This window comes from Halonotius roseus (assembly GCF_006861655.1).
Classification (GTDB): Archaea; Halobacteriota; Halobacteria; order Halobacteriales; family Haloferacaceae; genus Halonotius; species Halonotius roseus.
Map to the genome: position 1 here is coordinate 53,889 of NZ_SESI01000004.1, position 54,920 is coordinate 108,808.

The window sequence follows — 54,920 nt, forward strand, 5'->3', positions numbered from 1 at the left end:
TCGCGGTAACGACACTCGGCAACCGAACGTGGGAGCGACGCGACGGCGAGCGGGAGCTACAGGCGTCGATCCGGGGAGCTATCGCCGACCGCCCGGTCGCGGCTGTCGTTGTTGTCGGTCACACCGACTGTGACGTGGTGGCCGACGCCTACGACCGCTACTGCGGCCCCGAGCGGTCGTCGCCGGCTGGCGTGCGCGCAAGCCTCGCGCCGCTGGAAGGCGTCGTCGCCGACGCTGTCGACGGCGACGGGATCGACACGACGGGCCCGCGACAACGAGTGCAGCATCGACTCGTCGAGTACAACGTCGTTCGCAACGTCGCCTTCCTCCGAGACCGGCTGCCGTCGACGACAGTTGCCGGCGTCGTCGTCGATCAGGCGGGCGTCTACGACTCCTTTCCGGGCAAAGAGTATCTCGTCGCCCTCGAAGACGCGACCGAGCCGGCAGCCCTCCGCGCCCGACTGCCCGAAGGGTGCCAGCTATCGGTCGGTCGGCTGCTGTCGACGGCGTCGATTCGGTAAAGCCCCGACAGATCGGAGGTGTCGGCGTCTGAGAACGATGATTAGTCGTCCTTGAAGACCATAATGTTCTATAATCTCCTTTGAGAGAACAATCTGGTCGAATAAATAGATTTATTGCACAGTTTGTTCTACAGGAGAGTGAATACGACCAGCACCCGACACTCGCGGGACGACCGCGGGCCACAGGTGGCTGGCTCGGACAAACACATGACAGATGGCACCCAGCGCAGATCGGTCGGATCGCTCCCAGCGATGGAGAACCATGCCGCGGGCGTCCCCGCCGCCCTCACCCGACTCGTGTGGGGGTTGTGGATCGGCACGCTCGTCGTCGCGGCCGTGTTCGTCCGAAACGACCCGGGGTGGGCGGTCGACGGCCTCGTCGCCATCGACGGACTGACGGTCGTCATGTGGACGGTCGTCACGTTCTTCAGCGGGATCGTCCACAGCTACGCGCGCCGGTATCTCGCCGGCAACCCCGACAAGACCCAGTTCTTTACGCGGGTCTTCGCGTTCACGCTGGCGGTGATGGTCGTCGTCGCCGCCGACCACGTCGCACTGTTCGCGGCGGCGTGGCTGGCGATGGGTCTGCTCATGGCCGAGTTGATCGGCCACGTCGACGGCTGGCCCCAAGCACAGGCGGCCGCCCGCACCTCGCGTCGCTACTTCGTCGGGAGTGCCGCGTTAATCGCCGTCAGCCTCACGCTACTGTGGTCGACGACGGGCGCAACCACTATTACCGGAATACTCGACGCCGTCGGCGGGCTGTCGACGACGACCGCCGTGCTCGCCGCGGGCGGCCTCGTCATCGCGGCGATGATCCAGTCGGCGTTGATCCCGTTCCACACCTGGATCCTCTCGTCGATGACCGCGCCGACGCCCGCCTCCGCGCTGATGCACGCCGGCTTCGTCAACGCCGGCGGCGTCCTGCTCGCGCGGTTCGCGCCGGTGGTCACGATCGAGCCGACGGTCATGCTCGCTATCGTCGCCGTCGGCGCGCTCAGCGCGCTCGGCGGAAAGCTCCTGAAATCCGTCCAGACGGATATCAAGGGTCAACTCGGCTGCTCGACGGTCGGCCAGATGGGCTTTATGATCATGCAGGCCGGCCTCGGCTTCTTCGGCGCGGCCATTGCTCACCTCATCCTCCACGGCTTCTACAAGGCCTACCAGTTCCTCTCCTCGGGCAGTGAGGTCACACACACCAGCCCGTCGGCGGTGAGCGATCACACGGTCGAGTACAACGGCGTCGTCGCCGGCGTCGTGACCGTCGTGACCGGGATTCTCGGTGGCGCGCTCTTTGCGATCCTGACCGGCAAGGGGACGATCATCAACGGCGGTCTGCTGTTAACCTTCTTCGTCACCTTTGCGACGCTGCATGCGGCCCGCAGTGCAGTTCAACACACCTCCCTGCCGGCGACGTTCCGCTACGGCGCGGTTCCGCTGGTCTTCTTCCCGGCGATCATCGTCTACGCCGCCGTCTACGAGGCGATCTCGTTCATGCTGGCTGATCTCCCGGTCGTGACGGCCTCGACGGAGTTGACCCTCCTACACGGTGTCATCGCCGTCGTCTTCGTCGGCGTCTACGTCGCCATCGAGACCGGGGTTCATGAGGGGAGCGGTCGCCTCTACGTTGCACTGCTGAATCTGAGCCAACCCGTCTCCGACACGCTGCTGACTTCCACGGAGGACTACAATGAGTACTGAACCCACACTCGACGACAGTATCGACAGCGCGGCAACCACGGTCGGCTCCGTCTGGCCGATCCACTCGTTTGTGACCGCCAACCCGCTTTCGGGGTTCGAAAACCAACCCTTCGAGCAGGCGGTCACACAGGCCGCCGACCTGCTCGGTGGCCGCGGCTACCCCAGCGCGGCGACGTTCCAGCAGGCACTTGAAAGCGGGCAGATCGACCCTGAAATCCTCGAATCGGAGCTCGCCGACCGCGGCTACGAGGCCGATCCCGAAACGCTCCTTGAGCGCATGGCCGACGCCGACGAGAGCACCGCCGCGGGCGACAGCGACACCGCAGCAGACAGCGACGCCGAGCGTGTCGATGCCATCCTGACGAAGTGGTTGCCGGCGTTCCTCGATGAGGGCCGTGCCCACTGGTCGATGCCCAACCGCGAAGCGGGGTTCTACAGCGCGTTCCGCGCGCTGGCCGATCACGACAGCGAGATTCCAGACGCGGGCGTCGTCGCCGACCTGCCGGAATCGCCGACCGCGGCCATCGAGGCCGCCGTCGAATCGTATCCCGAAAGCCAGTGGGAACCCCTCTTCGAGGAACAACTCGCCGCGCTGCCGGGCTGGACTGGCTTCATCAAGCAACGCGCCGACGACGAGGGTGACTGGCAAGCGGAATACCCGATCACGCTCGACGGCTATCTCGCCGTCAGGTTGTCGCTGTTGGACGGTTTCGGTGTCGATCTCGAACCCGAGTCAAGCTTCGAGAGCACGGCGCCCGACACGGCCGACGAACTCGCCGCGGCGTTCCTGAGCGCGTGGGAGGCGACCTACCGCGAGGAACTGGTCGACACCGTCGCCACCGAGAGCGAGCGCGTGGCAGCCGATGAGACGGCGACAGAGGGCGCGGCGGGTCGCCCGGACGCACAGTTGACCTTCTGTATCGACACGCGCTCGGAGGTCATCCGTCGCCACATCGAGGCGACCGGCGACTACGAAACCCACGGCTACGCGGGCTTTTTCGGCGTCCCAATCGAGTACAACGGCTACGAAACCGACGTGTCGGTCGACGCCTGCCCGCCGATTCTCGACCCCAAACACCGTATCACCGAACTCCCGACCGACGACGAGACACAGACGACCCACGACCGCTGGGCCGGCGTCCGCGAAGCCGCCGCCGAGGCCATCGAGACGCTGCAGGCCAACGCGGCGAGTGCCTACGGCTACGTCGAGAGTGCCGGCAGTGGCTACGGCCTCGCGCTGGCAGCGCGCACGCTCGTCCCCGGCCGCGTCCACGACCTCTTGGACGCTATCGACGACGCCGAACCCGACAGCCACGAGTTCTGTGAGCCAATGGTTCATCACCAACACACCTACGCCGACGACCTCCCGGTCGGGCTGACGACCGATGAAAAAGTCGAGTACGCTGCGACGGCCTTCGATCTGATGGGCTTCGAGTCGTTCGGCCGCGTGGTCGCCTTCGTCGGCCACGCCAGCGAGACCGCGAACAACCCCTACGATTCGAGTCTGGATTGTGGGGCCTGTGCCGGCAACCCCGGCGGGCCGAACGCCCGTGTCCTCGCGTCTATCTGCAACGACGAAACGGTACAGGAAAAACTCCGCGAGCAGGGCCACGAGATCCCAGCGGATACCGTCTTCATCGCCGGCGAACACAACACGACGACCGACGAGATCGAACTCTACGACGGTGATGTCCCCGCAAGCCACGACGACGACCTCGATCAGCTTCGCGTGGATCTCGCGACGGCCCGTGAAAACGCGGCCGCCGAACGCGCCGACGCGATGGGAGCCGACACCGCGGATAGCCGCAGTGAGACCGAACGCCGCGCGGCCGACTGGGCCGAGACCCGCCCCGAGTTGGGGTTGGCCGGCAACGCCTCGTTCGTCATCGGGCCACGCGAACTCACAGAAAATGTCAACCTCAACGGCCGTGCATTCCTCCACTCCTACGACCACGCGACCGATCCCGACGGCGACGCGCTGGAAGCGATCCTCGCCGGCCCGATGGTCGTCACCCAGTGGATCAACAACCAGTACTACTTCTCGACGGTCGATTCCGGCGTCTACGGCAGCGGCTCGAAGATCACTCACAACCCCGTCGGCAACGTCGGCGTCTATCAGGGCAACGGCGGCGACCTCCTTACTGGACTGCCGCTGCAGTCGGTGGCTGCCGGCCCCGACGATCCGTACCACCAGCCGCTTCGTCTCTCAACGGTCGTTCACGCGCCCGTTGACACCGTCGAGGAAATCCTCGCCGACCACGAGGAGCTGACGACGCTGCTCGACAACAGCTGGCTCTCGCTGACGGTCGTCGATCCGACCCGCGGGCACGACGCATTCCACTACGACGGCGAGCTGACGTGGACGGGCGAAGGCGACATCGAGCCCGAGCCCGCGGCCGCCGAACCGGCCACGATCCCCGCTGACGACTAGCTGCGGCGCCGGTGGTGGCGTCGCTGCCGACCATCGCACGACGGCCCTCCGCCCGTTCATTTGCCAAAACACCGTGGTTATACGGCTCGGACTGGAACAACACGGTAATGAGCCAAGACGCCAGCGACGAGGGGTATTCAGAGGGCGATCTCCGGAACACGGGGATGGATCTCCGCCACGACCGCGAGTGGGATTACGAACTCGAACGCATCGTCGACGAGATCGAGGAGCGCGACGCCGAGAAAGTCGGCCTCCAGTTCCCCGAAGGCCTCAAGCGTCGCGGCCCCGCGGTCGCCGACGACCTCCGGGAAGTCGTCGACGACGACGTGACGATCATGCTGTCGGGCCAACCATGTTACGGTGCCTGCGATCTCGATACCTATCTCATGCGCCGGACGGACGTGTTCGTCCACTTCGGCCACTCCCCGATGAAGGAGTCCGACCAGATCATCTACGTCCCGCTGTTCTCCAACGTCGATCCCTTCCCGATTCTCGAAGACTCGCTTGATGAGCTTCCTGATCCCGAGGAAGACCCTGCCGTCGGCCTCGTGACGACCGCCCAGCACATGAACCGCTTCGGCGAGATGGTTGAGTGGCTCGAAGAGCGCGGCTACGAGGTTCATACGCGCAAGGGCGACGACCGCCTGACCTACGAGGGCCAAGTGCTCGGCTGCAACTACGCCTCCGCCGATATCGACGCTGATCACGTCCTCTACGTCGGCGGCGGGAAGTTCCACCCGATGGGGCTGGCGATGGAACACCAGGAGAAACACGTCGTCATCGCCGACCCTGTCAACAACGTGGTGACGATCGCCGACCCCGAGCAGTTCCTCAAACAGCGGTACGCCACTGTCCACAAGGCGATGGACGCCGAGAAGTGGGGTGTCATCTTCTGTACCAAGATCGGCCAGGGTCGCTGGGAGGTCGCCGAGGAGATCCTTGAGAACAACGACAACGCCTACCTGATCACGATGGACGAGGTGACGCCGGATCGCCTCCTGAACTTCAACATGGACGCCTTCGTCAACACGGGCTGTCCGCGGATCACGACCGATGACGGCCCGCAGTTCCACAAGCCGATGGTCACGCCCGGCGAGTACGAGATCGCCATGGGCAACAAACCGCTGGACGAGCTCGAATTCGACACCTTCCACGGCACGTGGTAGGCTGTCGGCGGTCGGCGGTCGTGGGCAGTCGGCGGTCGGCGGTCGCATGCGACGACTCGGTTTCGCCGAGTTAGCGCGTCACGTCATGTTTCATCGTCAGCAACAGGGCGCACACCGGTGATTTCGAACCGGGCCCCGCCGTCGCTGCTGTCACAGACAGCGATCTCCCAGCCATGCGCCGTGACGATATCCTGCACGATCGCCAGCCCGAATCCGGTGCCACCGCTCGCCGCGGTGTAGCCGCTTTCGAACACCTCCTCGCGGTCGTCAGCAGCGATTCCTGTTCCGTCATCTGATACGTAAAACCCCGATCGCTGCCCATCATCGGTTGTCAGCCGTTCGTTGCCAAGCACGCCGACACGCACAGTCACCGGGGTCTCATTGTGCTCGGCGGCGTTTCCATAGAGGTTCTCAAAGACCTGTAGCAACCGATCACGATCAGCGTGAATCTTGATGCTCTCCGGAAATGATACCTGCAGTGTGCAGTCGTCAACATCGCTGTATGTCCACGCTGTTCTGGCAGCCGACGCAAGGCCGACCGGTTCAGTCTCGTCGATCGTTTGACTGGTGCGAGCCATCGTCAGCAGGTCATCGATCATCGATTCCATCCGTGTCAACGCCTTCTCGGCTTCCGTGATCTCCTCGCTGTCACACTCCCAGCCAGCGATCTTGAGTCGCCCCTGTGCGACGTTGAGTGGGCTCCGGAGATCGTGCGAAACGATGCTGGCGAACTCGTCGAGATGCTCGTTTTGTTCGCGGAGCTGTCGTTCGCGCGCCTTCTGCTCGGTGATCTCGTGGAGTCGGATCAGCTGTCCCGTCTGCGTGCTGGTTCGGTTTTCGATCGGAACACTATCGATGGTAAAGTTTCGTTCCGTGCCTGCTTCCGAGAGTGTTGTCTCGCCTGATCCGGCTGTGGTAAACCAGCCAACCGGGTCGGGAAACGGCGCGAAAAACGCTGTCGCAGCCATTCCACGCCAGTTCTCCGGGGCACCAACCAGCTCCCGCGCCGCGGGATTACAGTCGACGACGCGGTGGTGGTCGTCAAGCATTACGACCGGATCGGCCAGCTGTTCGACAAGCTGTTGCCGTCCCACAGGGGCGACTTCGAGGAGTCGATACCGAAAGATCGCAACCGCGAATGCGACGGCGGTGACGCCAAACGAGACGTGGGTGAGATTCCACTCCGGCGGCAGAATCCCCACAAACAACAGCGAATTAACGCCCGGAACCGCGCCGATACCGACCGCAAGCGCGACCGCCTGCCCCCGGTATATCTCACCGCGATTTTTCAGCAGGTAGCGGACGACGATCACACCGCTTCCCAGCATGACCAGATAGATGTACAGCTGGTAGAGCCGGAAGGCGGGTTGCAGCGTGAGATCAAGGGCGACCCACTCGGTGAAGGTGACCCCAGCGATCGTCACCGGCCCTTGGGTGGTCAGCCCGTTGGAGACGAGCATGAGAGAGGGGTTGAGCACGACCGCGACCGCAACCCCACCGATCGTCGCCAGCGCGACCCCAGCCGTCCAGCGGTTCACCCACGCTGTGTGTCCCGAATACGTCAGCGAAAACCACGCCAGCGAGTAGGCCAATCCGGGTACGAGGAGGACGTTGCCGATGTTGTTGCCGACGAAGATCAGCTCCGGAACGGTGATGACACTGATGAAGATAGCGGTGAGTTGCCAGACACAGATCACAAACAGCAGGACGATGAATGCCTGCAGTTCGGGTGTCTGGCCGCGTCGGTGGTACCCCCGGAGCGCGTAGAGCAGCAGCGACGCCGTGACCAGCAGGATAGCCACGAACACGGGCACCTCCGGTTGGAGTTGAAACGTCATCGCTGATCAGGTGTTACCACATGCGTTCGACCGAACGGAAAAAATAGTAGTGTGTGACTGGCTGCGTCTCGGTTGACGGTGCGGCCAGCAACCCCACGCAGTGAGAACCGAGGTGGTTGTTCATATGCCTACAGGCAAAACGATCGAGTATGCCACCCGTCGTTGTCAACGACGATCCGATGATCCGTGCTGAGACGCTCGAAACTGTGCTTGGTGAGGCTGTTACTGTCGTGACGGCCGACCTCCAGACCACCGACGACATCATCGAGGCGGCTGCCGACGCCGCGGGGCTCGTTGTCGACGTTCAGACAGACGTGCCGGCGGCGGTCTTCGAGGCCTGTGAAAACCTCCAGATCGTCGCCCGCGCGGGCGTCGGCGTCGACGGCGTCGATATCCCCGCCGCCGCCGACCACGGCGTCACCGTCGTCAACGTCCCTGACTACTGTCGTGAGGAGGTCTCGACGCACGCCGTCTCGTTGCTGTTGGCGTCGATCCGTCGGCTGAATGTCTACGATCGATCGGTGAAGCGTGGCCGATGGGACTGGGAGGATGGCGCGCCGATCCACCGGCTGACCGGCGAGACGGTCGGCTTCCTCTCGTTTGGTCAGTTGGCGAAGGCGACCGCCGAGAAGCTGTCGGGATTCAACTGTGAGGTCGTTGCCGCTGACCCCTACGTTGACAGCGAGGAGATGGCCGACCACGGTGTCGAGAAAGTCCCGCTTGACGAACTGCTCGAAACGGCGGATCACGTCTCGATTCACGCGCCGCTGACCGATGATACCCGCCATCTCTTCGACCGCGATGCGTTCCGCAAGATGAGCGACACCGCCGTCCTGGTCAACGTTGGTCGCGGTCCGATCGTCAAGGAGGAGGCGTTGGTCTGGGCACTTGAGCACGACGAGATCGCTGCCGCCGGTCTTGACGTGCTCGAAGACGAGCCGCTGACGGACTCGCCGCTGGCCAACCGCGACGATGTGATCCTCACGCCGCATGCCGCCTTCTACTCGGAGGAGTCGCTGACGGATCTCAACGAACACATCGGCAACGATATCCTGTCGGTCTTCGACGGCGAAACACCCGCCGGCTACATTGATCCTGAGGCCGACTGGCTGTAGGTCGACGCCGGGGATTCGGCAGCGGCGACCGCGACGGCAACGTTTAGAACGGCTCAGCCCAGATAGCCGACCATGACAGTTAGCGACTGGGGCGACTGGCTCCCGAAGGCCGTCGCCGACGCCGACCCCGAGACCGTCGCCGTCTGGTATCTCGGCTGCAACGGGTTCGTGATCAAGGGTAGTGAGGGGACGACGATCTGGATCGATCCCTACGTCGGCTTGGGCGACCCGCCGCGAACGATCCGGATGATCCCGGTGCCGTTCGATCCCGAGGATGTGCCGGAATCGGGAGCCGACGCCGTGTTGGCGACCCACGAACACACCGACCACACTCACGGCCCGAGTCAGGGGCCGATTCTTGAGCGAACCGGTGCCGACTTCTACGCACCTGACGACAGCCTCAGCGTCGCCTTCGACGACGAGGAGTGGCTCGACAGCTACGATATCTCGGACTCGCAGTTCACCGAGGTCACAGAGGGCGACAGCATCGAGATCGGGGAGTTCACGATCGACGTGGTCGAAACCCATGACCCGGATTCGACCCATCCGGTCGGCTACGTGATCCAACACGCCTCGGGGACGATCTTCCACGCCGGCGACAGCAAGCCAGCCGACAGCTTTGCCGAGTTGGGCGACCAGTACGATATCGATCTCGGAATTCTCGCCTTCGGGGCCATCGGCAACATCCCCGACAAGGAAACCCGCGAGCCGGTGCGGACGAAGTGGTATGCGACCGAAAACGAGACGGTGAAATCCGCCTCGGATCTCCAACTCGATCGCCTGTTGCCGACCCACTGGGATATGTGGAAAGGGATGACCGCCGATCCGACTGTGCTCCACCACCACGCCGCTTCCTACGAGTATCCGCAGGAACTGGAGATCGTTGAGATCGGCGACCGGGTCGAGCTCTGATCGGATGAGTGAGGGCTAGCCATCACACTCGGCTGTTGCCCGGAATACAACTATCTTGTTCAATTCTGGTGTTTTTGTCCATATTTAATGACGAGCAAAGCTTGTATATACACATATAAACGTATCCATACGTACACACCAACAGTTAAGTCGGTTGCCAACATCGGGATGTATGAAGTCAAAACGAGAAACACACAACAGGCGTTGTGTGATTACAGGGAGAACAACACAATGATGACTGACTACGACTTCCCAGTGTGGTTCTGGGATCCGGAGACGACCGACGAAGACCGCAGCAACTGGATGACCCAAGAGCGGTGTCGCCGCCAGGCGATGCGCCAGCAGACCGCCTACCGCCGCCGCATGGAACGATCCGCCGAGCGACGGGCACGACGCGAGGCGGCCAGCCCGGCGACAGTCGCCGTTGAGAACTACCGCTGAGGTCGGCTGTGGTCGCCCGGTCGATCTGACCGGGTGGCGTTGGTGGGGCTGTCACAGACCACACCGGTGTGTGACCGGCCACCAGCCCGCATATTTTAAGTCATTGGTTGAGTAGAAGGTTCCATGAGCCAGGGGCCAGAGACGGATGACCTCGTGACGGTGTCCAACGACGGTGTTGTCGTCGAGAAGACCGTCACAGCCGAGGAGTTCCCCGTCCCAGCGGTCGCGTTTACACTGACGTCGAACACCGATGTGCCGGTACATGTTCGGCTGACAGACCAGATCCCGAGTTCCTTTCCGATGGAGCGGATCGGGTTCCATCCGGACTACCACAGCGACGCGTGGACGGCCTACAAGAACCACCGCGTCGAGTTCGAGTACACCCTCGATCCAACCGAAACGGTCGAAACCGTCTACGGCATCCGGACTGATGACCCCGACGAGCTCCAGCAGTTCCTGACCGAACCCGAGATCAAGGAGATCGCCACCTCCGAGGATGACCCGACCGACATCGAGGGTGTTCTCGGCTCCGACAACAGCCAGCTCATCCGTGAGGTGTTGGCCGGCGAACGCTCCTCGCTGCCCGGCGCGGACGCGGGCGAGACACCGCTTGATGGCCCTGTCAACCCCAGCGATTCGGATGTCGATCCCGAAACACCGCCCGAGGAGGCCGGCGATGGGACACCACCGGCCGACGAGGCCCCGGCGGCCCCCACGGCCGCTTCCGACGCTGACGCCGCTGCCGACGCTATTGACGACACACCCCCGTCGGAACCCGCCGACGCGGAGCCCTCGATCGACGACGACGCCGACGATGACGGTGAGGACATCGACCCGCTCGATGCTGTCGATGTCGACGGTGATCCGACCGATGATGAGGAGTGGGGGCCGGAAACCGGCACAGACGCAGCAGACGAGCCGACCGATGATGAGGAATGGGGGCCGGAAACCGGAGTCGACGACGAGCCTGAGACGGAGCGAACCGATGATGAAGCGATTGCGGTCGACGACGATGCGGCTGCGACCGCCGACGATGACGACGCCATTGAGGACGATTCCCTTGACGCGGCAACTGAGGCCGGTGAAGAACCCGATCTTGATACCAACACCGAATCTGCTGTCGACGCCGAATCCGATGTGGATGACGACTCCGACGTAGACGCCGAGCCCGATATCGACGATGAAAGCGAGTCTGATGAGATCGACACCGACTTCGAGAGCGATCCAGCCGGCGAACCCGAAACCGACGAGGAGTCCGCTATCGACGATGAACTCGATGTCAACGACGAACTCGATGTCGACGATGAACCCGGTGTCGACGATGAGCTCGATCTTGACGACGAACCCGATCTTGACATCGAACCAGAACCCGAGGCCGGTGCTGACGACGCCGACACCGAGCTGATCGATGAGAGCGAGGAGGACGACGAGGACGCCCCCGACGATGACGCCAGCGACGCGGTCGACGAAGCTGATGAGGACACCATGACCCAGTCACCCGACGACGACGATGCCACAGCATCGACGGCCGACGAGTCGGATACCGCCGCGGCCACACCCGATGCCGCTGAGGGGATCGCGGCCGCCCTCGCCGAGGAGCTGCGCGAAGGGACGATCTCCGAGGAGGATCGTTCGGTGATCAAATCCGAGCTCGGGTTGGGGCTTCCCCGAAGTGCGGAGGTGCGGATCGAACGGCTCCAATCGCAGGTCGATGAGCTGTCCACCTACACGGACGCCCTCGAAGCGTTTATCGACGACCACGGGACGAGCGAGGACATCTTCGATAGCTTCCAAGCTGATATCGACGAGCTGTCGGCGACCGTCGAGGAGCTGGAGGCCGAAATCGAAGCCGACACGGCCGACAACGAGGCCGAGATCGACGCGCTGGAATCCGAGGTCGAAACGGCCACCGAGGAACTGTCAACCCTCTCAGAGACGGTCGACAGCCACGAACAGACGCTCGATGCCCTCGAATCGGATGTGACCGAACTCGACGACCGGCTGGACGAGACGGACACAACCGCAACAGAGGCCGCCGAAACAGCCGAATCGGCCAGCGACACCGCCGACGATGCCGCCGCCGCCGTCGAGGAACTCGAAGCCGATCTTGCTGACGCCACCGACGAGATCGAAAGCGTCATCGACGAGATCGACTCGGTTGCCGAGGAGGTCGACAGTGTCGATGCCACCGTCGACGATCTTGATGCGGTGGTTAACGACATTGAGGCGACAGTTGACGACGTCGAGGCAACAGTTGACGACATCGAAGGAACCGTTGACAATCTTGATGAGACGGTTATCGACACCCAGGATGATGTTGCGGACATCCGCGCGGAGCTTGATACGGTCGAGGGCGATCTGGGTGACAACATCGAATCCCTGTGGGATACGCTGCAGGAGATCGAAGAGCAGGCCGAGGCGGCCGCCGATGCGGACGATCTCGCCGAGATCGAAGCCCGGCTCGACGATGCCGAGGATGGTATCGAAGCCCTCGAACAGTTCCGTGAGGGGCTGAGCTCCGCCTTTGGCGTCGGCAACGACGACTCCTAATCGCTCTGGTGTCGGCTGTTTTCTGTCTGCATCGAAAACGGAATCCGTTTAGTCGGGGGCCACGAGAGTCCGTTTAATGACCGCGACGATCCCGGTCGCCGTTCCCAGAAAGGGGCGGCCGCTGGAAGCGGTGCTCGAACGGGTGGCTACCGTGGCCGATATCGACGCGCGTGCCGACAGCATCATCTCCACGCTGCGCTACGAGAAGGCACTCACGAAAGGCACCAAATCGGCCGACGAGAGCCCCTATGAACGGCTGGCCGACTACAGCGAGACAGGCGATCCCTCCGCCCCGGAGTACACGCTCCTGCGGGACGACCGCGAGGGGTTTCCACGCCGTGTCGTCTTCGACAGCCTCTCGGTGTCGGTCGACGACATCACCCTCCGGCTGATCGGCCGCGAGGAGCCGTTTCGCGCGCTGCGAACCCACGAGTTCGCCCTCGGCTTCGACAGCGCGGATCTCGTCTTGGAGGAGGTCGTCGAGCTCCGCCCGGAGGGGATCGGCTCGCTGGCGGAGATCAACGCCCGCATCAACCCCCAGGACACCGATGTCGCTGTCGTGACCGGCCTCGGCGATACGGTGTACCACACGCTGTTGGCGACGCCGGAGGCCGTCGGCGAGACGGCGACGCTTGACCGTGAGTTCGTCGCCGACTACCGCGGCCCGCTGTGTATCTCACCGCGATACGAACGGCTTGTTGAGGCCGTCCTTGGCACAGCGGCGACCGACGGCGTCGAGTTCGCCTATCCGACCGAGACGGCCGAGGAAGAGGCCGCGATCGCCGACACCGGGGTCGGCGTCTATCTGACCGTTACCGGCTCGACCGCCCGGGAACACGGGCTCGTGCTTGGCGAGCAGCTGTTCCCGAGTGAGACCGTGCTCATGGAAAACACCGCTGAGGCCGACGCGGCCGTCGAGGCAGCCACACAGCTGCTCACCGATCCGGCGACCGAGACCGCCCTCCAGGTTGAGTAACGCTATCTCTCCGCACCCTTGGCGTGCGTGCTCGCCTGTTGTCGCCGAATGATCCCGACGTTGTTGGCGACACGCTCGGTCATCGTTTTGAACGCGGTCGCCGTTTCGCCATCCGATCGGACGATCGGCTCGCCGCCGTCGCCGCCGGCCCGGATCGCCGGATCCAGCGGGATCGCCCCGAGGAACGGGAGGTTCTCCTCGTCGGCGAAGTCCTCACCGCCGCCGGCACCGAAGATATCGTGGCGGCCGCCGCAGTCGGGACAGCGGAACGACGACATGTTTTCGACGATCCCCAAGACGGGTGTTTCGTGTTCGCCGAACATGCGCAACCCCTTGACCGCGTCGTCGATGGCGACCTGCTGGGGTGTCGTGACGATCACCGCCCCTGTTAGCGGCAGCGTCTGGAGCACCGTCAGCTGGGTATCGCCCGTCCCCGGCGGGAGGTCGACGACGAGGTAATCCAGCTGTCCCCACTCGACATCCTCGACCAGTTGGGTCAGCATCTTGTGTACCATCGGGCCACGCCAGATCACCGGATCGTCGGGGCCGACGAGGAAATCCATGCTCATCAGTTTCAGCCCGTACTGCTCCGGTGGGATCAGCGTCTTCTCCTCGGTAGCGTCCGGGGCCTCGTCGCTGTCGACCATGCGGGGGACGTTCGGCCCGTAGATGTCGGTATCGAACAGCCCGACCCGCGCGCCGCGCTCGGCCAACCCCGCCGCGAGATTCACCGACACCGTCGATTTGCCGACGCCGCCTTTCCCGGAGGCGACGGCGATGATGTTTTGGATGTTGGGCAACACCTCCTCGTCGGTGTGCAGCCCTGACGGCAATGCCGCCGTCAGCTCGATCTCACGGCCGGTGTCGGACAGAGCCGCCCGTATATCGTCGGCGATCTGTGACTCGTGGGGGGCGTACGGCGCGCCGAGAGCCAGCGAGAGCCGAATCGTCTCGTCGTCGACATCGACCGCGTTGACGAGCCCGAGAGAGACGATATCGTCGTCGAGATCGGGATCCTCGACAGTCGACAACAGCGATCGCACGTCGTCGTCGTTCATGCGTGGAGGTCGGCGAGTCCGCCGAATAAGGGTTTGGTACCTGCCTGTTGACCTGCCGTGGCTGTCTCACGCGCCGTCGATCAGCGTCCCGACATCGTCGTCAGCGAGAAAGCCGGCGATGGCGTCAGGCCCGAAGATGTGGGCCGGCGCGCCGAGGGCAAGCAGCTCTCGCACCTTGGCGGCCATCCCGCCGCTCACGTCGGTCGACTCGCTGTCGCCCAGGGCGGCCGCAACCGACCCAAAATCGGTGATCGACTCGATCACGTCGCCGTCGGTGTTGAGGACGCCTGGAACCGTCGAACAGAGACCGACACGCGACGCACCGAGTCGCTCGGCCAGTCCCGTCACGATCTCGTCGCCACTCAGGACGGTCACGCCCTTCCCGGCGTGGGCGACGACATCGCCGTGTAACACAGGAATAAATCCTTCGGCGCGCAGCCCTGCGACCGCGGCCGTCGGCAGCGACAGCCCGGCGTCGGCGTCGCGGGCGGCAGCCGACAGCGGATGGACGGGAACCGCAGGGACGCCCGCGGCTTGCAGCCGGTCGACGACGACGCTGTTCAGTCGTTTCATCGCGCCGTGGATCGCCGTCACCGCCGCCGGATCGTGGGTGCCCTCGGTCGTCGAGACGCCGTGGTCGGCAGCGTGAACATGGCCGAAGCTGCCGCCGCCGTGGACGACGATCAACTCGGCGGGGCCAGCGGAGGCGTCGCCGTCCGCAACCCCAGCAGCAGCGATCGCCGAGACAACGCTGTCGAGTGCATCGTCGTCGACGGTTTCCGGGCTGTCCTTGTCGGTGATGACGCTGCCGCCGAGTTTGAGAACCGTCAGGTCGACGCCGGCGGTCGCGTCGCCGGCCATTATGGCTCCTCCAGGCGAACGCCCTCGGTGGCGAGTTCGGCGCGAAACGCCTGCTCACAGTCCGTCGTGTACTGGAGACTCGTCTCGGTTTCGTCGGTCGCGTCGAGGGCGACGATACAGCCCCCGCCGCCCGCGCCGGTGAGCTTCGCGCCATCCGCGCCAGCCTCACGGGCCGCCCAGACCATCGTATCCAGCGACCGCGAGGAGACGCCGAGCGCGGAGAGGAGGCCGTGGTTGATATCCATGAGTTCGCCTAGTTCACCGATCAGTTCCGCGCTCGGATCGCTGTCGGGATCGGCGTCGGCCAGCAGCGACTCGCCTTCCCGGACGATGTCGCCGATGGCTTCGACCGTGTCGGCGGCGAACTCGTAGCGATCCCGCAGCGAGCGTACGCCGGCGACCAGCTGGCCGGTGTCGCCCGCGCCGCCGTCGAAGCCGACGACGAAGGGAAGTTCCGGCGTGTCGAGGCGGGTGCAGTCGTCGCCCTCGACGCGAACCGCACCCCCCATCGTCGAGCAGAAGGTGTCCGCGCGGGAGGCTTGGCCGTCCTGCACATCGTACTCGGCCCGATAGGCACGATCGGCGAGTTCGCGGCGGTCGAGCGGCTCGCCGAGTGCGCGCGTCGCGGCGTCGATGCCGGCGACGACGACCGCCGCCGAGGAGCCCAGCCCCGCGCCAAGCGGGATCTCGCTGTCGACGGAGATATCGAAGCCGGCGTCGGGCGCGTCGGCCGCCTCGCGGGCCTGTTCGACCGCGGCGTCAACGTAGCCTGTGGCCGCATCGAGCAGCGGTTTCGGCACGTCGACATCCGGCCGGTCGTCGGGGCTGTCGGCGTACTCGACGGCGAACCCGTCGAGGGTGAGATCCTGGGCTTCGACGCGAACGTGGCTGTCATCGCGGGGTTCGACGGTGACCGTCGCCCGGCGTTCGATCGCGCACGGAACCGCCGGCTCGCCGTAGACGACGGCGTGCTCGCCGAAGAGGTACACCTTCCCCGGCGCGCTGACGACCGTCATCGCTCGCCTCCGGGTGTAGTCGGATCGGGGGTTGCCGTCGCGTATCTCATCTGTATGTGCCGCACTGTAGCGTAGGTTTTTATATGGTTGCATGAGAACCAGAGAGTGTGAACGCCAACCACACCGGTTGGCACTCACGTGTTTGGGGTGCGGCCCTCGCCCTCCTCAAACGGGAACAGGGAATGCGCGCTGCGTCCGCATGGTGATGCGGACACATTGTTTTCGAACTAGTGAGCAATTAGTGACGGGTGCTACCTGTAACTCAAAATCCGCTCTTTCTCACACGACGTGCATGAAGCCGGTGTGGGTGTCTGCGGCACTGTCTCTCGGACTGGTGATTTACAACTACTCCCAAATCGGTAGCTAATTCGAGCTAAAGGATGCTCAAGCGACGAGACAGATAGGTATGACACGCTTCAGCGAATCTCACATCAAAAGGCTACAGCCCTCACCTACTGAGTTCAGCGTTCGAAATGACGAACTTCGCACCGCCAGCCTCACTTTCAGTGATATGAATATTCCACTGATGGGCATCAACGATCCGCTCAACGATTGCTAATCCCAGTCCGGTTCCAGTGGCGGCTGTCGTCTCTCCGATGTCGAATAGCCGCTCGCGGTCGTCGGACGGGATGCCAACACCGTCATCCGTGACGTAGAATGCAGTGGCCGTATTCTCCCGGGTTGATGTCCCCATTGTGTTGTGGATGCCCACGCGGATGGTTACCGACTCATCGTTGTGTTCAATCGCGTTCCGGAACAGATTCTCGAACAGACGTGAAACCCGAGTGCGATCACACGTGAGTGTGAACTGATCGACTACCTCCAAATCAGCCTCTTTGGTTTCAACCACATCCCACGCTCCGTTGACGATCGTCTCGATCGGCACCGAAGCGGTATCGGTTATCGCATCACTCTCACGCGTGAGCACGAGCGTATCGTCAACGAGGGTCTTTATCCGATCATGAGCGTTTTCGATACGCGAGACCCGATCTTCGTTTTCTGGTGTCTTGATCTGTTCGAGGGTTCCCTCGGCGATATTGATCGGATTTCGGATGTCATGGGTGAGTACCGAAGCGAACTCCTCAAACTGCTGGATTTTTTGTTCGAGCTCGGCCTCCCGTCGTTTGAGGCTAGTAACATCGCTATAGATGGCAAAGGCGTACTGTTTACTTACTCTTTCAGCCGGGACAGCACGCAATAAAAATTGGCGCGTGCCGTTTGCTGTCTGGCGGCTCACGACCGCATCAATGTAGTCCCCGGTTGCGATCTCTTCGTGTAACTCGGTGGCCTGTGTTTCAGCCTCCTCAGGGACAAGTGCCCCGGTAAGTGATTGGCCGATAATGTCGCTGGCGTCGTAGCCGAAGACATCCTCGAATGCGGGGTTGACACCGCAGATGATCGGCTCGTCTGCGATACACTCGACTTCAACGACGGCATCCTGGATCGTTCGAAACAGGTGTTTGAATCGGCGGAGTGGCTGCGAATGGGCGGTAATCGGGTGCGTGGTCTCTGCGGACTGTTTTGGAGTTGGCTCACTATCCGTTCCTGCCTGTTCTTCGGTTTCTGAGGGAACTGAATCGTAATCGCTCCACGGCACAGGTTCGGAGGTTGCTGACTCATCGAAGTAGGTCTCCCGTACCTGTCGAACAAGAGACGGATGCACTCCAACCGAGTCAGCGATAGCTGCATCACTCAACTGCGGGTTTTCGACCGCGAGGTCAACGATCTCCTGTTTCGTCTCGCTGAACGAAACGGTATTGGAGGGATTCATTGCCACTCACCACGGAAGACGGTACGATCAGCCGAGGCTGTTCGCCGTTCGGGACGGCTCCACCTTGCACTCGCCTCCGTTTGAGTTCTGTTCACATTTGTATCTGTAGTATCTCTATACGTTTCAATCTAGTTTTATTCTCGTTGAGTCACATATAAGACTCGTAATTGTGAAAATAAGCATATTTCGGTCATAAAAGCTAGCTTGCATGGATTAGTGGAACTTATACTGACCATCTGATTCATTCAAATCGGTGAAAACCAACTACTGAATGCACGCTCTACTTTCTGATTGGTAGACAGAAACTACTGTTTCACAGTGTTCGGTAGGAGCCCTCACCGATTAGATCGCTTATCCAGCGGATCTTCGAGGTCGCCCATCACGGCTTCGAGCGCGTCGGTCGCCGTCACCAACCCGACGACCGCGCCGTCCTGCAACACGAGCGCAAGCTCCTGTTCCTCGGCTTGGAACTGATCGAAAGCGTCGCTGACGCTTGTCTCGGCGGCAACCGTCATCGTCGGCGCGGCGATCCCCTCGAAGGTCTCCTCGCCGGCCTGTAGTGCGTCGTAGTGGTCGATGATCGACGGCGAGTAGACGATGCCCCGGAAATCCGTTAGCTCGTCGCCGACGAGCGGGAACCGGGTATGTGGCGTGTTCCGAATCCGGTCGAGGTTTTCCGACACTGACCGCTCGGTCGACAACGCGACGATGTCGTCGGCCGCCACCATGATCTCGCTGATCGGGAGCTCGCCGACGTCGAGGGCGTTGAGCACCTCTTCGCGTCGTTCCTCGGGGATCTCGCCCTCGTCGAGCAGCGAGCCCAGCTCGTTTCGCAGGTCGGCGCGCGATTCCAGCACATCCTCCTCGGTTTCGAGCCACGCGCCGGTCATCTCGATGCCGAACAGGCCAAGGGTGCCTTTGGCGACCCAGTCGCCAAGCGTGATCAGCGGCGAGATGAGCCAGTTGAACCAGTAGAGTGGGGTCGCGCCGTACCGACAAACGAACCGCGAGCGCTCAACCCCGAGGTAGGTCGGCGTCTGCTCGCCGTGGGTGAGATGGACGAGGTTGATGATCCCGAAGGCGATGATCGCGCCCGCGCCGACAGAGGCCAGCGGGCCGCCGACGAACAGCGGCTCGAAGATGGCCGCGAGGGCGGGTTCGGCGATGATCCCGACAGCGATGGAGGAGGCGGTAATCCCGACCTGGCAGGTCGTCAGATAGATTTCGAGGTTCTGGGTCATCTCCCAGGCGCGTTCGAGCGCGGGGCGGTCGCCGATGAACTCGCTTTTCTCGAACTGGCGGGCCCGGGTCAGCGCGAACTCGATGGCGACGAAGAAGCCGTTGGTGAGGATCAACGCGACCCCGGCAAGGAGGCGGAGGGACAACTCAAGCGGTGTCATCGCCCGCGGCTAGCTCGTTGCTCGCCAAAGAAGGCCATGGAATCGAGCGTCCGGCGACGACGAGGTCAGTCCGGGTGGTCGATGTAGAGCCCATAGCGGTACAGCTGGTCGGCGTACCACAGCAGCCTGCCGTTCAGGCTGTCGTCGGCATCAGCAACGCCGAGTGCCGCAAGCACCGCCTCGTACTCCGTCGACAGCGGCGTCGACTCCGTGTGCTCGCCGCCGAGCGCGCGATCCAGCAGGTCACGGGCCGCCGTCGACAATGATTCATCGTCGAGTTCGGCATCGATCTCGGTCGCAAAAACGATCTCGCGGAAGCCGGCCTCGCTGTCGGCAACGGGGATCGCCCGTGTCGTGTACCCCGTCTCGCGGATCGACTCGGTGGTAACCGAGACTCGGTATGGGAAGCCGCCGTCCTCAGTCATCGTGATGACTCGCCCGTCGAGGTCGCCACTCGCCAGCCGGCTGTCACGCTCGGCCGGTCGCCGGAGAACGTAGGCGTCATCACGGAGTAGGTCGGCCGTACTCCCCGCGCCGCGGGTCGCGCTGTTGGAGTGGAGGATCTTGATCACCCGTGCGCTCGGTCGGTCGAGGCTGTCGACGTGGATAGCGTCGCTGTCGACAGCGTCGTCGTCGATCGACTCCACATGAACCAGCGTTCGATCCATCTCCTGGCGGCCGGTGACCGCGCTATCGATCTGGAAATATCGCCCCTCGCCGGCGACGTAGCTGTCTTCTGGTAGCGGCGTGAAACCGTACGTCCTGTGTGTGCCATCGGGGATAATAGCGGCCAGCGCGGTGCGGGCGGGATCGCCGAACAGCGGGTCGTCGCTCGGCTTGTACAGCGCGTGCTCGGTCGGGCTGGCGTCGATCGTGTCGATGCTGAGTGTGTATTCGGTCGGCTGGTCGCTGTTGCTGAAACCACTGCTCGTGCAGCCGGCAAGCCCGGCCAGTACTGCCGGGGTGGTCACTTGGAGAAGTCGGCGTCGACTTGGGGACATACCCGGAGCTTTGTCCGAACACACTTGCGAGTATCGAAGCCGAAACAACGCAAAATCGAACGGTAAAACCAGCTTACAGCGCGTCTTCGAAGTCTTCGAGCTCGTAGAGCGTGCCGGCGTTGCGTCGGTCGAGCGTCTCGTTGGCAAGCAGCCAGTAGACGACACTCAGCGCGCGGCGACCCTTGTTGTTAGTCGGCACAACGAGGTCGACGTTGCTGACCTGGTTGTTGGAGTCACACATCGCAATGACCGGGATGCCGACGGTGATCGCCTCCTTGACCGCCTGGGCGTCGCCGATCGGGTCGGTGACGACCAACACGTCGGGCTCGATGTAGCCCGCGTAGTCGGGGTTGGTCAGCGTCCCTGGGATGAAGCGGCCCGTTCGGGCTCGCGCGCCGATGGCCTCGGCGAACTTCTCGGCCGGGAAGCGACCGTACTGCCGCGAGGAGGTCACGAGGATCTGCTCGGGATCGTAGTTTTCTAGGAAGTCCGCGGCGGTGCGGATACGCTGGTCGGTCTGGCTCACATCGAGCACGTAGAGCCCATCGTCACGGACGCGGTGGATGAACCGCTCCATGTCGTGGGTCTTCTGTTGGGTACCAATGTGGACACCCGCGCCGAGGTAGTCCTCGACAGGAATGAGAAGGTCGGCCTCATCGTCCGGCATCACGTCGTCATCGAACGGCGTGGCTTCCTCCTCCTCATCTTCGGCGTCCGCTGCGGTTTCGTCCGCGGCATCGCCATCGGCTTCGGCGTCGGCGTCGTCAGCGTCGGCGTCGGCGTCAGCAGCCTCGTCGGCTGCCTCAGCGTCGACCTCGGCCGCGTCGTCAGCGTCAGCGTCGCCGTCTGCCTCGGTTGCTTCGGCCTCCTCGGCGGCCTCGCTGGCGGCGTCGGTGGCGTCCGGTTCGTCATCGACAGGCTCCTCGGCGTCGGCGTCGGCCGCCTCGGCGTCGTCCTGTTCTTCGAGTTCTGTGTTGTTGTCGCTCATACTGCGTCGTCCGCGATTCGGATCAGTTCGTTTAGCTTGGCGGTGCGTTCGCCGGCAACGGTGCCGGTCTTGATGTAGTCGGCGTCGGTGGCGACCGCCAGATGGGCGATCGTCGTATCTTCGGTCTCTCCCGAGCGGTGGGAGATGATCGTCTTGTAGCCGTGTTTGACGGCCAGCTCGATCGCATCGAAGGTGTCCGACAGCGAGCCGATCTGGTTGGGCTTGATCAGGATGCTGTTGGCCGCGCCGGCGTCGATGCCGTCCTGGAGCCGCGAGACGTTGGTCACGAAGAGGTCGTCGCCACAGATCAGCGTCTGGTCGCCGACCTGGTCGGTTAGCTCGGCGAAGGCCTCGTAGTCGTTTTCGTCGAGTGGATCCTCGACGTATGCGAGGTCGTACTCCTCGACGAGGTCGGCGACGTACTCGATCTGTTCGTCGGTCGACTTCTCGCCGTCGCTGTACTGGTAGGCACCGCCTTCGTACATCTCCGCGGCGGCCATATCGAGACCGAACTTGATCTCGAAGCCAACCTCGTCGGCGACCTCCGAGACCGCCTCGTCGACGATCTCGAAGGCTTCCTCGTCGCTGATCGGCGGGGCCCACGCGCCCTCGTCGCCTTTGCCCGCGCCGATACCGCGCTCATCGAAGATGTCGCCGATCCTCGCGTGGACAGCGGCGTTGGCGAAGACGGCCTCCTCGACGCTCGGCGCGCCGACCGGAGCCGAGAGGAACTCCTGGATGTCGGTGGCGTCTTTGGCGTGTTCGCCGCCGCCGACAACGTTGCCAAGCGGGATCGGGAAGTTGTCGCCGCGGAACGCGCCGCCGAGATGCTGGTAGAGCGGCGCGCCCAGCGTATCGGCACCGGCCTTGGCGGCAGCCATCGAGATGGCGACCGCGCTGTTGGCACCGATCTCCGAGAAGTTGTCGGTGCCGTCAGCCGCTCGTAGCGTGTTGTCGACTGCGCGTTGATCGCCTGCGTAGACGCTGTCGACCAGCCGTGGCACCGCGTGTTCGCGGGCGTTGGCGATGGCTTCCTTGGCCGGCAGTTCGATCGCTTCGTACTCGCCGGTCGAGGCACCCGAAGGTGCTGCGGCGCGGCCGAAGCCGCCGGAGTCGGTCAGGACATCTGCTTCGACCGTGGCGTTCCCACGGGAGTCGAGCACGCGTCGGAGTGAAATCGAGCTGATTCGTGTCATTGGTCTCGGTTGATTGTAAACGGCAGGACGCCCGCGTCGTACTCCTCGGCGGCGATGAGGATCGGCTCGCTTTGGTCGGTCTCGACGAGCACCGGGGCCCCATACGAGATCTGCAGCGACCGCGCGCCGAGAATGCGGGCCTTCTCGTAACGGTTGTAGTGCATACTCATTGGTATGGGGCAACTACGTCGACGAGATCGGTGTGCGATACCATCATGCGCCGACAACAGTGGCGGGTGATCCCCAGGTCGTCGAGTACCTCCGCGGGGTCTTCGTCGCCGTCGCTGGCGCGTTCCTCGAATGCCTCGTAGTGTTCACCGATGACCGTGCCACAGGTGAAACACCGGACTGGGATCATCATGCGTAGGTCACCTCAGCGGTAGGACTTCTGGTAGCGCGCCCGTGCACCCGGGCCGCCCCACTTCTTCTTCTCGGATTGCCGAACATCGTTGACCAGCAGCGAGCGATCGAACTCGCGGTAGGCCTCGCGCAGTTCGGCATCGTTGTGATGCTGGACGAGCCCGCGGGCGAGGGCGGTGCGGACGGCGTCGGCCTGGCCGCTGAAGCCGCCGCCCTCGACGGTCACGTCGATGTCGACGCTGTCTCGCAGATCGTCGTCGGCGATGCGGAACGGTTCCAGCATCTTGAGCTGTGCCATCTCCGGTTCAACCAGCTCGACTGGCTGGGAGTTGATCCGGACACGACCCTCACCCTCACGCACGGTTGCGCGGGCGATGGCCGTCTTCTTTTTACCTGATGTGTTGGTTACCATGTAACGTTTGCCCCCAGTTTCTCGGAGATCTCGCCAAGCGAGATGAACTTGATATTCGAGAGTCGATCCAGTGAGGTGCCCTCAAGCACCTCGCCATCCTCGTCGTATGGGTTGCCGAGGTAGACGCGGACGTTCTCGAAGGCCTCACGGCCGTGATCCTGCTTGTACGGCAACATTCCGCGGATCGCCCGCTTGAAGATGCGATCCGGCCGTTTCGGGTAGTACGGCCCGCTGTCGGAGCCGACATCGGCGCGTTTCCGGTAGGTCTCCATCGTCGACTCCGGATTGCCGGTGATGACGGCGTGTTCGGCGTTGACGACGGCGACGCGATCGCCGTCGAGGACTTTCTGGGCGACCTCGCTGGCGACGCGACCAAGGATGCAGTCTCTGGCGTCGATGACGACATCGACATCAAACTTGGCCGCGCTCATCGAATCACCCGGACGTTACTACCCTCGGGATTGCTGTCGAGGGCCTCTTCGAGTGTCACCGCGTCGCCGACCTGCCCGATCTTACGGCGGGCGGTCGAGGAGAAGTCGACGGCGGCGATCGTGACATCTGTTTCAAGCACACCACTGCCCAGCACCTTGCCGGGGACAACGACGGTCTCGTCTTCCCGGGCGTATCGCTCGATACGACCGAGGTTGACTTCCGCGTGGGTGCGCCGTGGCTTTGCGAGACGGTCGGCGATATCGCGCCAGACACCGGCGTCTGACTCGCCTGCAACCGTCCGTAGCTCGGCGATGAGACTCTGTAGTCTCGGATTCGTTTTGCTGCTCATGAATACTGCTCCTGAGAGAAATCGGAGTGCAGGGAGCAGGATTTGAACCTGCGGACCCCTATGGGACAGCGCCCTGAACGCTGCGCCGTTGGCCTGACTTGGCTATCCCTGCACGCACTCCGAGGTACCGCACACCACGGCTTACCTGTTTCGATCCCACGCCGGTCTGTCATCGACCGACGGCCACGGCTCGACGGCCACACGGCTACAGGGCCGGGGCGGCGAGCGCGTGAGTGGATCGAGTCTGTCATGGTGGTGTCCGGTGGGTGCAGTCAGCTAAACGGTGACTGCGTCGTGTAGTTCGTCCGCGCGGTCGCCGAGCGATTCGGCGGCGCGGAGCACCAGTTCCTCGACATCGAAGGAGCCGTCCGTCTCGACGTGGAACACGTAGGCTCCAGGCACGTCTTCGACGGTCAGCTCTGTGCCGGGGTATCGGTTGGTGAGATCGTGATCGAACTCCTTGGTGAGGATAACCTCGCCCTCGTCGGTTTCGATCGCCCCACGCAGGATCTCCGGCTCCTGTTCGTCGAACTCGCCGATGTCGTCGCCGACGGTGACTGACTGGAGATGGCGGAAGCCGACAGCCACGCCGCCCTGCTGTTTGGCGTGATCCTTGCCGGTATCCAACACCGCATCGGCCTCAAATTTGAGGCTGTGACCTTCTTTGAGCTCGACGATCGGGATGTTGTCGTCTGCCGGCTGCACCAGCTCGTCGCTGGATTCGATATCGCCGGAGTAGGCCGTCGCCGGCCCCTCAACATCGAGAGCGACGGTGACGGTGTCACCGATCTCAAAGTCGTTCAGCGGCGTTGTCAACGGGACGAGACCCAATCGGAGGCCGATCATCTCGTCGAACATGACCGAGGAGTTCTCGGTGAACCGAACGCTGTCGATGGCGAACGTCGGCACATCGGCGACCATCGCCCGGCGGAAGCCGTTGGCTAACGCCGGCGTCAGCCCGCGAACAACGAAGCGGGCTTGCCGATCGTCGCGTTCGATGATCTGAACGTCGAATTGGCCTGACATACTAGAGTCGCTTGTTTTTCGGCGCGCGTGTCCCGTCGTGTGGGATCGGGGTTACGTCCTCGATGCGGCCGATCTCGATGCCGGCCCGGGCCAGCGCGCGGATCGTCGCCTGCGCGCCGGGGCCGGGGGATTTGTTGCCGTTGCCGCCGGGGCCGCGCACGCGAACGTGAACGCCCTCGATGCCCGCAGCCTTCGCCTTCTCGGCGACGACCTCGGCCATCTGCATGGCGGCGTACGGCGACGCTTCGTCGCGGTTCTGCTTGACCACGGTACCACCGGACGATTTGGCGAGGGTTTCCGCGCCGGTCTGGTCGGTGATCGTGATCAGCGTGTTGTTAAACGAGGAGAACACGTGGGCGATGCCCCACTTGTCGTCTTGTGATTCGCTCATTGGTTACTCCTGGGCCTCCGCCCGTGCTGGATGTAGGTCGTCTGCGAGTGGGCTGGTCTCATCGTAGCTGATCGCCGACTCCTCGGCGACCTCGATGGTGCGGGAGGGCGTCGTCGCCCGGGCACCGTTGACGGTGATGTGGCCGTGAGAGATGAACTGCCGGGCCTGCTGTGGGGTGCTGGCCAGGCCATCCCGGTAGACGACCGTCTGGAGTCGTCGTTCGAGGATGTCGGTGACCTCAAGCGACAGAATGTCCGTAATGGTGTCGTTGTCGCCGAGGATCCCGTAGCGGCGGAGCTTGGCGAGGAACTCGCTGCCGGCTTCGGCAGCGGCCTCGGTGTCGCCCTGTGCCTCGCCGATGAGACGGCGGGCCTCCCGTCGGATCGAACGGAGTTCCGACTGGGCACGCCAGAGCTCTTCTTTGTTTTTCAGGCCGTAGCGACCGATGAGGCCACTTTCTTCGGCGATCCGTTCACCCTGGTAGGGGTGGTTTGGCGTCTCGTAGCCGACGGTGTTTTGGCCGGTTGTCATTCGTCGTCATCCCCTGCGGCCGCCTCTTCTTCGGCTGCCGCCTCTTCTGCTTGCTCCTCTTTGATCCGCTCGACGTTGACACCGATCGTCCCTTCGGTACGACCGGTGGATTTGGTGCGCTGGCCGCGAACCTTCTGGCCGCGCTTGTGGCGAATCCCTTTGTAGGAGTCGATCATCTGCATGCGGTTGATATCCTGTCGACGCTGCTCTTCGACCTCACTGCCCACGATGTGGCTGGATTCACCGGTAAAGAAGTCATCCTGCCGGTTAACCATCCACTCTGGGAGGTGTGACTCAAGGTTTTCGACGACCTCGACAATGCTGTCGATCTCGTCGTCCTCAAGCAGGCCAAAGGTGGCTGTACGGTCGATATCGGCAGCCTCGGTCACGATGCGTGCCGTGCGCTGGCCGATACCTTTCATGTCTGTGAGACTGCGTTCGACGCTCTTCGTGCCGTCGAGATCGGTCTGCCCGATCCGGACGAAGTACCGGAGGTCTTCGTCGTCCTCCGCCGTCGAACCGTCCTCGGTGTCTTCTGCACTCATAGCTAGTTCAGTTGTGCGAGCGTTGCGGCGGGGATTCGAACCCCGGAGGCAGTGACGCCACAGAGTTAGCAACCCTGCGCCTTGGGCCATGCTTGGCTACCGCAACCCGCGGTTGTCGGTTATATCAGCGCCCATCACGGACTCGGGGCCGGTCGCCCCTGCAGTACTACGAGTAGTCGAAGCCTTGTCGGTTACTTAAGGGTCACGAATAGTCGGAGGCATGGTGTAGTGTCGCACATGGTCAGTGGCATGGTGTAGTGTCGCACATAGTCGGTGGCAGGTGTCGCACAGCAGCCATCGATGAAACCGGATTCATTTTACTCACCGACGGAAACACTGAGATATGACCGACCAAAGTGACGACCCCGAGGTGCCGATCATCTGTGAGGAATGCGGCACCGAAACGACGGTGGCACTGTCGGAGCTTGAAACGCAACTCGAACGACACAACGACAACCGCCACGATGGCGAGAAACACGCGACCGTCGATCCGACGCTCAAATCACAGCTCCAGGATCTCGTTGCCGAAGATCTCGGGCTGTTTGAGTAGCTCGACCGCGTTCAGAGCACCTGTTTTGTTGCGTCTTCGGAATCGAAGGTGCGGTTGTGGACGGCCACACCGGTATCGGTATCGAAGAGGTGGATCGAATCCGGCGGGAACGTGGCGATGACCTCGTCGCCGGCCGACACATCTCTGAGCCCGCTGACGGTCGCGGTGAACGTCACCGGGTCGTCGACGCTGCGATCGAAGGTGAGGTGGATCGTGTTTTCGTCACCCCGCGGCTCGACGACATCGACGGTTACCTCGAACTGGTAGTTGTCACTGAGCCCGCCGGGATCCTTGATCCGGATATCCTCCGGGCGAATCCCGAAGTCAACATGTGATCTGCCGGCGACAGCCTCCTGTTGGGCCGGCTTGAGCGGGTACTCGAAGCGGTCGATAACGAGGGTGTCGTCGTCGACAGCCATCTCGAAGAAGTTCATCGAGGGATCGCCGATAAAGCCCGCCACGAACCGGTTATTTGGGGTGTGGTAACACTCCAGCGGCGTGCCGACCTGCTGGAGAATACCGTCGTCGAGGATGGCGATCCGGTCGCCCATCGTCATCGCCTCCGTCTGGTCGTGGGTGACGTAGACGGTCGTCACGTCGAGGTCGTTTTGGATTCGCTGGAGCTCCGTCCGCATCGTCGCCCGCAGCTTCGCGTCGAGGTTGCTCAGCGGCTCGTCCATGAGGAATGCTTCGGGCGCACGCACGATTGCGCGGCCGAGAGCGACGCGTTGCTGCTGGCCGCCGGAAAGCTCCGACGGCTTGCGGTCGAGCAGCTCCTCGATCTCCATGAGTTCGGCGGTGTCTTCGACCGTTTCGTCGATCTCCGCCTCGGCCATGTCGGTCGACTCCTCCAACCCGAAGCTCATGTTCTCCCGGACGGTCATATGCGGGTACAGCGCGTAGGACTGAAACACCATGGCGATGTCCCGCTCGGCCGGTGGCTTCTCGTTGATGCGCTGGCCGGCCAGCCGGATCTCGCCGCTGGTGATCGTCTCTAATCCCGCGATCATCCGCAGCGTTGTCGACTTCCCGCAGCCGGAGGGGCCGACCAACACGAGGAACTCGCCGTCCTCGATGTCGACCGACACCTCGTCGACCGCGGTGATCTCGTTGCCGTCGTCTTCGGTGAATACCTTCGTTACGCCGTCGAGTGTGAGTTCTGCCATCAGTGTGAACCTCCGCTATGATCGATTATCATGCTATGCAGCGACCCCCTTGGCGAACTTGTCGCCGAAGAAGACGTACACCAACAGCGTCGGCAACGCCGCCAGCAGCGCGGCGGCCATCCGCAGCGGGAAGTTCGTCCCCGACTGGGAGACGCCGATGCCGACGAGATCCTGGGTGACGACCGCCGCGTCGCCGAACTGGATGATCGTCAGCGCGAACAGCAGGTCGTTCCAGATCTGGGTGAACTGGTAGATGAACACCACTGCGAACATCGGGATCGACAGCGGCAGGATGATCCGCCGGTAGATCGTCGCCACCGACGCGCCATCAAGCTGGGCGGCCTCGACCATCTCGTCGGAGAGCTTCTTGTAATGGGCGCGGAAGAGTAGCGTACAGATCGGCAGCCCGTAGGCCGTATGGGTGACGATCAGCGCGACCAGTTTCCAGTGGTAGCTTTCGACGAACGGCAACGCTGCCAGCGGTTGGAAGGCCGCTTGCAGCGGGACGACGTTGTACCAAAACTGCGTCAGCGGAACGAGCACAGCCTGGTAGGGGATGAAGATCCCGGCGACAAAGAGGATGTAGATCCCGATCTGGCCGCGCCAGTCGATCGTCGTCAGCCCGAAGGCGGCCATGCTGCCGAGCAGCCCCGAGAGGATCGTCGCCGGGACGACGAGGATGACGCTGTTGACGAGTCCCTGGCCGAGCCCGTCGATGGCGCCCTGCCACGGCTCCAGCGAGAACTCGCCGGTGTTCGGCACCAGCGGCTCCAACGGCGGGAGGTACGGAAAGCTCCCGGTGTAGCTTGCGGGGTTAATGATCGAGGTCATGATCCCCGTCTCGATCGGGATGAGGTAGAACGCGCCCATCCCGACGAGGACGGCGTAGAGGATGATCCGCCGCAAGGAGTGGCCGAACAGCGACCGCTCGCCGACCCATCCCGTTTCGGTGCTCATAGCTCACCCCGCTTGTACTGTGAGTAAATGTACGGCGTCACGATTGCCAGTGCCATGAGGAACAGGATCACCGCAATCGCCGAACCGTAGGCCCAGTTGCCGTTGGCGTAGGCCTCACGAACCATCCGAGTGGCGAGAATGTCGGCCGACGGCCCCGGTTGGTAGCCCCCGTACATCGAAAACAGGAAGTCGAAGGCCTTCAGCGAAAAGACAGTGAGCACGACGAGCGCGCTCACTGTGGCCGTCCTGAGCTGCGGGATGATCACGCGCCAGTACATCCGGAGTGTGCTCGCGCCGTCAACGCGGGCGGCCTCGAAATGGCTGGTCGGGATCGCCCGCAACCCCGCCAGGTAGACGATCATCGCATAGCCGCTGAACTGCCAGATCAACGCGAAGGCGACAGCGGCCAGCTTCAGATCGGGGTTCTGGACGATCTCGACAGGACCGACGCCGACGCTTCCAAGCAGGAGGTTGACCAGCCCGGTTTCGACGTTGTACATGTAGAGCCAGAACTTCGCCGTGACGACGAACGACAGGCTCATCGGCAGCAGGTAGATCGTCCGGAACGTGTTCTCAAAGCGGATCTCCTGGTCAACAAGGATCGCCAACACGAGTCCAAGGGCGAGACAGACCACCGAGAACGAGACCATCAGGACGACCGTGTTCCACGCCGAGTTCCAGATGGGTGAGACGGTGAGTTCTGACCACGAGGGCGTCCCGCCGAAGAAGGCGATCACGTAGTTCTCGAAGTCGAGCGCGGTGTAATCGGGCGATCCAAGCCCCTGGAAGTTCGTCAGCGAGAGGACGATGTTCCAGATGATCGCCCCATAGATGAACAGCCCGACGAGCAGGAACGGCGGGAGCCAAAACGGGGCTGATCGCACCGAATCGCGGTCGAGGATCGAGCCAGCCTGTGAGGCGGTACCGCCGTCTGCGCGAAGCTCACGATGCTTCGAGAGGCGTCGTCTGAGGACAGTAAGTGGGTTGCGCATAATGCGGGAGTGGGGAGATCCCGATCAGTTGAACGCGCCGATCAGGGCCTCGGCCGTCGCGGCGGCGTCGTAGTCTTCGAGGAAGCCACTGAACGCGTTGAGGATGTTGGTTCTGATCCCGGGGGCGACAGCCAACCCGTGTTGGATCGACGGCGGCTGATTGTCAGCCGCGTTGAAGTCGTCGTACTGATCCTGCTGGAAGGTGTTGAGTGCGGACACGTCGGCGTCGCTCCGCGGCGGGATCGACCCTTTCTCGGCGTTGAACAGCACTTGGCCCTCCGCGCTGCCACAGTAGCTGAGGAACTGCCGGGTCGCCTCCGGCGAGGGGTTGTTCGCCATGTAGGGGAACGAGTCCATGTTGAGCAGGTAGTTCCCGCTCGTGCCGGGGTAGGTCACCTGGTTCCAATCCTCGCCGTAGTTGAAGTCGTCGGCACCGCTGTAGGCACCCGCGGCCCAGTCACCCTGATGGATAAAGGCGGCATCGCCATCCATGACCATCGTGTTGGCCTCGGTGAAGCTGATCGACGAGGAGTCACCCGGGTAGTAGTCGCTGAGGTCGATCACCGCTTCGAGCGCGCTCTCGACGGCCGCGCTGTCGCCGTTGCCGTTGATGAACGCCTCGTAGCCGTCGATGCCGGCCTGTCCGAGGAGGATCGTCTCCCAGAGTTGAACCGTCGACCACGCGCCGGATGTCTGCTGTGCGAACGGGACAGCGTCGGTCTCCGAAGCGATTGTCTCGCAGGCGGCGGCGACATCAGCCGCGGTTTCGAAGCTCTCGGGGTCGACACCGGCTTCCTCGACGACCGCCGTGTTGTAGAAGAGATTGTTGATCCGGTGGATGTTCAGCGGGACGGTGACGTAGGTACCGTCGTACTGGGCCTGTTCCTGTGGGCCAGCCAGATAGTTCTCCTTGAGGTCGTCGTTCCACACGTCGCCCTCGATGTCCTCGTAGGCACCGTCGTAGTTCTCCAGGTTCTTGCCCGGCCACAGCTGGAACGTACTCGGTGGGTCGTTGGCCTGCAGTTTGTTGAGGACGACCTGATCCAGATTACTGCGGGCCGCGCCGTCAACCGGCTCCTCGGCGAACTCGACATCGGGGTGTTCCTCCTGGAAGCCCTCGATGAGGGCCTCAATCGCCGCGTTACCGTCGCCGGACGACCACGCGTGAAGCAGTTCAAGTTCGTTACCGCCGCTCCCGCCGTCGCCGCCGCCATTACCGCCACCGCTGCTACAGCCCGCCAATCCGGCGATGGCTGCGGCACTGGTAGTCGTCAATACAGTACGACGTGAGAGAGTGGATTCGTGTTCTGACATTTGTGTACAACCTCGGGGGGACCGTGTGCCGGTAGACTGCCCGGAATCTACCCGCAACCGCGATGCACGGATCCGCTGGTCGTGGAAAAACACTAAGCTGCATTAACAATTATGTAGAATATAATTTATATAGCATTTCGAAACCGGATACTATACGTGGTTTGTAAACTATATCCGGTTTCAGATTTCGAAATAATTGCCAGCGACTACGGGTGGTACAACAGTTTCATACAAACGACCGTCGATGAACCGGCGACACAGCCGTCTCTTTTTTAGATTTACTGGCCGCTGCGGATCGTATGGTAAACGACAACACATCCACGCGAATCGTTACCGACGAACAGCCACGAGCAGCCACACCACGTAGCCGAAGGCGACCAGTACGGCCACGATCGACCCCCAGACGAGGCCGCCGAACAGCAGGCCACCGGCCATCAGTCCGACACCTCCGAGGTCGTCGTTGGCGACTCATCGGCCGGCGGCTCGGCCGGCTCCTCGAAGGAGCGGATCTCCGTCGCCAGCGAGCCGAAGGAAAACGCCGCGTCGCCGGCGGCGGTCGCCGCGGCCGTCACCGCCGCCGAGACGAGCGTCGCGCCGAGAAATGCCGGCAGGAACGCCGGCTCCGGGAGGAGTCCACCCACGCCGGGGAGGGTCGCCACGAGCCCGCGGAGCGTCGGCATGTAGGCCACCCCGACGGCCAGTCCGGCGAGACTCGCCGCGAGCGCGCCGCCCTCGGTGAGGCTCCGGGCGTACAACCCCCAGATCAGCGGGACGAAGACGGCGGCCGCAAAGAGATCGGCGGTCAGAAACAGCGCGAGCACGCTGTACTGCTGGGCACCGATGACGACCGCGCCGACGGCGACCAGCACGGTGACCGCCCGGCCGGTGAGCCGCAGCGAGCGGTCGTCGTCGATATCGACGATCCGGGCGAGGTCGACGGTGACGAGACTCGAGATCGCGTTGAACATCGTATCGGCAGAGCTCATCACCAACAGGACGACTAGCATGACGACGACGAAGGCGATCACATCAGGCAGGGCCTCGGTGACGACGAGGAAGAACGCGACGCTGTTGGTCTCCGGTGTCGTCAGCCCGAGGCCGGCGGCGGCGACGCCGAACAGCCCCGACAGCAACACCATCGGGATCACGGTGAGCGCGGCGATCCCGAAGGCGCGACCCAGCGTCGCCGCGCCGTCGGCGGCGTGGACGCGCTGCCAGATCCCCTGATTCAGCATGTTGGCTCCGAGAATGGCGAAGACAACGTAGAGACCAAACTCAAGGCCGGGGCGAAAGCCCGGATCGAGCAGGGTTGGATCGGTCGCCATCGCCGTCCGGTAGAGCTCGCCCGTCCCACCCAGCGAGACGACGGCCGCCGCAAAGCCGACCGCCAACAGCGGGAGGATCACGAGTGTCTGGACAGTATCAGTGAAGATGCTGGCGACGAGGCCGCCGTAGGCCGTATAGAGCAGGACGAACCCGCCGACGACGGTGGCGGTCTGCCACGGCGGGACGCCGGCGATCAGTTCGAGCGCGCCTGCGATCCCGGTCATCTCCGCGGCGAGGAAGACGAACATGTAGAACACCGAAACGATGAGGACGAAGCCGTACATCGCCGGGCCGAAGCGGACGAGCACGAACTCAGTCAGTGAGTGGCCGCTCGGCATGAGTTCTCGAATCCGCTTGCCGACCGGGATGAACAGCAACAGCGGGATCGCGCTGCCGACGGCGTAGCCGAAAACGGCCGTGATCCCGCCGAAGGCCGCGCCCGCCTCCGCGGGACTGAACAGGATCCACGCGCCCATCGTCGAGGCGATCAGCGTCGCGGTCGTCATCCCCGTGCCCGTGGAGTTGCGTGCGGTCAACAGATCCTCCACGCTGCCGACGCGCCCGCGGGAGTACAGCAGCCCTGCGACGGTGAACACCGCCAGCGTGGCGATTGTCAGGCCGAGGCCCAGTGTTGTCGAAACCATGCTATACTCCCTCCGAAAGCCGGATTCGAGGCTTGTGTCGTCGAGACATTCGGTTCAGTAGTGCGGTACCGACCGCGACGTATATAATTAGCGAATACAACTGTCGAATAACTCAATCTACAGCGCGTACGCTGGCACTGAGATGACAGCCATCCCGTTCACAAAACTGACACCCGGAGTCCGTCGCGGGCAACGTGAACCTCGCCAGCGAACCCGTCAGCGATGGTCGCACACATCTCCTCGTGGTTGCCCTCGGTGTGCGGGTAGAGATGGGTCAGATACAGATGGTCGACGCCGCTGTCGGCGAAGGCCGCACCGAGTTCGCTCGGCGTCGGATGGCCGTCGACATCGACCGAGTCGGGAAACGAACAGTCGTGGGCGACGACATGACAGCCCTCGACGAAGTTCGTCAGCCCCGCAAAGGCCTCCGAGTCGCCCGAAAAGCCGAAGACTGCGTCGCTGTCGGCATCGGGCGCGAAGCGGTAGGCCAGACAGTCCATCGAGTGTCGCGTTTCGTGGCTCTCGACATCGAAGCCCGCGACGGTGACGCTCTCGCCGGCGACGATCTCTCGAACCTGGAGGTCGACACGGCCGTCGAGATAGTCATGGACGGAGAGCAGCCCATCGAGCAGTTCCTTCGTGCCGACGGGGCCAACGACCTCCAAATGCTCCTCGCCGGCAAGCCAGCGCGCTTTGAGCAGCGGCAGCAGGTCGGCGACGTGATCGAGATGGAGATGGGTCAGCAGGACGGTGCTTACGCCCTCGTAGCCAACGTCGGTCGACGCGAGGCGGTGGAGGACGCCGCTGCCGCAGTCGACCAGGAGTGTGCGGTCGTCGTGCGTCAACAGGAGTCCGGTTTGCATGCGGTCGCCGGTTGGCATCGCGCTGCCCGTTCCGAGGAACGTGACCTCCATACTCGGCGTGTACGCGTCGGCGTGGAAAGCGGTTGCGACACCGCCACCGACCGACAGCGGTGTTCGAATACAACTGGGCAGCCGGTGGGGCGACTGGCCGACCAACCGCTATCCTGGCGGACTGAAAGGGCGAGACGCGCTGGGCGAACCCGGACGAAGCAAGCACCGCAGTGAGCGAAGCGAACGAGGAGCGCAGCGAGTCCCGGGAGTCCAGCGCGTCGAGGGCTTTCTACACTCACGTCACTCACTCAATCTCGTAGCTGAACGCACCACTGATAGCCCACAACCGACTTACGCCAGCGCGACCAACCCAACCCAATGGCGGATACCGGTCGGGATCGACTCATCGACAGCGACGCCGACTACGAGTTCGATCCCCAGACCGTCGACATCGCCGACGAGGACGTGCTCTCCTTATTGGAACCCACCGTCGCCGACTGGTGGGTCAACCAATTCGGCGAGTACGTCGCCGGCAACGGCGGCTTCTTCACGCCACCACAACGCGGCGCGATCCCCCACATCCACGACGAACAAAACGCCCTCATCTGCGCGCCGACCGGCTCGGGCAAGACGCTCGCCTCGTTTGCGGCGATCATCAACGAACTCTTCGCGCGCGAGCAGGCCAGCGCGGACGGCCTTGAGAACTCGGTGTACTGTCTCTACATCTCGCCGCTGAAATCGCTCGCCAACGACATCCACCGGAACCTCACCGTCCCGCTGGAGGGCATCGCCGACCGGCTGGCCGACGACGGCATCGACACCGACATCCGGCATGCGATCCGCCACGGCGATACCAGCAGCAGCGACCGCCAAGCCATGCTGGAGACGACGCCGCACATCCTCAACACGACGCCAGAGACCCTGGCGATCCTGCTCAACAGCCCCAAATTCAAACAGAAACTCGAAACCGTCGAGTACGTCATCGTCGACGAGATCCACAGCCTCGCGGAGAACAAACGCGGTACACACCTGTCGGTCTCACTGGAACGGCTGGAAGCGATGGCCGAGACCTCGCCGACCCGCATCGGCTGCTCCGCGACGGTCGAACCGCTGTCGACGGTCGGCGAGTTCCTCGGCGGCCGCGAGGAGCCTGGTGGCGAACCACGCGACTACGAGTTGGTCGACAGCAGGTTCGTCCGCGAGTTCGACATCCAACTGGAGTGTCCGACCGACGATCTGATCAACACGCCGCGAGAAATTGTACAGGGTCGATTTTACGACCGCTTGCACGAACTCATCGACGACAACCACCAGACGCTCGTGTTCACCAATACCCGGTCGGGAGCCGAGCGCGTCCTCCAGACCTTACGCGAGCGGTTTCCCGCAGAGTACGACGACACGAATTCGGGCTGTCACCACGGCAGTCTCTCGAAGGATCGGCGCAAGGAGATTGAAACTGGCCTGAAGGACGGCGATCTCGACGTCGTGACGACCTCGACGAGTCTCGAACTCGGGATCGACATGCCGCATCTCGATATGGTCGTCCAGGTCGGCTCGCCGAAATCCGTCGCCGCCCTCCTCCAGCGGATCGGCCGCGCCGGCCACCAGCTCGGCGAGACCGTCGCCGGCCGGGTGATCGCACTCGACCGCGACGAACTCGTCGAGTGTGCGGTAATGCTGCGGAAAGCCGAGGAAGGCTTCGTCGACCGCGTCTTTATTCCCGATAACGCTGCCGACGTGGCGTCCCAGCACGTCTACGGCATGGCGATCAATTCGGTGCGACCGGAGGCAGAAATCAAATCGATCCTGCGGCGCGCGTACCCCTATCGCAATTTCGACGACACCGAGTGGGAGCGACTGATGCGGTATCTCACCGCCGACTACGCCGGCCTCGAATCGAAGGACGTGTACGCCAAAATCTGGCGCGACACCAACGACCCGCCGGACGGCGAGTATCACTACGAGGAGTTCCCGGTCGGCGAGCCGCTGATCGGCAAGCGCGGTCGGCTCGCGCGGGTGATCTACATGACCAACATCGGGACGATTCCCGACTCCTTTAGCTGCGACGTACTCACCCGACAGGGCGACGAGTGGGTCGGCAGCCTCGACGAGAACTACCTCGACACCCTTGAGCCGGGCGACGTGTTCGTCCTCGGCGGCTCGAACTACGAGTACAGCTACCGGCGAGGCTCGAAAGTCTACGTCGAGCCCACCAGCGCGCGGCCGACCGTCCCCTCGTGGTTCTCCGAGCGGCTGCCGCTCTCGTACGATCTCGGCCGCGAAATCGTGGCGTTTCAGGGGCAACTCTGCGAGCGATTCGAAGCAGGGGGCCGCGCCGGCTGTCGAACGTGGCTGCGGGAGTTCCCGATTGACGAAAACGCCGTCCGGGCGATCAGCCGGCTGTTCGCCGAACAGATCCAGTATCTCGGGCGCGACGCCGTCAGCACGCCCGAGCGGATCGTGATCGAGGAGGAGTTGGATCGCGCTGAGTACCAGCGGCGGTTCTACATTCACTCGAACTACGGCCGACAGTTCAACGACGGCCTCTCGCGGCTGGTCGCCTACCACTGCGCCCAGCAGGCGACCGCGAACGTCCAGGTCGCCGTCGCCGACAATGGGTTCTCGGTGCAGATGCCGCTCAACCGCAAGGTCGATATCGCGGGGATCGTCCGCGACCTCGACCCTGGCGACGTGACCACGGACCTCCGGGCCGCCCTTGACGGCACCGACCTGTTGCAGCGGTATTTCCGCATCAACGCCACGCGGTCGCTGATGATCCTCAAGCGCTACAAGGGCCACGAGAAATCGGCGGCCCAACAGCAGGTCTCCAGCGAGATGTTGCTCTCCTTTGCGCAGGATCTCGACTCCTTCGCCGTCATCGAGGAGACCTACCGCGAGATTATGGAAGACAAACTCAACGTGAGCGGGATTCGTGAGGTGTTGGAGCGCATCAACCGCGACGAGATCGAGGTCGTCGCCCACGAGGTCGACTCGCCGAGCCCGCGTGCGTTCGGGCTGGCGACGCTGATGGCCAGCGACGTGGTGCTCGCCGAGGACGAAAGCGCGGTGCTGCAGGAGTTCCACGAGCGCGTACTGGAATCGATTGGCGAGGAATCGGCGGCGGTTGGCTCGGAAGCCGTCGGCACCGACTGAGCCGCCTCAGAGCACCTTCGTCAGGTCGTGGATTCGCTCCGCGACAGTCCGCATTATTTCGGAGTCGAGCTGGGCAACGCGTTTCTGGATTTCTTGGGCCGGAAACACGTGCAGCGACCACGGACTCACGTAGCTCGGATACGATTTGAGTTCACCCTCCATCAGCGACGGTTCGGTCAACTCGATAGCCTGGTCTCGCTCGGTGGATGTGACGACCGCGACCGTGTATCGCTCGCCGTAGAACGGTCGGTTCCGGTTGGAGACGATGAGATACGGCCGGACGCCGCGCTTGAACGTCGCCGGTGCGAGCACGATACTCCCTTGTGCGTAGGCCATTTGTCACGCGTTTTCGCCCAGATCCGGCACGGTCTCGGCCCACTCGTCGTCGGTGCCGTAGGCATCGTCGCCGTACTCAGCCTCGATTGTCTGGAGGCTGACCACGCTGGCGAGCCGCGAGGCCGCAACATCGTCGGCGACGGCCCAGTAGGAATCGACCTGCCGAACCAGGCCCTTCTCGCGGAGGCGAGCGAGCGTCTTGTGGACACTCGAATGAGGAACCTCGGTCATCTCGGCCAGCTCCTTCGGTGTGAACCCCATCTCCGGGTGATCTGCGAGCACCGCGAGGAGTTCGTGGGTGTTCGTTCCGGGCGTTACCGGTGGCACCTCCTCGTCCGAATCTAATCTGATGGGCATCGTGTCTGTCTATGTCAGTGTTCGTCAGCGTCGAATATAAATATCCCTCCCGAACCAATCGAGTCTGTGCGATTCGAGCGTGGCTCGACTCGCTTGAAACTGAATAAAACCGCACCAGCGACTTGGTAACAGCCGATGTCGCCGGAATACCTATCGGGTAGACAGCACACCATAGCGTATGGATCGTCGAAGAGTCCTCTATGTCGCCGGCTTCGTCGCCGCGTCGATCTCGTACATCTTCAACGTCCTCGCCTTTACCGGACAGTTCGATCTCTGGAGATGGATCGTCTTCGTGGTCATCTTCGGCCTCGTCTTCGTTGCCTTCGAACGATTCATCCTGTGGTCGGAAACGCTTGACTCGTGAGCAATGCGATTTGAGCACGTCTCGATTCCGGCCGTTGATCCCGAAGGGCTGAGCGACTGGTACGCGCGCACGCTCGGCGTCGAAACCACCAGCAACGGCGACAGCGACGGTGTCGATATCGACGCCGCCAGCGTCGAATGCGGCGCGACGACACTCGAATTCCAGCCGGCCGCCGAACCGGCACCCCAGCATCTCGCGCTGCGAACGCCCGCCGATATCGACGCCCTGGCCGCCTGGCTCGCCGAGCGGGCGACGATCCACCCCGTCGAGGGCGCACAGTCCAGACGCTTCGAGTTTCTCGACGCCGACGCCGTCTACGTCGCCGACGGCGCGGGCAACGTCCTCGAATGCCTCTGCTACGACGGCGACGCGGCCGAGGGGCTCGCGGGCGGGGTGCCGATAGCCGGCGTGACCGAGGTCGGGCTGCCGGCTCCCGACGTGCTGGCGCTCGTCGAGTGGCTCGAATCGGCCGTCGGGCTGTCGGCGTGGGGCTCGCCGAGCGAGTCGTTCGCCTGGGTCGGCGACCGCCAGGCGCGGTTCGTCGTGCTGCCCGCCGGCAGCGAGTGGTATCCGACCGAGCAGGCCGCCGAAAGCGAGCCGATGGGCGCGACCGTCGTCGATAGCGACGCGACTCCGGGGACGCACGTGCATCCGGAGTTGCCATATGAAATTACAGTCAAAATTCAATAAAACAACGACATCAATCAATAATTTGCTGGCACAGGTTATTATCAATACAGCAGTATAACGAGATTGTATGGAGCCAGACGTTGACGAACTGTTCACCAAGGGCGGAGTGTTTGTAGTCCTGCTATTCGCTGGTCTTTGGTGGCTACCAGCGATTCTTGAGAATGCAGGAGATCCTGCTGCGAGTGTAGATGTGATTGGTGATGGAATTGTAATACTGATCTACAGCGTGTTGCCAGCGAACGAACTTGCAATATTCGTGGATGTTACAGTAGCGTTTATTGCAGCAATAGTATCCGTGGACAAATTGAATGCTCGGGCTAAAGGTATTATAGTTGCTGCCGGTGCAGGATGGGTCGGTTCAAATATGATAATGACTGCTATCTTTCCACCAATATAGTTTGGTAACAACCTCTTGATTTCTCACAGATAGGCGAATACTTTCCGAATCGCTCACCGATCCGCCCACTCTAGCATCCGCTCGTAGAACGGCTCACTCGACAGCGCGGCCCGATCACCGACCAAGACGAGCCCCTTTTTCGCCCGCGTCAGCGCGACGTTGATCCGGCGATGATCCTCGAACAGCGGCCCCTCCAGCTCGCCGGTCGCCACGAACGAGAGGACGATGATCTCCTTGCTCGACCCCTGGAACCGGTCGACGGTATCGACAGTCACGTCGACCCGGCGGCTGATCTCGGCGACCTGCGCGCGGAACGGCGCGATCACGCCGATGTCCTCGGGGTCGACGCCCGCCGCGATGTAGCTGTCGACGATTTCGGCGACGCGGTCGGCCTCGACGGGGTTGGTGTTGCCGACGCGCTCGCCGTCGGGGTCGACGAAGGCGACGCCGTCCCGTAGCTCCGCTGGCAGCGCCGCCGGGTCGACGAGGTCGCCGACCGACTGGCCCGCCACGTCGCCGCTGGCCGGCCGGAGCGCGCCGTCGTAGAATTCGGCGGAGGCGAACGACTGAATCCGCTGGCTCATCCGGTACTGCTCGGTGAGCATCACGCTCGCCTCGGGATAGGCCTCAATCAGCCGCTCGAACAACGACCGCGAGAGCGGACTCCCGGCGTCGGTATCCGGGTTGGCGTCGAGACTGGTATCAGCCGCCTGTACGACCGGTGGCAACTGCTCGTGATCGCCGACCAGCACGAATCGCTCGGCCCGATTCAGCGCGGCCAGAGCGGCGGGCTCGGTGAGCTGGCTGGCCTCGTCGACGACCGCCACGTCGAACTCCTGTTCGCGCATCACGCGGGAGCCACAGCTCGCCGTCGTCGCCGCCACCACAGGCGCGCTGTGGAGCGCGCTGGCCAGTTCCCCAGGGTTGCCCTCGGTGTCGAGCCGCACGTCGAGCATGTCCTCGCGGATGCCGGTCGTCGTCCCGACGCGCTGGATGTCCTCGAACCCTTGCGCGCGAAGGGCCTCTAAGGCGTTGTCGACCGCCCGATTGGTAAACGCCGTGAGCAACACCCGATCCCCGCGAGCGACAAGCGCGCGGATCAGCCGCGCGATGGTGTAGGTTTTCCCCGTGCCTGGCGGGCCGTGAATCAGCGCGCAGTCGTCGGCGTTGACCGCGAGATTGACCGCTCGGTTCTGCCCGGCGTTGTTGTCGATAAAGGTCTCCTCGCCCTCGCTGAATTCGGGTTCGCGCCGCCCGAAGAGGATGTCCTTGCGGTCGTCGCTGCCCTTCAGCACGGCGTCGTGCAGCGCGGTCAGCATCCGGTCGACCGAGAGTTCGGAGGGATACACGTCGAGCCGCCGCAACTCCACCGGCTCGTCGGCCGTGACGACGATCTCCTCGTCGAGTTGGGTGATCCGACAGAGTTCGGCATGTCCCGAAACCGGGTCGCCGTCGCTGGCGAGCGCGACATCGCCCTCGCGGAGTTTCGACACTGCTTCGGGCGGCTTTCTCGACCGGAGTTCCCAGCGGTTGCCGTCGATCTCTTCGCGGCCCAGCGGTTCGAGGTCGATCAACGCGCGGTCGTCGTCGGCTCGCTCCTGGGCACCTTGCTCCCAGAGTTTGCGATATTCGGCGTGGACTGCCCGCCGCTCGGCCTCGATAGCGTGGTAAAACCGCTCGAAGTACTCCCGTTCCTCCTCAGGCACAGCAGTTCCGATCTGGCCGGCTTTCGATTCCTGATCGAGCCGTCCGGAGACGACCATACAGGTGTCCTGCTCGAAACAGTACTCGCATTTCGCGTCGGCCTCGTAGCCGGTCGGCACGTCGCCGCGGGCCTCCATCGCCGCCAGCTCGTTGCGGCTGCGAACAACGAAATCGAGCAGGCCCTTCCCGACCGAGAACTCTTTGGCCGGCGAGAGGTCACCCGACTCCTCGGTTCGCTCAAGCGTCGTATTTTTCGTGTACAGCAGCGTCCCGGTGTCGGCGTCGATGCCGCGTTCCTCCAGCATGAGCGCGTAACAGGCGGCCTGAATCTTGTCCTGAAACCGTGGTTCGCGGGTTGTGTTTTTCCCCGTCTTGAGTTCGACCGGCATCCCGCGGCGTAGCGCGTCGGCCCGTCCCTTCAGGCCGAACGTCGGACTGATGAGCGTGTACTCGGATCGCCAGTTGTCTTCCTCGGTGAGCGTGCCCTGGGCGAGCCAGCCCTCGATGGCGGCGGCGTTCTGTTTGACCTCGCCTTCGACTTCGGCCACGTCGCGGCCGAGCACGCCGAGTTCGAGGCCGGCCTCCTTGACGCGGTCGGCGACGGCGGTATCGAGGTCGCGGCCGCGGAGCAAGTCGCCGAAGACCTCGTGGACGATTGTCCCCTTGATGACGGGGTAGTTCAGCGGGATCGCCGAGAGTTTGTTGAGATAGTACATCCGCGGGCACTGCACCCACGACCGGACGCTGGTCACGTCGACGATGAAATCCGGCTCGAGAACGACGTAGGAGTCGCCGCCAGTGCTGTAGGTCGTTTTCCCCTGATACTCGCTTTCTTCAGGATCAGTAAGGAGCAGATCCATCCCGGTTTCGGCGTCCTCGGCCGTGTCGGCCCATTTTCCCCACAGCGTCACGTCGACGGCGTCGTCGCCGTCGGTCGGGGTGCCGTCAGTCGGTCGCACGCGGAGTTCGGCCAGCCGTCGCTCGCCGTGGCTGGTGTCGACTGTCGTCGCCCCGTCGCAGGCGACGATTTCCCCGCGAAGCTCGTCGGTCACTACCCTCACTCTGCGCGGCGGGCTGAAAAACGCTGTCGGTGCGGGTTACTGTCCTATGTCGTCCGCTTTATCGGCGTTGTCATCAGTGGTCGAATCCAGAACCGCATCCGCGTACGTCCGCCAGTTCGAGAGGAGTCGTCGCCGAGCCTCGGCGAATGTGTAGCTCTGCCCGAGCCACTCCTTCCGCTGTGGTGACGCATAGAGGTGATCGAAGTGCGGCTCGCCGTGGCTGGTGTCGATCCGAGCGACCTCGGTGTGACTCTCGTAGGGATCGTCCGGCTGGAAATGGATACTCAACCCCCACTGGTCGGCATCGGCCGGCACGGAAAACGAATCGATAGAATCGGGATCGGGCTCGACGAACACGGTGAGAAAGAACTCCCGACCACGATACGCTGGCAAGGAGAGCGTCCGGAGTTTGTGCATTCGTCAGTAGACAACTGGCTCGACCACGACATGGTCGTGTTTCAGTTGCGGTCGTTTCGCCGTTCCGTCGCCCGATCCTTCGTACTCGATCACGTCGAGTTCGGCGAGCCGATTGAGATCTTTGCTGACCGCGCCCTTGTCGCGGTCGAGTTGCCGTGCGAGGTCGCTCACCGAGTCCACAGCCGAACCGTGTTGGTCGAGGTGCTGGACGAGTTCGAGCCGGCTGTCGGTGAGGAGATCACGCCCGGACTCACGCCGTACCACAAGGAGATCGGTGTAGCCTTCGGCGTTGAGATCGGCGGCGAACTTGTCTTGCTGGAGCAGCCGCTCGGCCACGGGCGGCTCAGACGATCCGCCGGTGTCGGTGTCCGGCTGTGACATACCGTTGCCTACGACTTCAACGGTAATAATTCTGCTGGCGCAAACACAGCGGTTCCAACGCGCTCAGGTCGGCTACGTCGTCACCGGTTCGATCAGCTCTGGATCGTCGTTCGATGGGCTGTTGACGCGCTGGGAAACGCGGAAATACTCCAGTTCGCCGTCGGGATATGGATCGAGCAGATCACTGAGTTGATCGGGATCGCCGTCGAGCCACCGCTCTTCCTCGTCCGGGGCAAGCACGACCGCCATCCGGTGGTGAAGCTCCGAAACCAGGTTGTTCGGCTCGGTCGTAATCACGGTAAACGTCTCCAGTGGCTCAGTCTTGTCGTCGGAATCGCCGCCACCGAATGAGTCCAGCCCGAGTTGCTGGGTCGGCGGCTCCCAGCGTTCCCACAGGCCAGCCATCGCAAACGGACGGTCGTCCTCGAAGGCGACGCGATAGGGCTGTTTCCCGTCGCCGAGATCGGCCCACTCGTAGAAACCATCGGCCGGCACGAGACAGCGACGCGATTCGTAGGCATCGGCGAAGCTCCGCTTGTCTTGAACTGTTTCGGCGCGGGCGTTGATCAGGCCCTGTTTCTCGTCAGCCCACGAGGGCGTTAGCCCCCAGGTGAACCGCTGGATTCGGTCAGGATCGTCACTCGTGATGACCGGCAGCTCTTGGCCGGGCGCGCAGTTGTACCGCGGCTGGAGCGGGTCGGCCGGCTCGGCATCGAACCGGTCGATGAGGGCCTCCTGTGGGGTAAACAGCGTGTAGCGACCGCACATACTCGATGGTCGTGCCCCGGTCGTTTAGTGGTCGCGGTCGGCGGCAGCGACTAACGCCGAGCGAGAGATTTACATCACCGCACTGCCGCCTTCGACTGTGCGCATCGAGAACAGCTTCATCCCCGTCAGCGGCGTCGGCGAGACGACCGAGCGGAAGCTATGGGCCAGCGGCGCGACCGACTGGGACTGCTTCGATCCCTCGCTGGTCGGCCCGAAAACCGCCGACAACATCGAGTCGTTCATCGACACCGCCCGCGACCACCTCGCGGCTGACGATCCGACGTTTTTCGACCAAGTCTTCCCGAGCAGCGAGCGATGGCGACTCTACGAGAACTTTCGAACTAACGCCTGTTTCTTCGATATCGAGACGACCGGGCTGGACGAACACCGCGACGTAGTCACGACGGTCAGCTACCACCAAGCCGGCGAGACGACCACGCTCGTCCGCGGCGACGACCTGACCGCTGACCGGTTGCAGGCGATGGTTGCGGACGCCAGCCTGCTGGTTAGTTTCAACGGGATTCGCTTCGACCAGCCGTTCCTTGAGACCTCCTTCGGCCTCGATATCGACACGCCGCATCTCGATCTGATGTACCCCTGCAAAACGGTCGGGCTCGACGGCGGCCTCAAAACGGTCGAGCAGGACATCGGTATCGAGCGCGACCGCCCCGATATCTCGGGCCGCGATGCCGTCCGGCTTTGGCATCAACACGAAGCCGGCGAGGATGGCGCGTTGGAGACGCTGATCTCCTACAACCGCGAGGACGCGGTCAACCTCAAAACGCTGGCCGACGAGGTGACGACGACGCTCCACGAGCAGATCTTCGAACAGGCGCGACAGCAGTCAGCCGAGTAGCGCGGTTAGGAATCCGACGCAGAATCAGGGTCGCCACGGTCGCCGTCGCTTTCGAGTGCGATATCGTCGCTTTCGGCGTCAGTGATGATGACCGCGCCGTCGTCAGTGTCGTCAGCATCGGCTGCCGCCGTGTCAGCGTCGTCGCTGTCAGCATCGTCAGCGGCAGCCTCGGATTCGGGCGTATCGTCGGCAGCGTCGCCGTTGCCAGCGAGGTAGTGGCTGCCGACCGTTTTCGCCGTCTCGCTGTCCGGCTCGGATCGCTGATCGTCAGTGTCAGCGTCCGGCTCGGCATCCGACTCGCTGTCGACATCGTCACCGACAGTGTAGGCGGCACCGACCGGATCACTGGCGTTCGCAGTGGGCTGCTCGTCCGCGCCGTCAGCGTCGGCGGTAGCGGTAGCGTCGGTGTCAGCGGCCGAATCCGCCTCGGCTGCGTCGTTGCCGGCCGTGTACGCCATCTTCGGCCCCGAATCCGTGCCGTCCGCGTCAGCAGTCTCCGGTTCCACAGTGTCCGCGTCCGCTGAAGCACTGTCGTCAACAACGTCGCTCTCGGCGGCCGTATCCGCGTCGGCGTCGTCCTCCTCGTCGTCAGTTCGGCGGATCAACTTCATTTCGCCGCGGGCCCGGAGCGTGCCATCGACTTCCGCGCCCTCGTTGACAACGAGATCATCGCAGGCGACATCGCCGCGGACGTGGGCTCCGCGAGCGAGGGTGATCGTCCCGCCGCGGGTCGTCACGTCGCCGATGATGACCGTTCCCGCGCCGACTTCGATGTCGTCGCGGGCTCGTAGGCTGCCGAAGACGGTCGTTCCCTCGCCGAGAGTGATCGACTCGGCGCGGATGTTGCCGTGGATGCGGCAGTTATCGCCGATCCGTGCCGGTGTCGAAACGCGCCACGCGTCGTCGGAGATTTCGGCTCCGCGCGGAACGACAAGCGGCGACCGGTCTTCGATCCCTTCGCCGGCCAGCGCGGAGGCGAACTCGTCGGCTTTGTCGGTGTCGCCGCGGCGGAGGAACTGCGAGAGAACGATGAAGTAGAAGACGAGGACGGGCACCGGATTCCGGGTGACGATCCAGCCGTTGGCCTCGAAGCCCTCCTCGATAGTCACGTCGTCGCCGATGTCGAGATCGCCGGAAACGAGGAGCTGGCCGTTGATCTCGACGCGCTCGCCGATGTAGGCGTCCTCGCCGGCCAAGACGCTGCCGTCGGTTGTACACCACATGTCGAGGCGGCAGTCGCCGTCGGCCTCGATCTGCCGGCCGAACTCGACGCGTTCGCCCGCCGCGATCGTGCGGCCCCGCAGCCCGAAATCGACCGTGCTGTTGCTGCCGATGAGGATGTCGCCGTCGGTGACGACATCGTGCTCCTCGACGGTCGTGCCGTCGGGAATCTGCAGCTCATCAATCGGGTTCTGCGGGGGGTTCACAGCCCGATCCAACACACCGTGGCTATTAAACCGTCCGCAAGACGGATGGCTGACAGATCGAGACACGGCCGGAGTGGTGCCGACAGCCTCGTGTTTTTTTTACTGCTCGGGAGCAAGGATCCGTATATGACCGCGCTTTCCTTCGACGAAACCGGCGTCGACGTTGTCTACAACGGCACCGAGTTCCGCCTCGAAAAGGATCTCATCGAGGACGCGATCCAGAAGTCCTACCCGGATGTCACAGACCACGAGGTGCTCCAGATCGTCGAGGAGACACCCGAACTCTCGGGGGAGCCGCGGCGGATCGCCGACATCATCGACAGCTGAGCCGCGATGTCGACAGCGGCGTCGCAAGACCGAAAGACAGTTTCCAGCCCTCGATGAACGAGTGGTATGCTCTCTCTCGCGCTCGCGGGGAAACCTAACGCGGGCAAATCGACGTTCTACACGGCGGCGACACGCGCCGATGTCGATGTCGCCAACTACCCCTTTACGACGATTGACGCCAATCGCGGGGTTGCCACGGTGCGTACCGACTGCCCGTGTCTCGAACTTGAGGAGCGATGCGGCACCGATCGCTGCCACGACGGCGTTCGCTACGTCCCGATCGAACTCTACGACGTGGCTGGCCTCGTCCCCGGTGCCCACGAGGGCCGCGGCCTCGGCAATCAGTTCCTCGATGAGTTGACGAACGCGGATGCGATCCTCAACGTCCTCGATGCCTCCGGCAGCACCGACGAAGAGGGTGAACCCGTCGAACCCGGCAGCCACGATCCGGTCGAAGATGTGGAATTTATCGAAGCAGAGATGAACCAGTGGTTGACGGGCATCATCGACCGCAACTGGGAGTCGGTCGAGCGCAAATCCCGCTCACCAGATTTCGATATCAACGACGCGCTGACCGAGCTGCTGACCGGGTTTGGCGCGACAACCGCCGACGTGGCGAGCTGCCTGCGAGACATCGAATACCCCGACGACCCGATCCAGTGGGAGGATGCCGACAAGGAAGCTCTCGCCGCGGCGGTTCGCGCCCAGACGAAGCCGATCATCCTTGTCGCCAACAAGGTCGATATCGCCGACGACGAGACCCTCGCCCGGCTGCAGGAGGCCGCCGAGATCGTCATCCCCGCGACGGCCGACGGCGAACTCGCGCTTCGCCGGGCGGTCGAGGCCGGCGTCGTCGACTACGATCCCGGCGACGATGACTTCGAGATCGTCGGTGACATCAGCGACGAGCAGGCCGCCGGCCTCGAACAGATCCGCGAGGTGATGGCCGAACACGGCGGCACCGGCGTCCAGACCGCGCTCAACGCAGCCGTCTTCGACCTGCTCGATCACATCACCGCCTTCCCCGTGGAAAACGAGACGAAGTGGGTCGACGGGCAGGGTAACGTCCTTCCCGACGCCTTCCTCCTGCCGGAGGGGTCGACACCGACCGATCTCGCGGCCAAGATCCACTCCGACATCGCAGAAGGGTATCTCCACGCTGTCAACGGGAAAACGAACCGCCGGATCTCCGATAGCTACGAACTCGAAGACGGCGACGTGATCAAGATCGTCAGCACGGCGAGCTAAGATCGCTGAGTGGTGGCAGGTTCCGCCTTACAGCTGGTGGTCGGCGTATATCTCGTCCATCTTTGCGGCCATCACGAAATCGGCTTTGCGGAGGCCATCGATCTCGTGGGTGAAGAGCTCGACGCCGACCTCACCCCACGTGAGACTGAGATCCGGGTGGTGCCACTCCTCCTCGGCGAGTTCGCCGACGGCGTAGGTGAACTCCAAAGCATCCCGGAAATCATCGAACTCGTAGGTCGCCTCCAGATGGTGGCCATCGATGACATCCCAGACGCCGCTGTCGAGCTCTTTGAGATACTCCTGACACTCGTCGTCGTCGAACGGCTCTTGATCGTCGCTACTTTCCTCAACTGGTTCGGCCGCTAAGTCTGAGACCATACCCCGTGCAACGCGCCCCACAGGTTTGTATCTTGACGCCCGGGCGAGAATACGTGCGACCACGTCTCGGCACGACGACTCGCTGGTGTGATCAAAAGCCGTATCGTTTGTGTGCCTCGTCGATCGGAATGATCTCCAGAACGCGCACCTCTTTGTCCGCCTCAAGTACGGTGTAGATCGCAGTGTAGGTGCGTGAGATGTGTAGCCGAAATCGATCGCGGCGGCCATCGATCGGCAGCTTCTCTTTGTCGCCACGACCGCGGCCAGGATACGGGTTGTCCCCGAGATACCCAAGTTTCTCCTTGCAGATTCGTTCGGTTTTCTCATCGGCGACATCGAGAAACTCATCCGCATCCTCACCGAGTAAGATGTCGTACTCAGCCATCCGAGAGTTCGGTTAGCTCCGCTCGATCTTGGTCTTCGAGCGCTTGAAACCGCTGTTCTAGCTCTTGGCGGCGACGGTGCTGTGCAAGATCCTGTAACAGCTCATCGTAGGTCTCACCGGGCTCTTTCAGCTCGTGAAGCTCCTTTCGTGTTTCCTCGGTCACCGGGATTCGTTTGTCTGCCGACATGGCCTACACGAACGTATCGGACTGACAGTCTTAACAGTTTGCTCGGATACTGAATGTAGCACCCAACTGCCGTGTTGCCTGCGAAGCTATGTACCGGATCGAACCGCGGCTGCCGCCTCGCCCATGATCTCGATCGCCTCTCTCAAAGCATCCTCGTCGGTCGCATACGAGATCCGTGCCAGTCCCGCCCCCTGCTCGCCGAAGGCGTCGCCGGGAACGACGATCACACCCCGATCAATACACTCTTCGACAAAGCCCTCCGGAACCCGTGGCATGGCGTAGAACGCGCCGTGGGGGGTCGGACACTCGATGTCGTGGTCGGCCAGCCCATTAAGCAGGATATCCCGCCGCCGCCGGAAGGAGTCGGTCATCTCGGTCACCACGTCCTGCGGCCCGTCCAGGGCGGCCTCGGCGGCGAACTGGGCGGGCGCGCTCGCACAGGCCTGGGTGTACTGATGGACGCGCAACATGCGCTCGATCCGGTCGCTGCTGGCGGTCACCCAGCCGAGTCGCCACCCCGTCATCGAAAACAGCTTCGAGGCGGAGTTGACGACGACGACGTTGTCGCCGTCGGCGTACTCCAGCGGCGAGTGGTGTTCGCCCTCGAAAACGGTGTACTCATAGACCTCATCCGACACGCAGACCACGTCGTGTTCGTCGGCGATCCGGGCGAACTCGCGGATGTCGGCTTCGTCGGCGACCGCGCCGGTCGGGTTTGCGGGTGAGTTGATGACGAACGCCGCGGTGTCGTCGGTGATGGCGTCCTCGACGGCCGCGGGATCGAGCGTGAGGTCGTCGCGCAAGCCGACCGGAACAGGGTCGCCACCGACCAGCTTCGTCAGCGCGTCGTAGGAGACGAATCCGGGGTCGGGGATGATGACCTCCTCGCCGGCGTCAACGTGGGCAGCGAGTGCGAGATGGAGGGCTTCGCTGCCACCGGAGGTGGCGATCACGTCATCGGGGTCGATATCGAGACCCTGATCGCGCTCGTATTTCGCGGTAATCGCCTCTCGGAGTTCGATGCGACCCTTGTTTTCGGTGTAGCCGTCGGCCTCGCCGGCCTTGATGGCGTCGACGGCGGCCTGACGGGCGTGTTCCGGCGTCGGGAAATCCGGCTGGCCCAACCCGAGGTTGATGGCGTCGTCGCCGGCGGCCTCAAACACATCCCGAATCCCACTGATCGAAATCCGTTCCACACGGTCGGCAAATCGGCTCATACCCACATACGAGGCGACCGCGCCCATAGCCTTTCGCACTCGGCGGCAGTGATCGAAACGCTCAGGGGTCGCTCGGTCGTAGATGGGGTATGGAACGTTCCGGACTTCGGTATACTGCCGGCGCGCTCGCGCTTGCGGTTGCGGCGATCCACGTCTATTGGGGGTTCCCACGGCTGGTGTTGTATCTCCAGGTCGGCCGCGCCCCCGACCCTCGCCCGTTTCTTTTCGTTGGCTCGGCGGTGTTGATCTTTCTCGGTATCGCTCGTGTACTCGACGGGCGCAACGAGCGGGCGATCTATCTGGCCGGCATCGCGCTGATGGCGACCTACATCGTCGGCTACGGGCTGTGGCACACCGGGCTCGAACACGGCGGCTTCTGGCCGTGGGGCCCCGAGCCGATCAGCCACAGCGAGCCGGCATGGCAGGTGCTCATCGATCACATGCGGGCAGATCAACTCGGCGTTGTGTCAAAACTGCTTGAGGCGACGCTTGCGGGTGTATTGACCGTGCTCTATCGCCGCGATCACCCCAACGCCGACACAGACGACACCGCCGTTCCGGCGATCGTCCGCGGGGAGTAACGTTTTATCGCCGGTGTCCGTGGGCTCGATGTGAGCCGACTTCGGGCGATCATCGACCGCCTCTACGCGCTGGAGACGAAGCTGCTGGAAGATCTTGCGGTCTCAACGATCCTGTTTGCCGGGATCTCGCTTTTGTGGGCACAGGCTCCTGACGCGTGGCCACAGCTCATCTACTATCTCGCGCTTGCGATCGCGCTGTTTGGCTACTTCACATTTGTGAGCCCGCCGGAAAACGTCGATCGCGGCGCGTAGCTCTCGTTGTAGAACGTCCGCGACGACGCGTTAGCAGACCGGTTTGGGGTTGACGCCCATCGCTTCCAGGGACTCGGTGTATTCGTCGTAGGCGGCCTGAATCGCCTTGCGTGCGGCCGCCTCGGCGCGCTCGCGGTCGTCGTCGTCGGCACAGACCGCCGCAACGAGGTCGGCCGCCGCGTCGATCTGTTCGGCAACGTCGCTGCCGAGCCCCCGGAAGAGGCTCGCTGTCTGGGGGTCGGCCTCGCCCGTGAAGTAGCCGGTGTACTGCTCCTTTGATTTCTTGGCGACGAGACAGCGACCGACGAGGCCGCCAACCCGCTCGACCGTGTTGTCGAACGAGCGGAGCACCGACTGAATCGCTGGCACGTCGTTGTCGGCGGCCCGCGGCGCGTCGTCGATCTCGGCGGCGACGGTCTCATAGTGGTCGGCTTCCTCGTCGGCGACACGGGCGAACAGTTCGGCCGCCTCGGCGTTTTCCTCGTCGTCGGCCCACGCTTGGAAGGTCTCGCTAGCGGCGTCCTCGGCGATCGCTGCGGCTCGCAGGACGTGCTCGGGATCGAGGTCGCCGTCGGTTTCGGCGTACAGTGCTTTCGATGAGCCGAGCCGCGAGAGCGCGGTCTGGTTGGCCTCGCTGACGGCATCGACGAACTCGCTGGCTGTCATACCAACCCGTAGGCAACGAGGGGTCTTGAGTCCTGCCGGTTCGACTGCGTCGCTACAGTTGTCGTCGTTCTTGCATCACGCAAAAAATATCGGAGTTCGAGAGTCAGTGCGCGGTCGTCGCTGCCAATTCGTTAGCTGCGCTGCTTTAGTCGTCAGCCTCGCCCGTTTCGATGGGCGCGCCAACGAGGTTCCCCCACTCGGTCCACGAGCCATCGTAGTTGATGGTGTCGTCGTAGCCGAGGAGTTCGTGGAGCGCGAACCAGGCGACCGACGAGCGCTCGCCGATCCGGCAGTAGGCGACGGTCGTCGAGTCGCCGTCGATGCCTTTCTCGGCGTAGAGCTCTCGGATCTCGTCAGCACTCTTGAATCTGCCATCGTCGTTGGTAACTGCTGCCCACGAGATGTTCTGGGCTCCGGGGATGTGGCCGCCGCGCTGGGCGGTCTCCTGGAGGCCGGTCGGCGCGAGGATCTCGCCGCTGAACTCCTCGGGCGAGCGAACGTCGACGAGCGGCAGACCGCGGTCGATGGCGTTCTCGACATCGTCGCGGTAGGCACGGATGGACTCCCGCGGGCCGGAGGCGGTGTAGGTCTGCTCGCTGAACGAGGGCACCTCGTCGGTCGTCGGGTAGTCGTTCTCGATCCAATACTCGCGGCCGCCGTCGAGGAGCTTCACATCGTCGTGACCGTAGTATTTGAACTGCCAGTAGGTGTAGGCCGCAAACCAGTTGGCGTTGTCACCGTAGAGCACCACGGTGGAGTCCTCGGTGATACCGGCTTCACCGAGCAGAGCCTCGAAATCCTCCTTCGTGAGGATGTCGCGGGTGGTCTGATCCTGCAGATCCTCTTCCCAGTTGAAGCCGATGGCACCGGGGGCGTGGCTCTCCTCGTAGGCCTCGGTGTCAACGTCGACTTCGACAAGTCGGTGGTCGGGATCGTCGCTCTGGAAGGCGTCGAGATTGTCCTCGACCCAGTCGGCCGTGACAAGCACGTCTTTCGCGTAGTCTGATGACATACACGACCCTGTACTACCCCTACCCGTATAATCTCCCTCGTCACGGTGGTTTCGACCGGTCCTAAACGATCCCGGAGAGTTTTGCAGGGATCGGGCTCAGCTGTCGACCGCCGCCATCGGTACGGTCGCCGCAGTCCCTGCCGGCCGACCGGCCGACCGGTTCGGCGCGGCAAAAGGGGGCAAGTGTATCCGCTATCCGCGAACACCGGCGGCCCTCGGCCGCGACGAACGGTTGAATGGCCGGGAGGACAAATGACGGGTATGACCGAGACACTTCTCGTCGACCCCGAGTGGGTCGACGACCACCGCGACGATCCCGGAGTCCACGTGGTCGATGTGCGCGAACCGTGGGAGTACGACACGATCGGTCACCTCCCCGGCGCGATCAACATCCCTTTCGACAGCTACCGTGACGACGACAGCCCCGATCCGGGTACGCTTCCCGGTGCCGACGCGTTCGGCCGACTGCTCGGCGAGGCCGGCATCGGCCCGGATGACACCATCGTCGCCTACGACGACACCCACGGCGTTTTCGCCGCCCGGCTGCTCGTAACCGCCCTCGCCTACGGCCACGAGAACGTCGCCCTCCTCGACGGCGATTTCAGCGCGTGGCAGCGAGCCTTCGAGACGACGACCGAGTCGCCGACGATCGAACCCGTCAGCTACGAGATCACAGGGCTTGCCGCAACGGCACCGATCGTCGACCGGGCGGCGGTCAAGGCGGCGATCGCCGACGGGACGGCGACCCTGCTTGACACCCGCAACGAGGCCGAATACGACGAAGGCCACCTTCCGGGGGCGATCCGGATCGACTGGCGGGAGTTCGTCGACGACGAGAGCCGCGGCGTCAGATCGGCCGCCGAGATCGAAGCCCTGCTGACCGATCGGGGGATCAGCACCGACCGCGAGCAGCGGATCATCCTCTACTGCAACACCTCCCGCCGCCTCAGCCACACGTTCGTCGTCCTCCGCTCGCTGGGCTTTACCGATGTCGTCATCTACGAGGGCAGCATGACCGATTGGGAAGCCGCCGACGGCGCGACCGAGACCACAGCGTAACCGATCATGGGACAACCGGAACCCGAACAAAACACCCCACTCTGGGTGGGTCGTCGACACGGTTTACGCACTCGACCCCGAACAACCTCACATGACTGATCGGCAGGCAGACGACTCGCCGGCACCCGATCCGACCGCCATCGAGTATCTCGTCGTCACCGTCGCGGATGTCGTCGCCGCACTGGAAGCGACACTCGGCACCGGTCGGGAAACCGTCCTTCGGATCACGCCGCCGTTTAGCGGGCGGATGCGGGCGCGACTCCATGTTGCCGACACGTCGGAGAGCTACGAGCCCCCCGAACCGATCCATATCGATCCGCGGGCTCTCGTTGAACCGGTGCCATCGTATCCGACCGCGGCGGAGACGGCCGCGGAGTTAGACGATCCCGAGGATATCAACACCGACCGACACGAAGTGGCCCACAGCGAGCGACTCACTGAGTGGCGCGAGACCGTCCGCCGATCGATCGCTGATGAGGCGACCATCGAAACACCGGCAGGATCGGTCAGTGTCACGGTGCAGTCACTTGGTGGGGCTGACGACAGCACCGACTAAAGGGGTTGTCGACCGTGGTGATTCCCGCCGGCGAGACGGCCGCACCGCTCTGTGCCGAAAAAATACGAAAACCCGATCGCCGACCGTCTACAGCCGCTGTAGGTTCGTCGCTCGGGGACCTTTGTCTGCCTGTTCGATATCGAATTCGACCTCTTCTCCCTCTTCGAGATCAGGGCCGCCAACGTCTTCCATGTGGAAGAACACGTCGTCGTCCGACTCTTCTGTTTCGATGAATCCGTAACCGCCTGTATCGTTGAAGAACGCAACCGTACCTTGTGCCATTCGCAACAACTCCACCCTAAGATTCGTCGGTCAGATACAAATAGGTATGGGCCAGCACTGATCCGGCG

59 protein-coding genes and 2 tRNA genes (1 of these 61 only partly in view) are annotated in these 54,920 nt (G+C 63.3%); 21 read left to right on the forward strand and 40 right to left on the reverse strand.

Annotated features, from left to right (window positions below; genetic code table 11):
* The 4 genes from EWF95_RS12290 to dph2 all read left to right on the forward strand — a co-directional run.
* Positions 1 to 521 carry the 3' portion of a carbonic anhydrase gene (locus EWF95_RS12290; RefSeq protein WP_142444386.1) on the forward strand. The gene continues 163 nt to the left of window position 1, outside the view, so 521 of the gene's 684 nt are visible here — the last part of the coding sequence; the start codon falls outside the window, past its left edge; the stop codon is at positions 519 to 521.
* 207 nt (positions 522 to 728) lie between these two features.
* Entirely contained in the window at positions 729 to 2,222 is a 1,494-nt protein-coding gene (locus EWF95_RS12295; RefSeq protein WP_142444581.1) for a proton-conducting transporter transmembrane domain-containing protein, read from the forward strand.
* Positions 2,212 to 4,653, forward strand: a complete 2,442-nt coding sequence (locus EWF95_RS12300; protein WP_142444387.1) for a DUF2309 domain-containing protein — start codon at positions 2,212 to 2,214, stop codon at positions 4,651 to 4,653. Before EWF95_RS12295 ends, EWF95_RS12300 begins: the two co-directional genes overlap by 11 nt.
* A 107-nt stretch (positions 4,654 to 4,760) precedes the next feature.
* The gene (gene dph2, locus EWF95_RS12305; protein ID WP_142444388.1) at positions 4,761 to 5,819 is read left to right on the forward strand and encodes a diphthamide biosynthesis enzyme Dph2; all 1,059 of its coding nucleotides are present in this window, start codon (positions 4,761 to 4,763) and stop codon (positions 5,817 to 5,819) included.
* Positions 5,820 to 5,902: 83 nt separating this feature from the next.
* Here dph2 and EWF95_RS12310 read toward each other — a convergent pair whose 3' ends face one another.
* Positions 5,903 to 7,657, reverse strand: a complete 1,755-nt coding sequence (locus tag EWF95_RS12310; RefSeq protein ID WP_142444389.1) for a sensor histidine kinase — start codon at positions 7,655 to 7,657, stop codon at positions 5,903 to 5,905.
* Between the two features lie 149 nt (positions 7,658 to 7,806).
* On the opposite strand from EWF95_RS12310, the gene EWF95_RS12315 reads away from it, so the two are divergent.
* The 5 genes from EWF95_RS12315 (at position 7,807) to EWF95_RS12335 (ending at position 13,651) form a co-directional block, all read left to right on the forward strand.
* Positions 7,807 to 8,772, forward strand: coding sequence for a C-terminal binding protein (locus EWF95_RS12315; RefSeq protein WP_142444390.1), 966 nt, complete (start codon positions 7,807 to 7,809; stop codon positions 8,770 to 8,772).
* A 72-nt stretch (positions 8,773 to 8,844) separates the two neighbouring features.
* Positions 8,845 to 9,684 carry an MBL fold metallo-hydrolase gene (locus tag EWF95_RS12320; RefSeq protein ID WP_142444391.1) on the forward strand — a complete coding sequence of 280 codons (840 nt, stop codon included), beginning with the start codon at positions 8,845 to 8,847 and terminating at the stop codon, positions 9,682 to 9,684.
* 231 nt (positions 9,685 to 9,915) lie between these two features.
* The gene (locus EWF95_RS12325; protein WP_142444392.1) at positions 9,916 to 10,125 is read left to right on the forward strand and encodes a hypothetical protein; all 210 of its coding nucleotides are present in this window, start codon (positions 9,916 to 9,918) and stop codon (positions 10,123 to 10,125) included.
* 123 nt (positions 10,126 to 10,248) lie between these two features.
* On the forward strand, positions 10,249 to 12,675 hold the full coding sequence (locus EWF95_RS12330) for a hypothetical protein (protein WP_142444393.1): 2,427 nt from the start codon (positions 10,249 to 10,251) through the stop codon (positions 12,673 to 12,675).
* Between the two features lie 76 nt (positions 12,676 to 12,751).
* Positions 12,752 to 13,651, forward strand: a complete 900-nt coding sequence (locus EWF95_RS12335) for a hypothetical protein (protein WP_142444394.1) — start codon at positions 12,752 to 12,754, stop codon at positions 13,649 to 13,651.
* A gap of 2 nt (positions 13,652 to 13,653) precedes the next feature.
* Here the strand turns inward: EWF95_RS12335 and EWF95_RS12340 are convergent, their stop codons facing one another.
* The 19 genes from EWF95_RS12340 to EWF95_RS12430 form a co-directional block, all read right to left on the reverse strand.
* Entirely contained in the window at positions 13,654 to 14,709 is a 1,056-nt protein-coding gene (locus tag EWF95_RS12340) for an Mrp/NBP35 family ATP-binding protein (protein WP_142444395.1), read from the reverse strand.
* Between the two features lie 66 nt (positions 14,710 to 14,775).
* Complete coding sequence (locus tag EWF95_RS12345) at positions 14,776 to 15,570, reverse strand: isopentenyl phosphate kinase (protein ID WP_142444396.1); 795 nt, start codon at positions 15,568 to 15,570, stop codon at positions 14,776 to 14,778.
* Entirely contained in the window at positions 15,570 to 16,586 is a 1,017-nt protein-coding gene (gene mvk / locus EWF95_RS12350) for a mevalonate kinase (RefSeq protein ID WP_142444397.1), read from the reverse strand. The genes EWF95_RS12345 and mvk overlap by 1 nt, the downstream gene beginning before the upstream one ends.
* Positions 16,587 to 17,034: 448 nt before the next feature.
* A complete protein-coding gene (locus EWF95_RS12355; protein ID WP_185911785.1) occupies positions 17,035 to 18,183 on the reverse strand; it encodes a PAS domain-containing sensor histidine kinase in 1,149 nt (382 codons plus the stop codon).
* A 509-nt stretch (positions 18,184 to 18,692) separates the two neighbouring features.
* Entirely contained in the window at positions 18,693 to 19,757 is a 1,065-nt protein-coding gene (locus EWF95_RS12360) for a CNNM domain-containing protein (protein ID WP_142444399.1), read from the reverse strand.
* 65 nt (positions 19,758 to 19,822) lie between these two features.
* A complete protein-coding gene (locus EWF95_RS12365; RefSeq protein WP_246055719.1) occupies positions 19,823 to 20,728 on the reverse strand; it encodes a hypothetical protein in 906 nt (301 codons plus the stop codon).
* 103 nt (positions 20,729 to 20,831) lie between these two features.
* The gene (gene rpsB, locus EWF95_RS12370) at positions 20,832 to 21,746 is read right to left on the reverse strand and encodes a 30S ribosomal protein S2 (RefSeq protein ID WP_142444401.1); all 915 of its coding nucleotides are present in this window, start codon (positions 21,744 to 21,746) and stop codon (positions 20,832 to 20,834) included.
* A complete protein-coding gene (eno, locus tag EWF95_RS12375) occupies positions 21,743 to 22,942 on the reverse strand; it encodes a phosphopyruvate hydratase (protein WP_142444402.1) in 1,200 nt (399 codons plus the stop codon). Before eno ends, rpsB begins: the two co-directional genes overlap by 4 nt.
* A complete protein-coding gene (locus EWF95_RS12380) occupies positions 22,939 to 23,112 on the reverse strand; it encodes a DNA-directed RNA polymerase subunit K (RefSeq protein WP_142444403.1) in 174 nt (57 codons plus the stop codon). Before EWF95_RS12380 ends, eno begins: the two co-directional genes overlap by 4 nt.
* A complete protein-coding gene (locus EWF95_RS12385; protein ID WP_142444404.1) occupies positions 23,109 to 23,303 on the reverse strand; it encodes a DNA-directed RNA polymerase subunit N in 195 nt (64 codons plus the stop codon). The genes EWF95_RS12380 and EWF95_RS12385 overlap by 4 nt, the downstream gene beginning before the upstream one ends.
* A 12-nt stretch (positions 23,304 to 23,315) precedes the next feature.
* Positions 23,316 to 23,714, reverse strand: coding sequence for a 30S ribosomal protein S9 (locus EWF95_RS12390; RefSeq protein WP_120099941.1), 399 nt, complete (start codon positions 23,712 to 23,714; stop codon positions 23,316 to 23,318).
* The gene (locus EWF95_RS12395; RefSeq protein WP_142444405.1) at positions 23,708 to 24,145 is read right to left on the reverse strand and encodes a 50S ribosomal protein L13; all 438 of its coding nucleotides are present in this window, start codon (positions 24,143 to 24,145) and stop codon (positions 23,708 to 23,710) included. The genes EWF95_RS12390 and EWF95_RS12395 overlap by 7 nt, the downstream gene beginning before the upstream one ends.
* Positions 24,142 to 24,495, reverse strand: coding sequence for a 50S ribosomal protein L18e (locus tag EWF95_RS12400; protein ID WP_142444406.1), 354 nt, complete (start codon positions 24,493 to 24,495; stop codon positions 24,142 to 24,144). The genes EWF95_RS12395 and EWF95_RS12400 overlap by 4 nt, the downstream gene beginning before the upstream one ends.
* 27 nt (positions 24,496 to 24,522) lie before the next feature.
* Positions 24,523 to 24,607 (reverse strand) — tRNA-Leu (locus EWF95_RS12405).
* 164 nt (positions 24,608 to 24,771) lie between these two features.
* Complete coding sequence (locus EWF95_RS12410; protein WP_142444407.1) at positions 24,772 to 25,521, reverse strand: DNA-directed RNA polymerase subunit D; 750 nt, start codon at positions 25,519 to 25,521, stop codon at positions 24,772 to 24,774.
* Between the two features lies 1 nt (position 25,522).
* On the reverse strand, positions 25,523 to 25,912 hold the full coding sequence (locus EWF95_RS12415) for a 30S ribosomal protein S11 (protein WP_120099951.1): 390 nt from the start codon (positions 25,910 to 25,912) through the stop codon (positions 25,523 to 25,525).
* 3 nt (positions 25,913 to 25,915) lie between these two features.
* Positions 25,916 to 26,443, reverse strand: a complete 528-nt coding sequence (locus EWF95_RS12420) for a 30S ribosomal protein S4 (RefSeq protein WP_120099953.1) — start codon at positions 26,441 to 26,443, stop codon at positions 25,916 to 25,918.
* Positions 26,440 to 26,988, reverse strand: a complete 549-nt coding sequence (locus tag EWF95_RS12425; RefSeq protein ID WP_142444408.1) for a 30S ribosomal protein S13 — start codon at positions 26,986 to 26,988, stop codon at positions 26,440 to 26,442. Before EWF95_RS12425 ends, EWF95_RS12420 begins: the two co-directional genes overlap by 4 nt.
* 20 nt (positions 26,989 to 27,008) lie before the next feature.
* Positions 27,009 to 27,094: transfer RNA gene (locus tag EWF95_RS12430), tRNA-Ser, on the reverse strand.
* A 237-nt stretch (positions 27,095 to 27,331) separates the two neighbouring features.
* On the opposite strand from EWF95_RS12430, the gene EWF95_RS12435 reads away from it, so the two are divergent.
* Positions 27,332 to 27,538: a hypothetical protein gene (locus tag EWF95_RS12435; protein WP_142444409.1), complete on the forward strand. Its 207-nt coding sequence runs from the start codon at positions 27,332 to 27,334 to the stop codon at positions 27,536 to 27,538.
* A gap of 11 nt (positions 27,539 to 27,549) precedes the next feature.
* On the opposite strand, the gene EWF95_RS12440 is transcribed toward EWF95_RS12435, so the two are convergent.
* The 6 genes from EWF95_RS12440 to EWF95_RS12465 form a co-directional block, all read right to left on the reverse strand.
* Positions 27,550 to 28,704, reverse strand: coding sequence for an ABC transporter ATP-binding protein (locus EWF95_RS12440; protein ID WP_142444410.1), 1,155 nt, complete (start codon positions 28,702 to 28,704; stop codon positions 27,550 to 27,552).
* Positions 28,705 to 28,737: 33 nt separating this feature from the next.
* Entirely contained in the window at positions 28,738 to 29,661 is a 924-nt protein-coding gene (locus EWF95_RS12445; protein ID WP_142444411.1) for a carbohydrate ABC transporter permease, read from the reverse strand.
* Entirely contained in the window at positions 29,658 to 30,653 is a 996-nt protein-coding gene (locus tag EWF95_RS12450) for a carbohydrate ABC transporter permease (protein ID WP_142444412.1), read from the reverse strand. Before EWF95_RS12450 ends, EWF95_RS12445 begins: the two co-directional genes overlap by 4 nt.
* A gap of 24 nt (positions 30,654 to 30,677) precedes the next feature.
* A complete protein-coding gene (locus EWF95_RS12455) occupies positions 30,678 to 31,928 on the reverse strand; it encodes an ABC transporter substrate-binding protein (RefSeq protein WP_246055721.1) in 1,251 nt (416 codons plus the stop codon).
* Between the two features lie 473 nt (positions 31,929 to 32,401).
* Positions 32,402 to 33,937 carry a sodium:solute symporter family transporter gene (locus tag EWF95_RS12460; protein ID WP_142444414.1) on the reverse strand — a complete coding sequence of 512 codons (1,536 nt, stop codon included), beginning with the start codon at positions 33,935 to 33,937 and terminating at the stop codon, positions 32,402 to 32,404.
* A 158-nt stretch (positions 33,938 to 34,095) separates the two neighbouring features.
* Positions 34,096 to 34,851 (reverse strand): MBL fold metallo-hydrolase, encoded by a 756-nt coding sequence (locus EWF95_RS12465; RefSeq protein ID WP_142444415.1) that lies wholly within the window; start codon positions 34,849 to 34,851, stop codon positions 34,096 to 34,098.
* A gap of 318 nt (positions 34,852 to 35,169) precedes the next feature.
* Here EWF95_RS12465 and EWF95_RS12470 point away from each other — a divergent pair, with 318 nt between their 5' ends.
* The gene (locus EWF95_RS12470; RefSeq protein ID WP_142444416.1) at positions 35,170 to 37,944 is read left to right on the forward strand and encodes an ATP-dependent helicase; all 2,775 of its coding nucleotides are present in this window, start codon (positions 35,170 to 35,172) and stop codon (positions 37,942 to 37,944) included.
* A 6-nt stretch (positions 37,945 to 37,950) separates the two neighbouring features.
* Here the strand turns inward: EWF95_RS12470 and EWF95_RS12475 are convergent, their stop codons facing one another.
* Positions 37,951 to 38,280, reverse strand: coding sequence for a type II toxin-antitoxin system PemK/MazF family toxin (locus tag EWF95_RS12475; protein ID WP_142444417.1), 330 nt, complete (start codon positions 38,278 to 38,280; stop codon positions 37,951 to 37,953).
* 3 nt (positions 38,281 to 38,283) lie between these two features.
* Positions 38,284 to 38,637, reverse strand: a complete 354-nt coding sequence (locus EWF95_RS12480) for a MarR family transcriptional regulator (protein ID WP_142444418.1) — start codon at positions 38,635 to 38,637, stop codon at positions 38,284 to 38,286.
* A 178-nt stretch (positions 38,638 to 38,815) separates the two neighbouring features.
* Here EWF95_RS12480 and EWF95_RS12485 point away from each other — a divergent pair, with 178 nt between their 5' ends.
* From EWF95_RS12485 to EWF95_RS12495, 3 genes are all read left to right on the forward strand, one after another.
* Entirely contained in the window at positions 38,816 to 39,001 is a 186-nt protein-coding gene (locus EWF95_RS12485; RefSeq protein ID WP_142444419.1) for a hypothetical protein, read from the forward strand.
* 3 nt (positions 39,002 to 39,004) lie between these two features.
* Positions 39,005 to 39,691 carry a VOC family protein gene (locus tag EWF95_RS12490; protein ID WP_142444420.1) on the forward strand — a complete coding sequence of 229 codons (687 nt, stop codon included), beginning with the start codon at positions 39,005 to 39,007 and terminating at the stop codon, positions 39,689 to 39,691.
* Positions 39,692 to 39,758: 67 nt separating this feature from the next.
* Positions 39,759 to 40,088: a hypothetical protein gene (locus EWF95_RS12495; protein ID WP_142444421.1), complete on the forward strand. Its 330-nt coding sequence runs from the start codon at positions 39,759 to 39,761 to the stop codon at positions 40,086 to 40,088.
* Positions 40,089 to 40,141: 53 nt separating this feature from the next.
* Here EWF95_RS12495 and EWF95_RS12500 read toward each other — a convergent pair whose 3' ends face one another.
* The 4 genes from EWF95_RS12500 to EWF95_RS12515 all read right to left on the reverse strand — a co-directional run bounded on the left by EWF95_RS12500 (position 40,142) and on the right by EWF95_RS12515 (position 44,419).
* A complete protein-coding gene (locus EWF95_RS12500; RefSeq protein ID WP_142444422.1) occupies positions 40,142 to 42,844 on the reverse strand; it encodes an AAA domain-containing protein in 2,703 nt (900 codons plus the stop codon).
* Between the two features lie 45 nt (positions 42,845 to 42,889).
* Positions 42,890 to 43,270: a DUF7718 family protein gene (locus EWF95_RS12505; protein ID WP_142444423.1), complete on the reverse strand. Its 381-nt coding sequence runs from the start codon at positions 43,268 to 43,270 to the stop codon at positions 42,890 to 42,892.
* 3 nt (positions 43,271 to 43,273) lie between these two features.
* Positions 43,274 to 43,651 (reverse strand): HVO_A0114 family putative DNA-binding protein, encoded by a 378-nt coding sequence (locus tag EWF95_RS12510; RefSeq protein WP_246055723.1) that lies wholly within the window; start codon positions 43,649 to 43,651, stop codon positions 43,274 to 43,276.
* Between the two features lie 72 nt (positions 43,652 to 43,723).
* The gene (locus EWF95_RS12515; protein ID WP_142444424.1) at positions 43,724 to 44,419 is read right to left on the reverse strand and encodes an SOS response-associated peptidase; all 696 of its coding nucleotides are present in this window, start codon (positions 44,417 to 44,419) and stop codon (positions 43,724 to 43,726) included.
* Between the two features lie 97 nt (positions 44,420 to 44,516).
* Between EWF95_RS12515 and EWF95_RS12520 the strand changes: the two genes are divergently transcribed.
* Positions 44,517 to 45,275 (forward strand): ribonuclease H-like domain-containing protein, encoded by a 759-nt coding sequence (locus EWF95_RS12520; RefSeq protein ID WP_142444425.1) that lies wholly within the window; start codon positions 44,517 to 44,519, stop codon positions 45,273 to 45,275.
* Positions 45,276 to 45,280: 5 nt separating this feature from the next.
* On the opposite strand, the gene EWF95_RS12525 is transcribed toward EWF95_RS12520, so the two are convergent.
* Entirely contained in the window at positions 45,281 to 46,702 is a 1,422-nt protein-coding gene (locus EWF95_RS12525) for a polymer-forming cytoskeletal protein (RefSeq protein ID WP_142444426.1), read from the reverse strand.
* Positions 46,703 to 46,828: 126 nt separating this feature from the next.
* On the opposite strand from EWF95_RS12525, the gene EWF95_RS12530 reads away from it, so the two are divergent.
* A complete protein-coding gene (locus tag EWF95_RS12530; protein WP_142444427.1) occupies positions 46,829 to 47,029 on the forward strand; it encodes a DUF5800 family protein in 201 nt (66 codons plus the stop codon).
* 66 nt (positions 47,030 to 47,095) lie between these two features.
* Positions 47,096 to 48,277, forward strand: coding sequence for a redox-regulated ATPase YchF (locus EWF95_RS12535; RefSeq protein WP_142444428.1), 1,182 nt, complete (start codon positions 47,096 to 47,098; stop codon positions 48,275 to 48,277).
* 27 nt (positions 48,278 to 48,304) lie between these two features.
* Here the strand turns inward: EWF95_RS12535 and EWF95_RS12540 are convergent, their stop codons facing one another.
* The 4 genes from EWF95_RS12540 to EWF95_RS12555 form a co-directional block, all read right to left on the reverse strand.
* Positions 48,305 to 48,655: a 4a-hydroxytetrahydrobiopterin dehydratase gene (locus EWF95_RS12540; RefSeq protein WP_142444429.1), complete on the reverse strand. Its 351-nt coding sequence runs from the start codon at positions 48,653 to 48,655 to the stop codon at positions 48,305 to 48,307.
* Positions 48,656 to 48,746: 91 nt separating this feature from the next.
* A complete protein-coding gene (locus EWF95_RS12545) occupies positions 48,747 to 49,040 on the reverse strand; it encodes a type II toxin-antitoxin system RelE family toxin (RefSeq protein ID WP_142444430.1) in 294 nt (97 codons plus the stop codon).
* The gene (locus EWF95_RS12550; protein ID WP_142444431.1) at positions 49,033 to 49,227 is read right to left on the reverse strand and encodes a hypothetical protein; all 195 of its coding nucleotides are present in this window, start codon (positions 49,225 to 49,227) and stop codon (positions 49,033 to 49,035) included. The genes EWF95_RS12545 and EWF95_RS12550 overlap by 8 nt, the downstream gene beginning before the upstream one ends.
* An 86-nt stretch (positions 49,228 to 49,313) precedes the next feature.
* Entirely contained in the window at positions 49,314 to 50,444 is a 1,131-nt protein-coding gene (locus tag EWF95_RS12555; protein WP_142444432.1) for a pyridoxal phosphate-dependent aminotransferase, read from the reverse strand.
* Between the two features lie 89 nt (positions 50,445 to 50,533).
* Here EWF95_RS12555 and EWF95_RS12560 point away from each other — a divergent pair, with 89 nt between their 5' ends.
* Together EWF95_RS12560 and EWF95_RS12565 are read left to right on the forward strand one after the other, a co-directional pair.
* Complete coding sequence (locus EWF95_RS12560; RefSeq protein ID WP_142444433.1) at positions 50,534 to 51,025, forward strand: hypothetical protein; 492 nt, start codon at positions 50,534 to 50,536, stop codon at positions 51,023 to 51,025.
* Positions 51,026 to 51,055: 30 nt separating this feature from the next.
* Positions 51,056 to 51,277: a hypothetical protein gene (locus tag EWF95_RS12565; protein ID WP_142444434.1), complete on the forward strand. Its 222-nt coding sequence runs from the start codon at positions 51,056 to 51,058 to the stop codon at positions 51,275 to 51,277.
* Positions 51,278 to 51,307: 30 nt separating this feature from the next.
* Here the strand turns inward: EWF95_RS12565 and EWF95_RS12570 are convergent, their stop codons facing one another.
* Positions 51,308 to 51,943, reverse strand: coding sequence for a rubrerythrin family protein (locus EWF95_RS12570; protein WP_142444435.1), 636 nt, complete (start codon positions 51,941 to 51,943; stop codon positions 51,308 to 51,310).
* A gap of 145 nt (positions 51,944 to 52,088) precedes the next feature.
* Positions 52,089 to 52,955: a sulfurtransferase gene (locus tag EWF95_RS12575; RefSeq protein WP_142444436.1), complete on the reverse strand. Its 867-nt coding sequence runs from the start codon at positions 52,953 to 52,955 to the stop codon at positions 52,089 to 52,091.
* A gap of 261 nt (positions 52,956 to 53,216) precedes the next feature.
* On the opposite strand from EWF95_RS12575, the gene EWF95_RS12580 reads away from it, so the two are divergent.
* On the forward strand, positions 53,217 to 54,014 hold the full coding sequence (locus tag EWF95_RS12580) for a sulfurtransferase (RefSeq protein ID WP_142444437.1): 798 nt from the start codon (positions 53,217 to 53,219) through the stop codon (positions 54,012 to 54,014).
* A gap of 91 nt (positions 54,015 to 54,105) precedes the next feature.
* Positions 54,106 to 54,570 carry a hypothetical protein gene (locus EWF95_RS12585; protein ID WP_142444438.1) on the forward strand — a complete coding sequence of 155 codons (465 nt, stop codon included), beginning with the start codon at positions 54,106 to 54,108 and terminating at the stop codon, positions 54,568 to 54,570.
* Positions 54,571 to 54,657: 87 nt separating this feature from the next.
* Here EWF95_RS12585 and EWF95_RS12590 read toward each other — a convergent pair whose 3' ends face one another.
* Complete coding sequence (locus tag EWF95_RS12590) at positions 54,658 to 54,852, reverse strand: cold-shock protein (RefSeq protein ID WP_021039690.1); 195 nt, start codon at positions 54,850 to 54,852, stop codon at positions 54,658 to 54,660.
* Positions 54,853 to 54,920: the final 68 nt, after the last annotated feature.

Coding starts and splice junctions, on each gene's coding strand:
- EWF95_RS12295 (WP_142444581.1), top strand. CDS start 729: ATGACAGATGGCACCCAGCGCAGATCGGTCGGATCGCTCCCAGCGATG.
- EWF95_RS12300 (WP_142444387.1), top strand. CDS start 2,212: ATGAGTACTGAACCCACACTCGACGACAGTATCGACAGCGCGGCAACC.
- dph2 (WP_142444388.1), top strand. CDS start 4,761: ATGAGCCAAGACGCCAGCGACGAGGGGTATTCAGAGGGCGATCTCCGG.
- EWF95_RS12310 (WP_142444389.1), bottom strand. CDS start 7,657: ATGACGTTTCAACTCCAACCGGAGGTGCCCGTGTTCGTGGCTATCCTG.
- EWF95_RS12315 (WP_142444390.1), top strand. CDS start 7,807: ATGCCACCCGTCGTTGTCAACGACGATCCGATGATCCGTGCTGAGACG.
- EWF95_RS12320 (WP_142444391.1), top strand. CDS start 8,845: ATGACAGTTAGCGACTGGGGCGACTGGCTCCCGAAGGCCGTCGCCGAC.
- EWF95_RS12325 (WP_142444392.1), top strand. CDS start 9,916: ATGATGACTGACTACGACTTCCCAGTGTGGTTCTGGGATCCGGAGACG.
- EWF95_RS12330 (WP_142444393.1), top strand. CDS start 10,249: ATGAGCCAGGGGCCAGAGACGGATGACCTCGTGACGGTGTCCAACGAC.
- EWF95_RS12335 (WP_142444394.1), top strand. CDS start 12,752: ATGACCGCGACGATCCCGGTCGCCGTTCCCAGAAAGGGGCGGCCGCTG.
- EWF95_RS12340 (WP_142444395.1), bottom strand. CDS start 14,709: ATGAACGACGACGACGTGCGATCGCTGTTGTCGACTGTCGAGGATCCC.
- EWF95_RS12345 (WP_142444396.1), bottom strand. CDS start 15,570: ATGGCCGGCGACGCGACCGCCGGCGTCGACCTGACGGTTCTCAAACTC.
- mvk (WP_142444397.1), bottom strand. CDS start 16,586: ATGACGGTCGTCAGCGCGCCGGGGAAGGTGTACCTCTTCGGCGAGCAC.
- EWF95_RS12360 (WP_142444399.1), bottom strand. CDS start 19,757: ATGACACCGCTTGAGTTGTCCCTCCGCCTCCTTGCCGGGGTCGCGTTG.
- rpsB (WP_142444401.1), bottom strand. CDS start 21,746: ATGAGCGACAACAACACAGAACTCGAAGAACAGGACGACGCCGAGGCG.
- eno (WP_142444402.1), bottom strand. CDS start 22,942: ATGACACGAATCAGCTCGATTTCACTCCGACGCGTGCTCGACTCCCGT.
- EWF95_RS12380 (WP_142444403.1), bottom strand. CDS start 23,112: ATGAGTATGCACTACAACCGTTACGAGAAGGCCCGCATTCTCGGCGCG.
- EWF95_RS12385 (WP_142444404.1), bottom strand. CDS start 23,303: ATGATGATCCCAGTCCGGTGTTTCACCTGTGGCACGGTCATCGGTGAA.
- EWF95_RS12390 (WP_120099941.1), bottom strand. CDS start 23,714: ATGGTAACCAACACATCAGGTAAAAAGAAGACGGCCATCGCCCGCGCA.
- EWF95_RS12395 (WP_142444405.1), bottom strand. CDS start 24,145: ATGAGCGCGGCCAAGTTTGATGTCGATGTCGTCATCGACGCCAGAGAC.
- EWF95_RS12400 (WP_142444406.1), bottom strand. CDS start 24,495: ATGAGCAGCAAAACGAATCCGAGACTACAGAGTCTCATCGCCGAGCTA.
- EWF95_RS12410 (WP_142444407.1), bottom strand. CDS start 25,521: ATGTCAGGCCAATTCGACGTTCAGATCATCGAACGCGACGATCGGCAA.
- EWF95_RS12415 (WP_120099951.1), bottom strand. CDS start 25,912: ATGAGCGAATCACAAGACGACAAGTGGGGCATCGCCCACGTGTTCTCC.
- EWF95_RS12420 (WP_120099953.1), bottom strand. CDS start 26,443: ATGACAACCGGCCAAAACACCGTCGGCTACGAGACGCCAAACCACCCC.
- EWF95_RS12425 (WP_142444408.1), bottom strand. CDS start 26,988: ATGAGTGCAGAAGACACCGAGGACGGTTCGACGGCGGAGGACGACGAA.
- EWF95_RS12435 (WP_142444409.1), top strand. CDS start 27,332: ATGACCGACCAAAGTGACGACCCCGAGGTGCCGATCATCTGTGAGGAA.
- EWF95_RS12440 (WP_142444410.1), bottom strand. CDS start 28,704: ATGGCAGAACTCACACTCGACGGCGTAACGAAGGTATTCACCGAAGAC.
- EWF95_RS12445 (WP_142444411.1), bottom strand. CDS start 29,661: ATGAGCACCGAAACGGGATGGGTCGGCGAGCGGTCGCTGTTCGGCCAC.
- EWF95_RS12450 (WP_142444412.1), bottom strand. CDS start 30,653: ATGCGCAACCCACTTACTGTCCTCAGACGACGCCTCTCGAAGCATCGT.
- EWF95_RS12460 (WP_142444414.1), bottom strand. CDS start 33,937: ATGGTTTCGACAACACTGGGCCTCGGCCTGACAATCGCCACGCTGGCG.
- EWF95_RS12465 (WP_142444415.1), bottom strand. CDS start 34,851: ATGGAGGTCACGTTCCTCGGAACGGGCAGCGCGATGCCAACCGGCGAC.
- EWF95_RS12470 (WP_142444416.1), top strand. CDS start 35,170: ATGGCGGATACCGGTCGGGATCGACTCATCGACAGCGACGCCGACTAC.
- EWF95_RS12475 (WP_142444417.1), bottom strand. CDS start 38,280: ATGGCCTACGCACAAGGGAGTATCGTGCTCGCACCGGCGACGTTCAAG.
- EWF95_RS12480 (WP_142444418.1), bottom strand. CDS start 38,637: ATGCCCATCAGATTAGATTCGGACGAGGAGGTGCCACCGGTAACGCCC.
- EWF95_RS12485 (WP_142444419.1), top strand. CDS start 38,816: ATGGATCGTCGAAGAGTCCTCTATGTCGCCGGCTTCGTCGCCGCGTCG.
- EWF95_RS12490 (WP_142444420.1), top strand. CDS start 39,005: ATGCGATTTGAGCACGTCTCGATTCCGGCCGTTGATCCCGAAGGGCTG.
- EWF95_RS12495 (WP_142444421.1), top strand. CDS start 39,759: ATGGAGCCAGACGTTGACGAACTGTTCACCAAGGGCGGAGTGTTTGTA.
- EWF95_RS12505 (WP_142444423.1), bottom strand. CDS start 43,270: ATGCACAAACTCCGGACGCTCTCCTTGCCAGCGTATCGTGGTCGGGAG.
- EWF95_RS12510 (WP_246055723.1), bottom strand. CDS start 43,651: ATGTCACAGCCGGACACCGACACCGGCGGATCGTCTGAGCCGCCCGTG.
- EWF95_RS12515 (WP_142444424.1), bottom strand. CDS start 44,419: ATGTGCGGTCGCTACACGCTGTTTACCCCACAGGAGGCCCTCATCGAC.
- EWF95_RS12530 (WP_142444427.1), top strand. CDS start 46,829: ATGACCGCGCTTTCCTTCGACGAAACCGGCGTCGACGTTGTCTACAAC.
- EWF95_RS12535 (WP_142444428.1), top strand. CDS start 47,096: ATGCTCTCTCTCGCGCTCGCGGGGAAACCTAACGCGGGCAAATCGACG.
- EWF95_RS12540 (WP_142444429.1), bottom strand. CDS start 48,655: ATGGTCTCAGACTTAGCGGCCGAACCAGTTGAGGAAAGTAGCGACGAT.
- EWF95_RS12545 (WP_142444430.1), bottom strand. CDS start 49,040: ATGGCTGAGTACGACATCTTACTCGGTGAGGATGCGGATGAGTTTCTC.
- EWF95_RS12550 (WP_142444431.1), bottom strand. CDS start 49,227: ATGTCGGCAGACAAACGAATCCCGGTGACCGAGGAAACACGAAAGGAG.
- EWF95_RS12555 (WP_142444432.1), bottom strand. CDS start 50,444: ATGAGCCGATTTGCCGACCGTGTGGAACGGATTTCGATCAGTGGGATT.
- EWF95_RS12560 (WP_142444433.1), top strand. CDS start 50,534: ATGGAACGTTCCGGACTTCGGTATACTGCCGGCGCGCTCGCGCTTGCG.
- EWF95_RS12570 (WP_142444435.1), bottom strand. CDS start 51,943: ATGACAGCCAGCGAGTTCGTCGATGCCGTCAGCGAGGCCAACCAGACC.
- EWF95_RS12575 (WP_142444436.1), bottom strand. CDS start 52,955: ATGTCATCAGACTACGCGAAAGACGTGCTTGTCACGGCCGACTGGGTC.
- EWF95_RS12580 (WP_142444437.1), top strand. CDS start 53,217: ATGACCGAGACACTTCTCGTCGACCCCGAGTGGGTCGACGACCACCGC.
- EWF95_RS12585 (WP_142444438.1), top strand. CDS start 54,106: ATGACTGATCGGCAGGCAGACGACTCGCCGGCACCCGATCCGACCGCC.
- EWF95_RS12590 (WP_021039690.1), bottom strand. CDS start 54,852: ATGGCACAAGGTACGGTTGCGTTCTTCAACGATACAGGCGGTTACGGA.